Genomic DNA, 56613 nt, shown 5'->3' on the forward strand with positions numbered 1-56613 from the left:
CCGCCGCCTTCGAAACCCTGGCCGCCGGCCGGGTTCACGGTCAGGACCGTGCCCACCGAGGCGTTCAGTTCGGCGACCTTGCCTGTGACGGCCTGGTTGGCCACGAGCATGGCCAGGGCAAGTCCGATGGCTACGGCCAGCACGGCCACCACGGCGGCGGTCCTGACCTTGTTTCGGAAGGCATTGCCTACACTCCGGGCAAGAACGCTCACGGTACTCCTAATTTTTTGGGTGTCTCTGGGGTGCCACTTGCCGGAACCCGATGCCCGGCGCTGGTCCCACAGTGGTACGGGCCGCTGTGCGAACGTCCCGGCGAAGCTATGTCTGCGCTGTGAAGCCAAGTTGCCGGAGGCAGCGCCACCGCCACGGTGAGAGCCGGCGCGGGTCACGGCCAACGCAAGAGCCCCGGCCCTCCCTTGCGGGGGAGCCGGGGCTCTGTTGTCTCGCCTGCGCCGGTGCAGCTGGCGCCTAGACGGGTACTACTGCTTGGTGATCGGTCCGAGTACCGGATCGTTGACGTAGGCAGTGTGGACGTTTTCCTGGGTCACGATGACCGGCTCCAGCAGGTACGCGGGAACAACCTTGACCGTGTTGTTGTAGGACTTGTCGTCGTTGATCTCCGGCTTCTTGCCTGCCTGGATGTCGTTGACCATGACGATCGAGTGCTCAACGAGCGCGCGGGTGTCCTTGTTGATGGTGGAGTACTGCTCGCCCGCCATGATGGACTTGACCGACTCAACCTCGGAGTCCTGGCCTGTGACAACCGGAATCGGCTTGCCGGCGGCCTTGACGGAGGTGATGATCGCGCGGGCCAGGGTGTCGTTCGGGGACAGCACGCCGTCGAGCGGGGCGCTGCCGTAGGTTCCGGCGAGCAGGGTGTCCATGCGCTTCTGGGCGTTCTCGGCCTTCCAGCCCTGGGTAACGGCCTGCTCGAAGGTCGTCTGGCCCGAGAGCACCTTCAGTGTGCCGTCGTCCATCTTCGGCTTCAGGACGCTCATGGCGCCGTCGAAGAAGACCTTCGCGTTGGCGTCATCAGGGGAACCTGCGAAGAGTTCGATGTTGTACGGGCCTTCCGGCTTCTTGGCCTTCATGCCGTCCAGCAGCGCCTTGCCCTGGAGTTCACCGACCTTGAAGTTGTCGTAGGCCACGTAGTAGTCCACGTTCTCGGTGTTCAGGAGCAGACGGTCGTAGGCGATGATCGTGGCGCCGGCGTCCTTGGCCTGCTTGAGCTGGGTGCCCAGCTGCGCGCCGTCGATGGCGCCGACGATGATGACCTTGGCGCCCTTGGTGATCATGGCGCTGATCTGGTTCTGCTGTTCAGAAACGCCGCCGTTGGCGAACTGCACGTCCGGCTTGTAGCCTGCCGCGGTGAGGCCGTCGTTGAACAGCTGCTCCGCCAGGACCCAGTTTTCGGAGGTCTTCTGCGGGAGTGCGACGCCGATCGAGGAGCCCTTCGGGAATGCTTCGCCTCCAGTGGTCGAACCGCCGGTGGTCCCGGTGTCGGAACGGCCGCAGGCTGTCAGCGCCAGTGCCGCAATAGCAGCGATCGCTGCTGCCTTTCCTGCTTTACCAATCATTCGCATTGCTTGGTTCACTTTCTTTTGGTGGTGTGCGGAGAAACGTGGGCTTTGGGAGCCGGGGAGTGGATCAGATCCCTCGCGAGATGACCTCTTTGGTTTGGGTGGTCTCGTCGGCCTTGATCTCGCTGCTGCGGCCGAAGTTCTTCATGAGCATGCCGACGATCGATGTCTTGCCTTGGGTCTTGTTGTAGACGTCGAACGCGACGGCTATCAGCAGGACCAGGCCCTTGATGATCTGGGTGAGATCGGCGCCGACGCCCATGAGCTGCAGGCCGTTGTTCAGCACGGCCATGACCAGGCCGCCGATGATCGAGCCGATCACGGTGCCCACGCCGCCGGTGACCGCGGCGCCGCCGATGAACACGGCCGCGATGGCGTCCAGTTCCCAGCCGACGCCGTCGAACGGTCCCGAGGCGGTGGAGCGGCCGACGAAGATCATGCCGGCGAGGCCGGCCAGGAAGGACATGTTCATCATGACCAGGAAGTTGACCTTCTTGGACTGGACACCGGAGAGCTCGGCAGCGTGCCGGTTGCCGCCGACCGCGTAGATGTGGCGGCCGATGACGGTCTTGGAGGAGATGAAGCCGTACACGAGGATCAGGACCGCGAGGATCAGGCCCGGCACCGGGAAGGACGTGCCCGGCCGGCCGGTGGCGAAGAGGTAGGTGGCGTAGAGGATGGCGCCGGAGACGAGCACCAGCTTCAGGACCATGACCCAGGTTTCGGAGACCTCGGCGCCGAGCTTCTTGGCGTTCCGGCGGGACCGGATCTCGCTGAAGATCACGAACGCGACGGCGAGCAGGCCAATGAGCATGGTGGGGTTGTTGTAGCCGGTATTCGGGCCAAACTCGGGCAGGTAGCCGGAGCCGATGTACTGGAAATCCGCAGGGACCGGGATGGTGTTCGACTTGCCGACAAACTGGTTGGCGCCGCGGAAGATCAGCATGCCGGACAGCGTCACGATGAACGCGGGAATGCCGACGTAGGCCACCCAGTATCCCTGCCAGGCCCCGATCAGGACGCCCAGCCCCAGCCCCATCAGGACGCCGATGTACCAAGGCATTCCCCAGTCGCGGATGAAGAGGGACACACAGACGCCCACGAAGGCCGCGACGGAACCGACGGAGAGATCGATGTGGCCGGCGATGATGACCAGCACCATGCCGATGGCGAGGATCAGGATGTAGGAGTTGCCGTTGAAGAGGTTGATGACGTTGCCCGACGTGAGCGTGCGGCCCTCCGTGAAAATCTCGAAGAACACGATCAGCGCAACCAGGGCGAAGATCATGCCGAATTGGCGGGTGTTGCCGCCAAAGAGCTTCTTGAGCGCGTTCATTGTTTCATTCCTTGTGTCCGGGGTGTTCGGATTGTTCTGGTTGGTCCCACAGGGTCAGGCGGTTTTGCGGGCGGACGTCATGAGTTTCATGAGGCTTTCCTGGCTGGCTTGGTCTTTGTCCAGCACGCCGGTGATGGCGCCTTCGAAGATCGTGTAGATCCGGTCCGAGAGGCCCAGCAGCTCGGGCAGCTCCGAGGAAATGACGATCACTGCCTTGCCCTCGTTGGCCAGCTTCTGGATGATGCCGTAGATCTCGTACTTGGCCCCGACGTCGATCCCGCGGGTCGGCTCGTCCAGGATCAGCACGTCCGGGTCGGTAAACATCCACTTCGCCAGCACGACCTTCTGCTGGTTGCCGCCGGAGAGCTTCGCGACGCCTTCCTCCACGGAGGGCGTCTTGGTCCGCAGCGCCTTCCGATATTCCTCCGCGACGGCGTATTCCTTGTTCGCGTCCACCACGAAGTGCTTGCTGATCTTGCGCAGGTTCGCCGAGACGGTCGTGGCCTTGATGTCGTCCAGCAGGTTCAGGCCCAGGGACTTGCGGTCCTCCGTGACGTAGCCCAGCCCGGCGTCGATCGCCTGGCGGACGCTTTTGAGCTGCAGCTCCTTGCCGTCTTTGTAGACGTGGCCCGAGATGAAGCGGCCGTAGGAGCGGCCGAACACGGACCGGGCCAGCTCGGTGCGCCCGGCCCCCATCAGGCCCGCGAACCCGACGATCTCGCCGCGGCGGACGAAGAAGCTGGAGTTCTTGCAGACCAGGCGGTCCTGGATCGCCGGGTGCCCGACGTTCCAGTTCTTGACCTCGAAGAGGACATCGCCGATCTTCGGCTCGTGATCCGGGAACCGGGATTCCAGCGTCCGGCCCACCATGCCCTTGATGATGCGGTCCTCGTCGACGCCGTCGGCCTTGACATTCAGGGTCTCGATCGACTTGCCGTCGCGGATGATCGTGATCTCATCCGCGATCTGTTCGATCTCGTTGAGCTTGTGCGAAATGATGATCGAGGTGATGCCGCGGCCCTTCAGGCCCAGCATGAGGTCCAGCAGGTGCTGGGAGTCGGACTCGTTCAGCGCGGCCGTGGGCTCGTCCAGGATCAGGAGCTTCACCGACTTGTTCAGGGCCTTGGCGATCTCGACCAGCTGCTGCTTGCCGACGCCGATCTCCTTGATCGGGGTGTCCGGGTCCTCGCGCAACCCCACCCGGGCCAGCAGCTCGGTGGAGCGGGTCCGGGCCTCGGCCCAGTCGATCACGCCGCGCTTGGTGGGCTCGTTGCCGAGGAAGATGTTCTCCATGATCGACAGCTCGGGGATGAGCGCGAGTTCCTGGTGGATGATCACGATTCCGGCGTGCTCGCTGGCCCGGATGTCCTTGAACTCCTGGACCTCGTTCTGGTACACGATGTCGCCGGTGTAGGTGCCGAACGGGTATACCCCCGAGAGCACCTTCATCAGGGTCGATTTCCCGGCGCCGTTCTCACCGCAGATGGCGTGGATCTCGCCGGCCTTCACCCGCAGGCTTACATCGGCCAAAGCTTTAACGCCGGGGAATTCCTTGGTGATGGAGCGCATCTCGAGAATTAGCGGATCACTGTGCGTGTTGAGGGACGTCATCTGCCCTTACGCCTCCAATGCATGACTTCGTTGTCCGCCCCTGCAAACCGCAGGGCCGTCTGATGGAAAAGTAAACTGGATCACGCCCTTGTCGTCAAGTCTTTAACGCAACGGGCGGATAACGAAATGGTTAGTTACGCCGGATTCCGGCGTGCTGGAAGACCAAAGCCGTGGCCCCGAGGGCCTCCGCCCGGTCGCCCAGGGACGACATTGTGAGGGTGGTTGTCTCGCCGATGACCGGCACGGCGTGGCGGATCAGGCCGCGCCGGATCGGGTCCAAAAGGAGTTCGCCAAGCCCCGCCAGTGGGCCGCCGACCACGATCACTTCGGGGTTGATCAGGTTCGCCACGTTGCCCAGGGCGCGCCCGACGGCGAGCCCGGCGTCGTCCACCACACGGAGCGTCGCGGAGTCCCGCTCCAGGGCCTTGCGCACGATGTCCCCGGGCGTGAGCGGCCGGTCCTCACCGCGGCTCAGGAGCTCGATCATGGTGGTGGTGGAGGCTATCGTTTCCAGGCAGCCGCGGTTCCCGCACCGGCAGATCAGCCCGTGCTCGTGGATTGTGGCATGGCCGATTTCGCCCGTGATGCCGACGTTGCCGTAGTAGGGGATGCCGTTGAGGATCAGCCCCGCGCCGATGCCCGAGCCGATCTTGAGGAACATCAGGTTGCTGATGCCGCTGTGCGGTCCCCACGTGACCTCGGAGAGGGCGCCCAGGTTGGCGTCATTGTCCACGAATACAGGCAGTTCCAGCGCTTCTTCGAGGCGTTTGAGGATGTTGATGCCCACCCATTCGGGCAGGATCGCGCCCTGCGCCACGGTGCCGGTGCGGCGGTCGATGGGGCCGGGAATTCCTACGCCGGCACCGACCAGGGCGCTGCGCTCCACGCCGCTGTCCGCGAGCAATCGGTCCAACACGCCGACGGCGGCCTGGATGCCCTCCTCGGCGTGGTGGCCCAGGGGCAGCAGGACCGACTGTTCGGCGATCACGTGGTAGCTGAGCGAGGCCAGTACGACGCGCAGGTGCCGCCGGCCAAAATCGATCCCCACCGCGACGGCCCCGTTGCTGTTGAGCCGGACGTTCAGGGCGCGCCGCCCTGAGCTGGTAATCGGTTCAGTGGAGGCCAGCCCGGCGTCCTGCATGATCTTGACGATGTTCGAAACAGTGGCCGTCGATAGCCCTGTCTGGCGGGCCAGTTCCGCTTGCGTGGAGGGGCCCGCGAGGAGGCATTCGATGATCCGCTGCTGGTTCAGATGCCGGAGGGCGGACTGCGATCCGGGGTTCTTGGTTCGGCTCCTCGTTGAGCGCGTTGGTGAGGGCATGCTATGAAGCGTGACGCATCGGCGGCTTGTAGTCAAGAAGTTAACGCATTGATAACGGCCGTCTGGGTTTCCGGGGACGCGACGGGCCGCCGGCCCTCCCGGTCTTGACCGCCGGGACGTTCCGCCCCGTTCGCCGGCTGGCTGGGTGGAAATGCACCAAATGCGGCTTCCCGGGCCGCGGCTACTCTGGGAGCAGAGAGTCCGCAGTGCTCCTGCGGAGGTACCCGGAGAGTCGTGAGGTGGTAATGGTGCTGCTGGCCCTGATGCAGGCGAACGCCGCCGTGCTGGATGCGAAGGCGAACTGCGCCGCGGTGGAGGCGGCGGCGCGCGAGGCGTCCGCCGCTGGTGCGCAGCTGCTGCTGACCCCGGAGCTTTTCCCCGTGGGCTATGCGCCGCGCCGGCTGCGGTCAGCCTTCGATCCCGGCACGCTGCCTGCGCTCCGGGAGGCCCTGGCCGGAATCGCCCGGCGCCACAACATTGCCCTGGTCTACAGCCTCCCCGCCGTAACGCCGGCGGGGGAGTGGCACATTTCCGCCACCCTGGTTGACGCGTCCGGCGACGAACTGCTCACCTACGACAAGGTGCACCTGTTCGGCCCCGAGGAACGCGCAGCGTTTGCGCCGGCCGCGGCAGCCCCTGGCGTCGTCGACTTCCACGGGCTCAAAACTGCCCTGGTCATTTGCTACGACATCGAGTTTCCCGAGTCCGCACGGGCCGCTGCCGTGCGCGGCGCCGAACTGCTGCTGGTGCCGACCGCACTCGCCGGCGGGTTCGACGCGGTGCCGAACGTACTGGTCCGGGCCAGGGCGCTGGAGAACCAGCTGACGGTGGCGTACGCCAACCACACCGGCTCGGAGGAAGGCTACGACTTCCGCGGCGGCAGCATCGTGGCGGGCGCGGACGGCACGGTCCTGGCCGCGGCCGGCCCCGGGACGGAACTGCTCTTTGCCGAGCTGGGAGGAGCTGTGCGCGCCGACGCGGACAGGACGGATGATGCGGACGGGGCAGACGACGCGGATGACGCCGTCGCCTACCTGCGCGACCGCCGCCCGGACGTCTACCGTTCCTGGGGCATCTGACCCGCGGGAGGTCCGGTATCGGGTGAAGCGGCCGCGACGGCAGCAGCGACCGGGGCGCCGCCCGGGGATACTGCGTCGGGCAACTCGGGTCCGCCCTGGTCCTGATGGGCGATGTACTGGAGGGCGATCCACAGCTCCGCGCGGGCCTGGGCCTGATTGAGATCCAGGCCCAGCAGCTCGCCGATGACGCCGATCTGCCGGCGGACGCTGTTGCGATGCAGCGCCGTGGCCTTCGCCGTGGCGTCCCAGCTGCCGTTCTCACCAAGCCAGGCCCGCAGGATGCCCAGCAGGGTGTCGCGGCGCTCCGGTTCCAGCGCGAGCACCGGTGCGAGCAGGCGGTCCGCCAGCATGGTACCGGCCTCGGAACCCAGCAGGCCCGTCACGGACCAAGTCACGTCGTCCGCCCGGACGCTTCGGCGGCTGGTCAGCACCCGGTTGCGCAACGAGGAGGCGTCCTGGTACGCGCCCGCCAGGCCCGAGAATTCGGTGCCGCTGCCGATTACCAGGCGCCAGCCGAGCCGCTCCACCTCGGCGAGCAAGGCGTCGTCGACCTTGAGCCGGGTGATGGCGGCAAAGCCGTAGTCGGTGTGCTCCACCAGTTTGGTGTCGAACAGCCTGCGCCATTCCAGCAGCTCCCGCACCGGGCCCTCGCCCGTCTGGCGCGGTCCGCCCGCCGCCCGGTCGCTGCCCGCGGCGGCGTCCACCCGGATGCCCTGGACCACCCGCAAATGGCCGGACCGGGTGGAGGAAAGGCTTTGTGCCAGCAGGTCCTTCAACCCGTTGACCTGCCGTGCAGTTCCCGACGCCACGCTCTCCGGATGCAACAGCAGCGCCGTGGCAAGCTGGCTGGGGGCCAGGGAACCGCTGGTGCGCTGGCGGACCAGCAGTTCCAGCAGCCCGACGGCGGTGGAGACCACGTTGTTCTGGGCCGGGGTCAGCGGGGCGTCCGTGCCTAGGACGAGCGCGCCGAGGTTGGCGTCCCGGGTGCTGCGCAGCGGATACCCGAAGACCAGGGATGAGCCTGCCGCGTCGAATGAATCCATCTCCACCCGGGGGCCGCTGCCGGCGAGCAGCCGGGCCAACAGCGGCTGCAAGGCGGCGGAATCAACGCCCGGCACGGTGCCGGCAACGGAGTGCGCGGAGTGCGGGCCGGGGGAGCCGCCCGAGCCCCGGGCACGCACCCGCCCGTCCGCCCCGACCAGCACGGCCCAGACCGGGACGCGCTGCACCAGGGCCGCGAGGAGCTCGTGCTCGGGGCGTGCAGACAAGACCGCCCGCATGAGCTGCCGATTGGTGTCGGCCAGTTGGCGGAAGGTCTTGGCGTTGTCCGACTCAAGGAGCCGGGAGAACTCGAGTCCCAGCGCGGCGAACGGGATGGTCCCCGGGATGGACACCAGGGTCAGGTTGTGCCGCCGACAGGCCCTAACCACGGTATCCGGCACGGCCTCGAAGTAGGGTTCCAGGCCAAAGCCGAGGGCGCCGACGCGGGCCCCGACCAGGCGCAGCACGTAGGCGTCCACCGCCTCCTCGCTGCCACCATCACCCACGAACGGCAGGCCGGCGGTGAGCAGGAATTCGCCGTCGAGCAGGTAAGGGGTCGGATCATCCAGCTCGCTCGGCTCCACCCAGCGCAGGCGCTCGTCCCCGTTGCCGCCGTCGTGCAGGACGCCGAGCTCCGGCAGCTGGCGCAGGAACTGTGGCAGCGTGACGAAACCAAACCGCTCGGAGTCCTCAGCAGCCACGGCCGCGGCCCCCGTCCAGCCGGGCCGGCCGCCGGGCAGGACGCCGGGCCCGCGGTGCATTAAGTCTCATGTCTGAAGAATACAGGTCATTTTGCACAACCATGAGAGGTGGCTCACATGCCTAGGGTGGTCAGGGGAAACCGACCACTACTGAAGATAAGGACGTCAACGATGACTGTGCCAACTCTGATCGGGGAACGCCCGCCGGCCGCCGCCGGCCGTCCCGGGCTCGCCACCCAGCTCCTGCGCCGCAAGCCGATCGGGCAGCTGGTCAGCGAGGCCGAAACCGGGCACGGCGGCACGCAGCTGGTCCGCAGCTTCGGCGTGCTGCAGCTGACCATGATCAGCGTCGGCGCCACGCTTGGCACCGGCATCCTGGTGATCCTGGGCGAATCGGTGCCGCTCGCCGGCCCGGCCATCTGGATCTCCTTTGCCATTGCCGGACTCGCAGCCCTGCTCTCCGCCGTGTCCTATGCGGAGATGGCCGGCCTGGTTCCCGCCGCCGGTTCCAGCTACTCCTACACCTACGCCACCATGGGCGAGGGCATGGCCTGGATCTGCGGCTGGTGCCTGGTCCTGGAATACGCCGTCTCCGTGGCCGCCGTCGCGGTCGGCGCGGGCCAGTACGTCAACGAGGCCCTGGCGGTCTTCGGTCTGGCGCTCCCGGACGCCATGTCGCAGCCGCCGGGAGCCGGCGGGGTGTTGAATGTGCCCGCGATCGTCATTGTGGTCCTGGCCATGATGCTGTTGATCCGCGGTGCCAAGGAGAGCGCCTGGATCAACACGGCGATCGTCCTGGTCAAGGTCGGCATACTGCTGTTCTTCTGCGCCGTGGCCTTCACCGCCTTCAACGGCGGACACTTCGAACCCCTCATGCCGATGGGCGCCGCCGGCGTCTCGGCCGCGGCCTCCAGGGTCTTCTTCTCCTACATCGGCTTCGACGCCGCCTCCACGGCTGGCGAGGAAGCCCGCAACCCCAAGCGCGATCTCCCGCGGGCCATCCTGCTCTCCATGCTGATCGTCACCAGCATCTACGTGCTCGTCGCCGTCGCCGCCATCGGCGCCCGCCCCTGGGGCTGGTTCGACGGCACCGAAGCCGCCCTCGTGAAGATCCTCGAGGAAATCACCGGCCAGCCGTGGGTTGGCGTGGTGTTCGCCGTCGGCGCCGTGCTTGCCATCGCCAGCATCGTGCTGACCGTCCTCTACGGGCAGACCCGGATCCTGCTCTCGATGTCGCGGGACGGCCTGGTCCCCAGGGTCTTCGGCCGGGTCTCGGCCCGGACGGGCACACCGGTTGCCGGAACCCTGATTGTGGGCACCGCCGTCGCACTGACTGCCGGCCTGGTGCCGCTGGGTGCCCTCGCGGACGCCACCAGCATCGGCACCCTGTTCGCGTTCGCCCTGGTCAACGTGGCAGTCATCTACCTGCGGCGGACCCGGCCGGAGCTCACGCGCAGCTTCCGCGTCCCGCTCTTTCCGCTGACGCCGATTCTGGGCGCCCTCATGTGCGCCTACCTCATGGCCAACCTCGGCGCCGGGACCTGGGTGGTCTTCGGTGTCTGGATGCTCGTGGGCCTGGCCGCCTACTTCGGCTATGGCCGGAAGAACTCAAGGGTGGCCGCCCTGAGCCACGAGGAATACCGTGAACTATCAAGCCGCCAACCCGCCACCACCACCACAACCCAGGAACTGAAGGCAGAAATCTCATGACCACCGCCACCGAACTGCCGGCCCCCGAACCGGCTTTCACCCCGGCAGACAGCCTGGCCGGCCACCGTCCGGTCGAGGCGCCCATCACCATGCTGAATCCGGATTTCCCGTTCAGCTACGACCACTACCTCGCCCACCCCGACGGCCTGGGGTCGCTGCCGCCCGAACTCTACGGGACGGAGGTCGCCGTCGTCGGTGCCGGCCTGTCGGGGCTGGTGACCGCCTATGAACTCATGAAGCTGGGCCTGCGGCCGGTGGTCTACGAGGCCGACAGGATCGGTGGCCGGCTGAGGACCGCCAGCTTCCCGTCCGCGCCGGGCATCGTGGCGGACCTCGGCGGCATGCGTTTCCCGGTCTCCGGAAAGGCCTTCCATCACTATGTGGACCTGCTCGGACTCGAGACCCAGGAGTTCCCCAACCCGCTGGCACCGGCCACCTCCAGCACGGTGATCGAGCTCGCGGGCGAGAAGCACTACGCCGAGACCGCGGCGGACCTGCCCCCGTTCTTCCTCGAGGTGGCGGACGCGTGGAAGGCGGCCGTGAACGATGGCGCCCGGTTCGCCGAGATGCAGGAGGCCATCCGGGCCCGGGACACCGCCCGGATCAAGGAACTGTGGAACGCGCTGCTCCCGGAGCTGGACGAGCAGACGTTCTATGGCTTCATCGCCGGCAGCGACTCCTTCAAGGAGGCCGGCTTCGCCCACCGCGAGGCGTTCGGACAGGTTGGCTTCGGCACCGGCGGCTGGGACACCGACTTCCCCAACTCCATCCTCGAAATCCTCCGGGTCGTCTACACCGACGCCGATGACCAGCACCGGCTCATCGCCGGCGGCGCGCAGCGGCTCCCCGAGGCGCTGTGGGAGCACACGCCGTCGGGCATGGCCCACTGGCCTGACGGCACGTCCCTGGCATCCCTGCACGCGGGTGCGCCGCGGGGCGCCGTGGAGCGCATCGCCCGCGACGGCAGCGGAGACTTCCGGATCCGCGAACGCTGGGGACGCGAATCCGCCTACCCGGCGGTGGTGACCACATGCCAGTCCTGGCTGCTGTCGACACGGATCCACACCGACGAAACCCTGTTCCCCGCCGAGCTGTGGACGGCGATCGAACGCTCGCACTACATGCAGTCCTCCAAGACTTTCGTCATGGTGGACCGGCCGTTCTGGAAGGACATCGACCCTGCAACGGGCCGCGAGGTCCTGTCCATGACGCTGACCGACCGGCTGAACCGAGCCACGTACCTGCTGGACAACGGCCCGGACAAGCCCGCCGTAATCCTGCTGTCTTACACGTGGAACGACGACGCGCTGAAGTGGCTCTCGCTCGACGCGGACGAGCGGGCGGAGCTCATGCTGCACTCGCTGGAGCAGATCTACCCCGGCGTCGACATCGCCAGCCACATCGTGGGCCAGCCGATCACCGTCTCGTGGGAGGCCGACCCCAACTTCATGGGCGCCTTCAAAGCCAACCTGCCGGGGCACTACCGCTACCAGCAGCGGCTGTTCACCCACTTCAAGCAGGACGCGCTGCCCGACGAACAGCGCGGGATCTTCCTCGCCGGCGACGACGTTTCGTTCACCGCCGGCTGGGCCGAGGGCGCCGTCACCACCGGCCTGAACGCGGTCTGGGGTGTGGTCAACCACCTCGGCGGCCGGACCCCGACGGGGAACCCCGGACCGGGCGAGCTGCTGTCCGAGCTGGGCCCGATCGCGCTGGACTGAGCACCGCGACCGGGGGGCTGAGCGGCCGGGTCGGTCAGATTGGACCGCTCAGTCCGCTATCTCAGGCGCCGTGCAGTTCGCGGTGCGCGCGTGCCAGTTCCTGGTAGTGGGCGGCGTTGTGCTGGACGCCCGCGAACTCCTCGTCGCTGAGCTCGCGCCGGACTTTGGCCGGAACTCCGGCTACGAGCGAGCGGGGCGGGATGACAGTGCCCTCCAGCACCACGGCACCGGCGGCGATGAGGGAGCCGGCGCCGATCACCGCCCCGTTGAGGATGGTGGCGCTCATGCCGATCAGGCAGTCGTCCTCGACGGTGCAGCCGTGGACCACGGCGCTGTGGCCGACGCTGACCCGAGCGCCGACGGTGCAGGGGAAGCCGGGGTCGGCGTGCAGCACCACGTTGTCCTGCAGATTGCTGCCGGCGCCCACGGTGATGGCGGCGGTGTCGGCGCGGACACAGACGCCGTAGAAGGCGCTCGAGTTCTCGGCCAGGGCGGCGTTGCCGATCACGGACGCCGTGGGGGCGATGAAGGCGGAGTCATGGACGGCCGGAGCGGTGCCGGCGAATGCGTAGAGGGGAGCCATGCCACCAGCCTAGGACATGAGCCTCTTGCGGGCGGGGCGGCGCTGAGTAGGATCGGGGCCATTCCCACGCCCTACTGGAGGTGGCCGAAATGTTCCTGCAGCTGATGAAACGCTTGGGGGAGGCCGAAACTCTTGACCCGGCCGTCCGGACCGCGGAGCCGCTGGCTTCCCGGCTTATCGCCGACGCCCGGCTCCGGAGCTTCTTTCACGGTGATGCCACCGGCATCCCGCCGCACGTCATCCTCACCCGCGTGCCCTTGGGTGCATGGTTCATGGCGATGTTCCTGGACCTCTTCCCGGACGATGGCTCGCGTCTGGCGGCCCGGCGGCTGGTGGGCCTCGGCGTCGTCGCCGCGGCCCCGGCGGGGCTCAGCGGCTGGGCGGAGTGGGCGCGGGCCGACCACACCACGCGCCGCATCGGCGTCGTCCATGCCGGCGCCAATCTCGTCGCGACGCTGATCTTCCTGGCGTCCTGGCATGCCCGGCGCCGGGAGCGGCACCGTCTCGGCGTCGCTCTGGCCCGGGTGGGCGCCATCCTGCTGGTTGTTGGCGGCTTCCTGGGCGGCTACATGCGCAGCGTCCAGCGTCCCTGAGCCCAGACGAGGCCGTTGCGCTATCAGATGTGGTCCTTACGGGGCGCTGAGAACCACCACAAGTGATAGCGCAACGGGTGTTTTTCAGGCGGGGGAGCGGAGGACCGTGAAGCCCTCACCGCGGCTGCCGCCCTCGCGGCGCGGGTCCGGGACGGGCAGCACGACGGCGATTGGCGCGCCGGGTTCCGCCACCCGGCCAAGTTCGCGGACGACGTCGTCCCACTCCTCCGGGGCCAGGCCCGCCAAAGCGTCCACCGCCCACACCGAGGAAAACGCGGCATCGGCGAACGGCAGCGATGCCGGGCCCGCCACGGTGGCCTCGAGCCCGTGAGCCCGGGCGATGTGGATGTTCTCCTCGGACCGGTCTACGCCGGTGAAATGGATGCCGGACTGCACAAAGTGCAGCCCGTCGGTGCCCGGGCCGCAATCCAGCCCCAGCACTGCGTGCCGGCCCTCGTTCTTCAACAGCGCCACGAACGATTCGAGCCGGTCCCTGCGGGTGGGTTCCATAGCTCTAGTGAAGAACCGGTTTCAGTTAAAGACAACCGTCCGGTTGCCGTCGAGCAGGACGCGGTGCTCGGCATGCCACTGCACGGCCTGGGCGAGGGTGCGGCCCTCCACGTCGCGGCCCATCTGGACGAACTGTTCCGCGGTGCGCCGGTGGTCCACCCGGATCACTTCCTGCTCGATGATCGGTCCCTCGTCCAGGGCGGCCGTGACGTAGTGTGCCGTGGCGCCGATGAGCTTCACTCCGCGGGCATGCGCCTGGTGGTAGGGCCTGGCCCCCTTGAAGGAGGGCAGGAACGAGTGGTGGATGTTGATGGCCTTGCCCGTGAGCTCGGTGCAGAGCTCGTCAGAGATGATCTGCATATACCGGGCGAGGACGGTGAGTTCGACGTCGTGCTCCTTCATCAGGAGCCGGAGGGCGTCCTCGGCCTGGACCTTGGTGTCCGCGGTGACGGGGATGTGGTGGAACGGGATGCCGTAGAACTCCGCCAAACCCTCAAGGTCGCGGTGGTTGGACACGATGGCCGGAATCTCGATCGGCAGGGTGCCGGAGCGCTGCAGGAACAACAGGTCATTCAGGCAGTGGGCCGACGTGCTGGCCATCAGCAGGGTGCGGACCTTCCGGCCGGCGGGGTTGAGGCTCCACTGCATCCCGAAGGCCTGCGCCACGGGCTCAAGTGCCGCCTGCAGCTCCGCCTGGGCAGCCGCCGTCGTCGCCTCCACCCGCATGAAGAAGGTGCCCGTGCCCTGGCTGCCGTACTGCTGGGAGTCGGTAATATTGCAGCCCGCCACCAGCAGGGCTCCGGCGACGGCATGCACGATGCCTGGCCGGTCAGGGCACGACAGGGTCAGGATGTAGGAGGCAGTCAGGTTCTCGTCAGTCACGAAGACCAGCCTACCTTCGCTTCAAGGGCAGTTTTGAAAGGGTTTTGGTAGTGTTAACCCGTCGCAACTGGCGTTGGATGGCTAACCATCAGGGAGCGGCACTCACGAAGACCACGGATCGTACGCCTGGGCCGAGGGTCATGTCTTACCGGTCGGCAGCATCACCGCTGCCGTACCGTTGCTGGCGCCCGCACGGGGTGCTAACCGCCGCTGCCGCGGTCCGCTGTCAAGGGGCCCGTAATCATAGGGCGGCGCAACGGGCCAGCCGGTAGCCTGACCAATAGCCGTACCCGTTGCCTACCAGGAGTTCCTCGTGACTACTACCACCGCCACCTCAGCCGCCGTGAGCAACCAGCCGCTGGCCGAACTCGACCCGGAAATCGCCGCCGTACTTGCCCAGGAACTTGGCCGCCAGCGCGGCACCCTGGAAATGATCGCCTCCGAGAACTTCGCCCCGCGCGCCGTGATGGAAGCGCAGGGCTCCGTCCTGACCAACAAGTACGCCGAGGGCTACCCGGGACGCCGCTACTACGGCGGCTGTGAGTACGTCGACGTCGCCGAGCAGCTCGCGATCGACCGCGTCAAGGAACTCTTTGGCGCCGAATACGCCAACGTGCAGCCGCACTCGGGCGCGCAGGCCAACGCCGCAGCGCTCGCCGCCATGATCACCCCGGGCGACAAGATCCTGGGCCTCTCCCTGGCCCACGGCGGGCACCTCACCCACGGCATGAAGCTGAACTTCTCCGGCAAGCTCTACAACGTGGCCGCCTACCAGGTCGAGGAAGACAACTTCCGGATCGACATGGACAAGCTGCGCGAACAGGCCATCGCCGAAAAGCCCCAGGTGATCATCGCCGGCTGGTCCGCCTACCCGCGGCACCTCGATTTCGCTGCCTTCCGCTCGATCGCCGACGAGGTCGGTGCCCTGCTCTGGACCGACATGGCGCACTTCGCCGGCCTCGTCGCCGCCGGACTGCACCCGAGCCCGGTCCCGTACTCCGACGTCGTGACCTCCACGGTGCACAAGACGCTGTCCGGCCCGCGCTCCGGTGTGATCCTGGCCAAGCAGGAATGGGCCAAGAAGCTTAATTCCGCGGTGTTCCCCGGCCAGCAGGGCGGCCCGCTCATGCACGTGATCGCCGCGAAGGCCGTGGCCTTCAAGATCGCCGGCACGGAGGAATTCAAGGAGCGCCAGGAACGCGTGCTCGAAGGCGCCAAGATCATCGCCGAGCGCCTCGGCCAGGCCGACGTCGCCGACGCCGGCGTCTCGGTCCTGACCGGCGGCACCGACGTGCACCTGGTCCTGGTGGACCTGCGCAACTCCCAGCTGGACGGCCAGCAGGCCGAGGACCTCCTGCACTCGGTGGGCATCACCGTCAACCGCAACGCCGTGCCGTTCGATCCCCGCCCGCCGATGGTCACCTCCGGCCTGCGCATCGGCACCCCGGCCCTGGCCACCCGCGGCTTCGGCGCCGAGGAGTTCACCGAGGTCGCCGACATCATCGCCACCGCGCTGAAGTCCGGCGCTGCCACGGAGATCGAGTCCCTGCAGGCCCGCGTGGACAAGCTCGCCGCCGACTTCCCGCTGTACCCGCAGCACGAGCAGTGGTAGTCCATGACTTCTACTAAGACTGCAAGAACAGCGCAGATCCTTGACGGCACGGCTACCGCCGCCGCCATCAAGGCCGAGCTGAGCGGGCGCGTGGCCGCACTCAAGGCCAAGGGCATCACTCCCGGACTGGGCACCATCCTGGTGGGCTCCGACCCCGGCAGTACCTGGTATGTCGGCGGAAAGCACAAGGACTGCGCCGAGGTGGGCATCACGTCCATCCGCCGCGACCTGCCGGAAGAGACGACGCAGGACGAACTCCTGGCCGTGGTCCGCGAGCTCAACGAGAACCCGGAATGCACCGGCTACATCGTCCAGCTGCCGCTGCCCAAGCACATCGACCAGGACGTCATCCTGGAGGCCATGGATCCCGAGAAGGACGCCGACGGCCTGCACCCGATGAACCTGGGCCGGCTCGTGGCCAACGTCAGCGGACCCATGAAATCCCCGCTGCCCTGCACGCCCAAGGGCTGCGTGGAGCTGCTGACCCGGCACGGGATCGACCTGAACGGCAAGCGCGTCCTCGTGGTGGGCCGCGGCGTCACCATCGGCCGCCCGGTGGGTCTGCTGCTGACCCGCAAGGACGTCAATGCCACGGTCATCCTGGCCCACACCGGAACGGTGGACCTGCCGGCGGAACTGCGGCAGGCCGACGTCGTGATCGCCGCCGCCGGGCAACCGCACATGATCAAGGCCGGGGACCTCAAGCCCGGCGCGATCGTGCTCGACGTCGGCGTCAGCCGGGTCGACGACGGCAACGGCAAGGCCGTGGTCACCGGCGACGTGGACCCCGCTGCGGCCGACGTCGCCGCATGGCTCTCGCCGAACCCCGGGGGAGTGGGCCCTATGACCCGCGCCATGCTGCTCGCCAACGTGGTGGAGACCGCGGAACGCCACTTGGCACAGGAAAGCCACTCCGGGCTCGCCTGAGGCTGCGGTGGTTGGGCCGGGCTCCGGCAGGCCCAACCACCGCAGGATTGCGCACGTTTCACCGCCGGCGGGCATAACGGAACGGATACGTCAGGAGTTTTTACGAAAAGACTCTTTCATAGTTTGCGGGGATCCACTACCGTAGTGCGGGTGTCCGAACTTGCCTCTAAAGAATCACGCGTGAGCAGCCCCTCTGGCGCCGCTCCGCAGTACGTCATCACCGCCGAGAACCTCACCAAACGCTACGGTGACGTCACCGCCGTCGACGGCATCTCCTTCCGCGTCCCCGCCGGGGAAGCCTTCGGCCTGCTGGGCCCCAACGGTGCCGGCAAGTCCACCACGATGAAGATGATCGGCGGGGTCTCGCAGCGCACTTCCGGCAGCCTGAGCATCATGGGCCTGGACCCCGAACAGCACGGGCCGGAAGTCCGCGCGCACCTGGGCGTAGTGCCGCAGCAGGACAACCTGGACGAGGAACTGAAAGTCCGGGACAACCTGCTGGTGTACGGCCGCTATTTCGGCCTGCCCATGAGCTACCTCAAACCCAAGGCCGACGAGCTGCTCGAATTCGCCCAGCTCACCGACAAGGCCAAGTCCAAGGTGGACGCCCTGTCCGGCGGCATGAAGCGCCGCCTGACGATCGCCCGCTCCCTGATCAACGAGCCCCGGATCCTGCTGCTGGACGAGCCGACGACCGGCCTGGACCCGCAGGCGCGGCACATCCTCTGGGACCGCCTGTTCCGGCTCAAGGAACAGGGCGTCACCCTGATCCTCACGACGCACTACATGGACGAGGCCGAGCAGCTGTGCGACCGCCTGATCGTGGTGGACAAGGGCAAGATCATGGCCGAAGGATCCCCGGCCAGCCTGATCCGGGAATATTCCACCCGGGAGGTCCTTGAACTGCGCTTCGGCTCGGAGCGCAATGCGAGCGTCGGCGCGGAGCTCGAAGGCATCGGCGAACGCCTCGAGACCCTGCCGGACCGGGTGCTCATCTACGCCCACGACGGCGAGGCCGCCCTGGAGCAGGTCTCCGCCCGGGGCCTGCGTCCCGTCACGTCGCTGGTCCGCCGCTCCTCGCTCGAAGACGTCTTCCTGCGCCTGACCGGCAGGAGCCTAGTTGACTAAGAAAGCAGAGTTGACTAAGAAAGCAGAGTTGACTAGGGCAATACAGGCGGGTACGACGGCGGCGGCGCCGGCCCTGCGCGCGCACTCCCCGGAAGTCTCGGCCGCCCGCGCCCGCCGCTGGGGCGCCTTCTTCTACGCCGAGCAGGTCCTCCGCGTCATGAAGGGCTACGGCTGGACCATCGTCATGTACGGCGTGGGCCAGCCGGTGGCCTACCTGTTCGCGATGGGCGTTGGCCTGGCCACGCTGGTCGAGACCAACGGCGCCGCCGTCTTCGGCGGGGTCAGCTACCTGACGTTCATCGCGCCGGCCCTGCTGATCTCGGCCGCCGTCATGACGGCGGCCAACGAGTTCACGTTCCCGGTGATGGACGGCTTCAAATGGCGGCGCGTCTACTACGGCCCCCACGCCTCGCCGCTGACGCCGGAACAGATCGCCGGCGGCCAGGTCATCGCCGTCACCGTCCGCTTCCTGCTGCAGTCGGCCATCTACTTCGCCGTCGTCGCGCTGTTCGGCGCCTCACCCGGCGCCTGGGGCTGGGTTTCGATCCTCATCGCCACGCTCGCCGGCCTGTCCTTCGGCCTGCCGCTCATGGCCTACGCGGCCACCATCAAGGAAGACCGGGGCCAGTTCGCCATGGTCATGCGGTTCATTGTCATGCCGCTGTTCCTGTTCTCCGGCACGTTCTTCCCGCTGGACACGCTCCCGCTCGGCGTCCGCTGGATCGGCTGGATCTCACCGATCTGGCACGGAACGGAACTTGGCCGCGTGGTCAGCTACGGGTACGAGGAAGAGCCGTGGCTCACCGTCGTCCACCTTGTCTTCCTGCTGGGCCTGGCGGCTGCCGGCTGGGTCCTGACCAAACACCAGTTCGCCAAAAGGATGGCCTCATGAGCGTCCTGACCGGAAGTTTCAACGCAGGGGAGAGCAGCGTCACGGAAGCCGCACGCCGCCGGCACTTCGGGCCCATCTACTCCCGCAACGTCCGCGCCGTCGTCGCCCGCGGGCTCATGGCCACCAAGAGCAGCAACTGGATGGTCATGGTCTCCGGGTTCTTCGAACCTGTGCTGTACCTGATTTCGATGGGCGTGGGTCTGGGCGCCATTGTCGGTTCCGTCCAGGGCCCGGGTGGGCAGGAGATCAGCTACGCCGCGTACATCGCGCCGGCCCTGCTGGCAGTGTCCGCCATGAACGGCGCCGTCTATGACTCCACCTGGAACGTCTTCTTCAAGATGAACTTCGCCAAGCTCTACCAGGGCATGCTCTACACCTCGCTGGGGCCGCTGGATGTCGCCATGGGCGAAATCTTCCTGGCCCTGCTGCGCGGGGCCATGTACGCCACCGGTTTCACCGCAGTGATGGGCGTGATGGGCCTCATCACCACTGCATGGGCCGTCCTGATGATCCCGGCCTCGGTGCTGATCGCCTTCGGCTTCGCGAGCTTCGGCATGGGGATCACGAGCTTCATGAAGACCTTCCAGCAGATGGACTGGATCAACTTCGTGATGCTGCCGATGTTCCTCTTCAGCGCCACGTTCTACCCGCTCAGCGTCTACCCGCAGTCCATCCAGTGGCTCATCCAGGCCATGCCTCTCTGGCACGGCGTGGAACTGCTGCGCCAGATCAGCGTGGGGGTGTTCACCCCGGCCACCGCGGTGCACATCGGCTACTACCTCGTCATGATTGCCCTCGGCGTCCTGCTCACCACGAGCCGCCTGCGCAAGCTGTTCCTCAAATGAGGCCATAAAACCAGGCCATGAAACGCGGGCCACGGCCCGCACGTTCCCCGGATAAGGAGACCCCATGATCGGAAAATGGCAGGCACTCGTGATCGACTGCGAGGACCCGGACAAGCTCGCCGACTTCTACCAGGAGCTCCTGGGCATGATCCGGGTGCAGGAGGAAGAGGAGTTTATTTCGATCGGCGACGCCGCCGACCGTCCCGCCGTCGCCTTCCAGCGTGTGGACCGGCTGGTCCGGCCGCAGTGGCCGGACCCCGAGCATCCCCAGCAGATGCACGTGGACGTGATAGTCGGTGACCTCGACGCCGGCGAGGCGGAAGTCCTCCGGCTCGGGGCCACGCGCCAGACGGGCGGCGGCAAGACCTTCCGGGTCTACACGGATCCCAGCGGCCACCCGTTCTGCCTCGTCCTGACCTAAAAGCTGGTCCTGACCTAAAAGTACCCGTCCTGACCTAGGCAGTCTGGTGCGGCGTTCGCCCGGGGTGGAAGCGCAGCGGCCGGCCGGCCCCGTTTGCGATAATGGGCTCATGCAATCTCTGGGTAGCTCCGCGTCCACGTCCAACGACACCACGGCCAAAGGCCGGTTCTCCATGCTCCGCATCAGCGGGCCGGGGCTGCTGGTCTTCATCATCGCGTTCGTGGTGGCCGTGATCTTCGCGGCCAACCAGAACGACGTCGTGGGATGGATCGTGGCGATCATCGCCGGCTTCTGGCTGGCGCTGGCCTCCTTCGTGGTGTTCAGCATCCAGAAGGCCGCCAAGAAGGCCGGGGCCAGGCTGAACGAGGCCCAGAACGCCTTCAACGCCGCGGCCGGGCGGCCGCCGGCGGCGGGCAGCGCTGACCACGGCGGCACCCGCGTGGTCAGCGAAAGTCGCGCATCGGACGGCGTCCGCGACATGAAGCTCGACCACTCCTTCAAGATCGTCCAGGTCCAGGTCCGCGTCATCGAACAGGAGCGCGCGAAGGGCGACGCCGCGGACCGCGACACGATCAACCGTGCCCTGGAGACCATCGAGATCACCGCCACCAACGCGCGGGACATGATCAAATCCCCGGGCGGCGACGACGCACCCGTTAGCGGAACCATCATCGACTAGAGTGGATCGGGTGAGCTCGGCATTGAAGAAGGACCACCTTCGCATCGCGTCAGTCAACGTCAACGGCCTGCGTGCCGCCTACAAGAAGGGCATGGCGGAGTGGCTTGAACCGCGCGAGGTGGACATTCTGTGCCTCCAGGAGGTCCGCGCGCCCGATGCGATCGTCGAGGAACTGCTCGGCGAGGGCTGGTACATCCTCCACGCCGAAGCCGAGGCCAAGGGCCGGGCCGGCGTTGCCATCGCCTCGCGCGAAGAGCCCCTTGCCACCCGGGTCGGGATCGGCGATGACTTCTTCGCCACCACCGGGCGCTGGGTCGAAGCGGACTACACCGTGCGGGATGCGGCCGGGCAGGCCTCACAGCTGACCGTCGTCAGCGCCTACGTGCACTCGGGCGAGGCCGGCACTCCCAAGCAGGATGACAAGTTCCGCTTCCTCGACGTCATGACCACCCGGCTGCCCGAACTGGCCAAACACAGTGACCACGCCCTGGTGGTGGGCGACCTCAACGTCGGCCACACGGAGCTGGACATCAGGAACTGGAAGGGCAACGTCAAACGTGCCGGCTTCCTGCCGGAGGAAAGGGCCTATTTTGACCGCTTCTTCGGCGAAGAAATCGGCTGGAAGGATGTTCACAGGGGCCTGGCGGGTAACGTCGACGGCCCCTACACATGGTGGTCGCAACGTGGCCAGGCCTTCGACAACGACACCGGCTGGCGCATCGATTACCACATGGCCACGCCCGATCTCGCTGCTGCCGCAGTGTCAGCCGTAGTTGACCGGGCCGCGACCTGGGACACACGCTTCTCCGACCATGCCCCGCTGGTAGTGGACTACCGGCTCTAGTCTTAAGGCTTCCACGAATGACCACCTCTTCAACCGTGACCGACACCGGCCTCGCCCCTGACGCCGCGAAACCCGCCCCGGCGGCCACCGCGGCCCGGCACCGCATCCTTTCCGGCATGCAGCCCTCCGCCGACTCCCTGCACCTGGGCAACTACCTCGGTGCCCTCGTCAACTGGGTCCGGATGCAGGACGAGTACGACGCCGTCTTCTTCATCCCTGACCTGCACGCGATCACCGTTCCGCAGGATCCGGCCGAGCTGGCCCACCGCACGCGGGTCACAGCCGCGCAGTACATTGCCGGCGGCGTGGATGTCGAGAAGTGCACGCTGTTCGTTCAGTCCCAGGTGCCGGAGCACGCCCAGCTTGCCTGGGTGCTGAACTGCATCACTGGTTTCGGCGAGGCGTCCCGGATGACCCAGTTCAAGGACAAGGCCTACAAACAGGGTTCAGACCACGCCAGCGTCGGACTGTTCACCTACCCCATCCTTCAGGCCGCGGACATCCTCCTGTACCAGCCGCACGGTGTCCCCGTGGGAGAGGACCAGCGTCAGCACGTGGAACTGAGCCGTGACCTCGCCCAGCGGTTCAACTCCCGCTTTGGCCACACGTTCACGGTGCCGCAGCCCTTCATCCAGAAGGAATCGGCGAAGATCTACGATCTGCAGCAACCCAGGGCCAAGATGTCCAAATCGGCGGATTCGCCGGCGGGCCTGATCAACCTGCTGGACGATCCAAAGGTCACCGCCAAGCGGATCAAGTCCGCTGTTACGGATGCGGAGACGGAAATCCGGTTCGACCGTGAGGCAAAGCCGGGCGTGTCCAACCTGCTGACCATCTACTCGGCGATCACCGGTCAAAGCGTTGATGCCCTCGTCACCGCGTACGAGGGCAAGATGTACGGACACCTCAAGGCGGACCTCGCCGAGGTGGTCACGGAGCACCTGACTCCGATCCGGAACCGTGCCAAGGAGCTGCTGGACGATCCCGCGGAGCTGGACCGGCTCCTTGCCCTCGGTGCCGACAAGGCCCGGGAGATTGCCTCGATCACTCTCCGCGACGTCTACGCCAAGGTGGGTTTCCTGCCTTACGCCGGCGCCCAGGGAGCCCGCTAGGTCAATGTCCTCCGTCAGCAAAGTCACCGCGAAAGCCGCCACGTCGAACGGACAGCGCAGCGAAGGCATCAGCATCGGTGTGATCCTGAGGTTCCCGGCGGACATCGCTGAGGAGCTCCAGCGCTGGCGGGCATCGTTCGGGGACCCGATGGCCGCCGTCGTCCCCGCCCACATCACGCTGGTCACCACCACCATGACGCAGGACTGGGACGCGACCCAACGCCATGTCCGGGACGTGGCGCGCCGGCAGGAGCCTTTCATGGTGACCATCGCGGGGACCGGGTCTTTCCGGCCGGTGTCCCCGGTGGTCTTCCTGAACGTCGAGGACGGCTTCGGGGACTGCGTGAACCTGCACCGCCAGCTGCAGTCCGGCCCGCTGGAGCGGGAACTGCCGTTCGGCTACCATCCGCACGTCACCGTGGCCCACGACGTTGCCCCGGAAAGCCTCGATGAGGCCGAAACAGTCCTCAAGGATTACAGGGCCACGTTCCCTGTGGCTAGCATGGGACTTTACGAGCACGACGACAACGGCATCTGGCAGCTACGGGAAGAGCTTGACTTTGGGACCAAACCTGACCACGACAGAGGCCCGGACGGCACCGCAGACGCCCGATAAGCCGCCGCTTCCCACCGATCTGGCCGGGCTGAAACTGGAAGTCATCCGCAAGAGGGTCGAATGGGGCAGGGTTCGACGCTCCGGCGGCGGGACGATTGCGTCCCTGACGGCAATGATGATGTGGCTCCTGGCCAAGCTCAACATGCTGCTGCCAATGCGCGCTTACTTGCACTACCTCCGCCAGCGCGGCCCGCTGTTGAGTGCCGGCATCGGGTTCCGGATGTTTTTCTCCATCACAGGCCTGTTGGCCACCGGCCTGTCCCTGGCCGGCCTCGTGCTCAGCGATCATCCGGCCCTGCTGGACCAGGTCATCAAGAGTGTGGCCGCCGCCGCGCCGGGCCTGCTGCAGGTCGACGGCAGCGAGGGGCTGGTTGATCCCCAGGAGCTGCTGAACCCCACCAGCCTGGGCTGGGCCGCCGGGATCGCCGCCGTGGTGACGGTGTTCACGTCCCTGGGCTGGATCAGCGGCATCCGCGACGGTATGCGGAGCATGATGCAGCTCGGCCCCCTGGTGATGAATCCGATCCTGCAGATACTCAAGGACGTCGGCACGCTGCTGCTGATGGGGGTGGCCCTGGTGGTCAGCTCCGCAGCCTCGCTGATCTTCGGCACGGCCGCCGGATGGGTGACCGAGCAGCTGGGCCTCGATCCGATAATGGCCGGGCCGCTGACGACCTCCGTCACTATCCTCGTGCCGCTGCTGCTCGGCTGGGGCACCGCCCTGATCATGTACCGGGTGGCTGCGGGGCTGAAGCCGGCCCGGCGCTCACTGCTCGAAGGGACCACTCTCGCCGCGGTGGGCACCACAATTCTGATGATCTTCAGCACTCAGCTGCTGGCCAGCGCGGGCAAGAACCCCATCCTGGCGCCCTTCGCCATCATCATCGGCCTGCTGATCTGGTTCAACCTGGTCAGCCAGGTTTACGTGATCTGCGCCGCGTGGGTGGCGATCCGGGAGGAAGACCTCAAGACGGAGCCCGCCACCGCGACCACCGGCTGGGGCGCCCGGCGGGTCCAGCCGGGCAAGACGCCGGTGGAGCACCGGGCCCGCCGGAGGTCGCTGTCCGCCGCGTTCAGGCGTCGAGGTACTGGTCGGCCCACGCCGAAATAATCTTTGCCGCACGGGCCGCCTGGCCCTTGCCCGTCAGCAGGTGGTCGCTGCCCTCCAGCGAGACGAAGCTGCGCGGGTGGCGGGCGGTCTGGAAGATGGTGCTGGCGTTTTCGATCCCCACCGTGTTGTCGGTGGGGGAGTGCAGCACCATGAGCGGCTTGTGCAGCTGCCGGATGCAGTCCGTCAGATCCGCATTTTCGAGGTCTTCGACAAAGTGCCGGCGGATCTCCACCCGCTTGCCGCCGAGGTCCACCTCGGCGCTTCCCTCGCTCAGGATCCGGTCCAGCGCCGCGTCAAAGACGTGCGCCACGTGCTTGGGGGAGAAGGGTGCCCCCACCGTGGCCACGGCCTTGAGCTCCGGGATCTGCCGTGCGGCGGACAGGACGGCCGCGCCGCCGAACGAGTGGCCCACGAGCAAGGACACCCGCCGTTCCGAGTCCCGCATGAATTCGGCGGCCTTGACGGTGTCGGCCACCTTGTGGCTGAAGGACCCCTCCGACCACATTCCCGCGGACTCGCCGAGGCCCAGGTTGTCGAACCGGAGCATGCCCACGCCGTTGTCCGCCAGGGCCTTGCACATGCGGGAGGCCGAGGGACTGTCCTTGCCCAGGGTAAAGCCGTGCGAGAACACGCCCCAGCCCTTCACCGGGCCTTCGGGCAAGTCCACAACGCCGGAGAGCAGTTCGCCGGTGGAACCCTGGAAAGAGACTTTTTCTGAGCGGGACACGGTGTCCCCTTTCGTGTGAGCGGGTAGACGACGACGGCGCCCCCACCCGTGAGGTGAGAGGCGCCGTCGTCGTTTTTCTCTTGGTGCTGACTCTGTAGGTTCTGGCGAACCGGTCGTTAGATCTTGCGGGAGAGGATGGCCTGCTTGACCTCGGCGATTGCCTGCGTGACCTGGATGCCGCGGGGGCATGCTTCGGTGCAGTTGAAGGTGGTGCGGCAGCGCCACACGCCTTCCTTGTCGTTGAGGATCTCCAGGCGCATGTCGCCGGCGTCATCGCGGGAATCGAAGATGAAGCGGTGCGCGTTGACGATCGCGGCCGGGCCGAAGTACTGGCCGTCGGTCCAGAACACCGGGCAGGACGAGGTGCACGCGGCGCACAGGATGCACTTGGTGGTGTCGTCGAACCGCTCGCGGTCCTCGGCGGACTGCAGGCGTTCCTTGGTGGGCTCGTGGCCGCGGTTGATCAGGAAGGGCATGACTTCGCGGAAGGACTGGAAGAACGGCTCCATGTCCACGATCAGGTCCTTCTCCACCGGCAGGCCCTTGATCGGCTCGACCGTGATGGGCTTGGACGTGTCCAGGTCCTTCAGCAGGGTCTTGCAGGCGAGGCGGTTGCGGCCGTTGATACGCATGGCATCGGAGCCGCAGACGCCGTGGGCGCAGGAGCGGCGGAAGGAGACGCTGCCGTCCATCTCCCACTTGATCTTGTGCAGGGCGTCCAGGACACGGTCGGTGCCGTACATGGTGACCTTGAAGTCATCCCACGTGGCGTCCTCGGAGACCTCGGGGTTGTAGCGGCGCACGCGCAGCGTGACGTCGAAGGACGGGATCTCCCCGCCACCGCCGACGCCGGCGGGCAGTTCGATCTTGGATGCTGGCTCAGCGAGTTCAGCGCTCATCTTAGTACTTCCTCACCATCGGCTCGTAGCGCGTAAAGACCACCGGTTTGGTGGCAAGCCGGATGCCGGCAATCGCCTCGGCGGAACCATCCGCCGGGGCGTGCTCATCCTTGTACGCCATGGAGTGCTTCATGAATTTTTCGTCGTCGCGCTCGGGGAAGTCCTCGCGGAAGTGGCCGCCGCGGGATTCCTCGCGGTGCAGGGCCGCCACGGTCATGACCTTGGCGAGCTCCAGCAGGAAGCCCAGCTCCACGGCCTCGAGCAGGTCCAGGTTGAAGCGCTTGCCCTTGTCCTGCACGCTGATGCGCTGGTACCGCTCCTCGAAGGAGGCGATGTCCTTCAGGACCTGGTTCAGCGTGTCCGCGGTGCGGAACACCTGCATGTTGGCGTCCATGGTGTCCTGCAGTTCCTTGCGGATCGCAGCGACCTTCTCGGTGCCGTCGGAGGTGCGGACGTGGTCCAGCAGGTTCAGCGTGTAGGCCTCCGGGTCAGCGGGGAGTTCCACGAAGTCGGCGGTCTTGGCGTATTCGGCCGCGGCGATGCCGGCGCGCTTGCCGAACACGTTGATGTCCAGCAGCGAGTTGGTGCCCAGGCGGTTGGAGCCGTGGACGGAGACGCAGGCAACCTCGCCGGCGGCGTAGAGGCCCGGGACCACCGTGTCGTTGTCCTGGAGGACCTCGGCGGTGATGTTGGTGGGGATGCCGCCCATGGCGTAGTGCGCCGTCGGGAACACCGGAACCGGCTCCGTGTACGGCTCCACACCCAGGTAGGTGCGGGCGAACTCGGTGATGTCCGGCAGCTTGGCATCGATGTGCGCGGGCTCAAGGTGCGTCAGGTCCAGGAGGACGTAGTCCTTGTTCGGGCCACAGCCGCGTCCCTCACGGACTTCGTTGGCCATGGAGCGGGCCACGATGTCGCGCGGGGCGAGGTCCTTGATGGTGGGTGCGTAGCGCTCCATGAAGCGTTCACCCTCGGAGTTGCGCAGAATGGCGCCTTCGCCGCGGGCGGCCTCGGAGAGCAGGATGCCCAGGCCGGCCAGGCCTGTCGGGTGGAACTGGAAGAACTCCATGTCCTCCAGCGGGATGCCGCGGCGGAACGCGATGCCCATGCCGTCACCGGTGAGGGTGTGGGCGTTGGACGTGGTCTTGAAGACCTTGCCGGCGCCGCCGGAGGCGAACACCACGGACTTGGCCTGGAAGACGTGCAGCTCGCCGGAGGCGAGGTCGTAGGACACGACGCCGGCAACGCGCTTCTGCTTGTACGGCGTGCCGTCCTCGCGGACAGCGTCCTCTTCGACGGTCAGCAGGTCCAGGACGTAGTACTCGTTGTAGAACTCGACGTTGTGCTTGACGCAGTTCTGGTACAGGGTCTGCAGGATCATGTGGCCGGTGCGGTCGGCGGCGTAGCAGGCGCGGCGGACCGGTGCCTTGCCGTGATCGCGGGTGTGGCCACCGAAACGGCGCTGGTCAATGCGGCCCTCGGGCGTGCGGTTGAACGGCAGGCCCATCTTTTCCAGGTCCAGGACGGCGTCGATCGCTTCCTTCGCCATGACCTCGGCAGCGTCCTGGTCAACCAGGTAGTCGCCGCCCTTGATGGTGTCGAAGGTGTGCCACTCCCAGTTGTCTTCCTCGACGTTGGCCAGGGCCGCACACATGCCGCCCTGCGCCGCGCCGGTGTGGGACCGGGTGGGGTAGAGCTTGGTCAATACTGCTGTTCGGGCGCGCTGACCTGATTCGATCGCCGCGCGCATCCCGGCGCCACCGGCACCGACGATCACGACGTCGTACTTATGGACCTGCATACCAGACGCTCTTTCTCTCAAAATTCGCTATAACCCACCGGCGGGCCGTGCCTGCCCGGTGGATTCTCGTGCAATCTGCGCCTGCGCTTGGCAGGCAAGATCAGTTGCCGTGAGGGACCGCAAGTTCTTACCCGTTGGGACAGCGGTCCGCGGCGGTTCCCCGCCGTTACGGCGTTTGCCGTTATGGCGCCGGGCAGAAGCCGCCGGGAAGCTGGACGCCGTTGGCCACGGGGCACGGATCGAACGTGAAGATGACCAGGGTGCCCAGGATGATGATGACCGTGGTGGCCGCGTAGAGCACAATCTTCAGCCAGAGGCGCGTGGCGTCCTTCTCGGCGTAGTCATTGATGATCGTGCGGACGCCGTTGGTGCCGTGCAGCATGGCGAGCCACAGCATGGCCAGGTCCCAGAACTGCCAGAACGGGTCGGCCCACTTGCCGGCCACAAAGCCGAAGTCGATCGCGTGGATGCCCTCGCCGACCAGCAGGTTGACGGTCAGGTGGCCGAAGATCAGCACCACCAGCACAACGCCGGAGAGGCGCATGAAGAGCCAGGCGAGCATCTCGAAGTTGCCCTTGGAACCGCCGGTCCGGCGGTACTTGGGCTGGATCTTTCCGCTGCGCGGACTCTGAATGGTTGCAGTCATGGCTTAGTGACCTCCAAGGGCGAGGGACAGGTGGCGGATGGAGAAGCCGACCATGACGACGACCCAGAGGCCCAGGACCGTCCAGAGCATCTGACGCTGGTACTTGGCACCCTTCTTCCAGAAGTCGACGGCGATGATGCGCAGGCCGTTGAAGGCGTGGAACACGATCGCCGCGACAAGGCCCGTTTCACCCAGGGCCATGAGGGGGTTCTTGTAGGCACCAATCACGGCGGTGTAGGCCTCGGGGGACACACGCACCAATGAGGTGTCCAGCACGTGGACCAACAAGAAGAAGAAAATCACTACACCTGTAATGCGGTGTCCAACCCAGGACCACATGCCTTCACGGCCGCGGTACAAGGTGCCAGCTGGTTTTGTCGGCACTGAATAAACCTCCCTGCAACACAGCGGCGCTGGCATGGGATCCACGCGGGGGGAACGCCTGCTGCGAGAGCACTCGTAAGCTCAAGCCTAAATCTAGGCTTCGCTCACAGCTTATTCAATTTAGGAACCCCTTGTTGACAGGCCCCGGCGCTGTTTTGCGTTGGTTTTGAGACGAACGCCACATTTGGCCATGGTCACGGGGGCTGGAAGGGCGTGATCCCGGCCCAATCTGGGGCGATTTGGCCGCTGTCGGCTAAAGTAGCGGTGATGACTACAGACAAAGTGACAAGCCAGGATTCACCGTTGGACCGTTTTATTGCGGTTATTCCGGCGGGCGGGGTGGGGACCCGTCTCTGGCCCCTGTCGCGGGCAGCAGCCCCGAAATTCCTTCACGACCTGACCGGTTCGGGCAGCACCTTGCTGCGCGCGACCTATGACCGCCTCCAGCCCGTCGCCGGCAAGCACGTGCTGGTGGTGACCGGCGCCGCCCACAGGGCAGCCGTCTGCCGCCAGCTGCCCGAGGTCCTGGACTCCAACCTTGTCCTGGAAAGCGAACCCAAGGACTCCGGTGCCGCGATCGGCCTCGCCGCGGCCATCCTGCATGAGCGGGACCCGGACATCATCATGGGTTCGTTCGCTGCGGACCAGGTCATCAGCCCCGATGACCTCTTCCAGGACGCCGTCCGTGAGGCCGTCTACACCGCCGCCGCGGGAAAGATCGTCACCATCGGCATCAAGCCGACCCATCCCTCCACCGGATTCGGCTACATCCGCTCCGGCGCGAACCTCAACATCCCGGACGCTCCCAGCGCGCAGTCAGTGGTGGAGTTCGTGGAGAAGCCCAGCGAGGAAGTGGCCCAGCAGTACGTCGACAGCGGGGAATATGTCTGGAACGCGGGCATGTTCGTGGCGCCGGTCTCGCTGATGCTCAAGCACCTCGAGGCCAACCAGCCCGAGCTCTTCGCCGGACTCCAGGAAATCGCCAAGGCCTGGGACACCCCGGAGCGCGACGCCGTCACGGCCCGGGTGTGGCCCACCCTGCCCAAGATCGCCATTGACTACGCCGTCGCCGAACCGGCCGCCGCCGCCGGTGACGTCGCCGTGGTGCCCGGAACGTTCCTCTGGGACGACGTCGGAGACTTCGCCTCCGTAGGCCGGCTCAACAGCGCCAAGGAAGTCGACGAGGTCACGGTACTGGGCGAGGGCGCACGCGTTTTCACCGAGAACGCCAGTGGCGTGGTGGTCTCCGATACCAAGCGCGTCATCGCGTTGATCGGCATCAAGGACGTCGTGATCGTTGACACCCCGGATGCCCTGCTGGTCACCACGAAGGAACACTCGCAGCGGGTCAAGCAGGCCGTGGATGCCATCAAGGCCAAGGGCGACACCGACGTCCTGTAGGCAGATTGGAGCGGGTCAGGGGTTGTGCAAATGTTCAGCAATCCGTAACGCGCCGTACCCGATGCCGCTATTCATTGTCCGCTCGCTAGAGTTATTCCGTGCGCAACTACTCGACTGAAGCTGAGCCCACGACTCTCGTGGGGCCGTGGCTGGAGCCCCTCCTGCCGGAGCTGATCGCTTTCCGCCGCGACCTCCATGCGCACCCGGAACTTTCGTTCAAGGAGTTCCGCACCACCGACAAGCTGGCGAAACGGCTTGAGGAAGCCGGGCTCAAACCCCGCCGCCTCGAGGGCACGGGCCTGACGGTCGACGTCGGACAGGGTCCCATCGCCACCGCCCTGCGCGGGGACATCGACGCCCTGCCGATCATCGAGGAAACGGGCCTCGAGTTCGCCTCGAAGAACCACGGCGTGACCCACGCCTGCGGCCACGACGTCCACACCACCACCATGCTCGGCATCGCGCTGGTCCTGCAGCGCATGCATGAGCAGTCCCCGCTGCGGGGAACGGTCCGGATAATCTTCCAGCCGGCCGAGGAAACCATGCCCGGCGGCGCCACCTCCTGCATCGAGCAGGGCGTCCTGGAAGGCGTGCCGCGGATCCTGGCACTGCACTGCGATCCCCGGATCGAGATCGGCAAGATCGGCACCCGGATCGGGGCCATCACCTCCGCCTCGGACACCATCAAGATTGAACTCTCCGGCCGCGGCGGCCACACCTCCCGCCCCCACCTGACCGAGGAACTGGTCTTCGCCCTGGCACAGATCGCGGTCAATGTTCCCGCCGTGCTCTCGCGCCGTGTCGATGTCCGCAGCGGCGTGTCCGTGGTCTGGGGCCAGATCTCCGCCGGCTCGGCCCCGAACGCCATCCCCGGCAGCGGCTACATGGCCGGCACCATGCGGTGCCTGGACCGCGAGGCCTGGCACGACGCCGGCGAGCTGCTCGATGACATCATCCGGCAAGTCGCCGAGCCCTACGGCGTCGACGTCCACCTGGAACATACCCGCGGTGTGCCGCCGGTGGTCAACTCCGAGCACGAGACGGCGCTGATCGAGGCGGCGGCCCGCGCCGAAATCGGCGAGGGCGCCGTGGTCCTGACACCGCAGTCCATGGGCGGGGAAGACTTCGCCTGGTTCCTGGCCGACACCCCCGGTGCCATGATGCGCCTGGGCACCAAGACTCCGGGCGGGGAAGAGTATGACCTCCACCGCGGCGACTACATCGTCGACGAGCGGGCGCTCGGCCTCGGCATCCAGGTGCTCACCGCGGCGGCCTTGCGCACCATCCGCGACCTCTAACTACAGTCCCGGCACCTGGCCCCGACTCTCCCTGCACCGGCACCGCACCTGCCGCGCTGAGTTTCCCCACCTTTGCCAGCACGACGCCGGGACGCGCCGGCGTTGCGGGCCGACGCGCCGTCGGAGCCCGGCGAAGATGGGGAGATTCAGCGGCCGCGGCAGCTTCTGGGGTCAGCCGGCCATGTTCGGTTGTGCACAACTAAATTGTGTACAACTCAATTGTGCGATATGGTGAATCCATGACCACGCCAGAAGAGGCCCGCCCTGCCAGCCCGGAAGCGCTCCGCCTGAACCGGCAGGTGTGCTTCGCGATGTACTCGGCCTCGCGCGCCGCCACGGCCGCCTACCGGCCCATGCTGGAGGAACTCGGCCTGACCTACCCGCAGTACCTCGCCATGCTGGTGCTCTGGGAGGCGGAGCCGCGCAGCGTCCGCGAGCTGGGGGAGGAGCTCGGACTCGACTCCGGCACGCTGTCGCCGCTGCTCAAGCGGCTCGAAGCGCTCGGCCTCGTCCAGCGCCGCCGGTCCGCCGAGGACGAGCGCCGCGTGGAGATCTTCCTCACCGAAACCGGCGCCGCCCTGAGCGCCAGGGCCAGCGGCATCCCGCAGCGCCTGGCGGACGCCGCCGGGCTCACCGCCGCGGAACTGGACCAGCTCCGCGAAACGCTGGGCCGGCTGGCCAGCGCACTCCACGCCTCCCGCTAAGCCCCTTCCCCTAAACCCTTTCCCTGAAGCCTTCCCCCGGGCCATTGCCCACCACGACTTACCGCCCACAGAACGGAAACCCCATGAAGACCCTTTACACAGCCGAGGCACTGGCCTCAGGCGAAGGCCGCGACGGCACCGCCGTCAGCAAGGACGGTAAGCTCAGCGTCACCCTCGCCAGCCCGGTGGAACTCGGTGGCGACGGCGCCGGAACCAATCCCGAACAGCTCTTTGCCGCCGGCTATGCCGCGTGCTTCCACTCCGCCCTGCGCCTCGTGGGACGCAAGGAACGCGCCGACCTGACGGACTCCGCCGTCGCCGCCAAAATCCACTTCGGCGCCCTCGCAGACGGTGCCGGATACGGCCTGGCCGCAGAGCTCGAGATCGCCCTGCCCGCCGTGGACCGGCAGACCGCCGAGGCCCTGGTGGCCAAAGCCCACCAGATCTGCCCCTACTCCAACGCCACCCGCGGCAACATCACTGTCGACATCACCATCCTGGAGGTAGCCGCATGAGCGCCAAAACCGAAACTCTCACCCTTCCCGCCACCACCCGCGAGATCCAGCTGGCGTCCCGTCCGCACGGCCGCCCCGTGCCGGAGAACTTCCGCCTCGCCCAGTCTCCGCTGCCCGAGCTGCAGGACGGCCAGGTTCTGGTCCGCAACCTCTACATCTCGGTCGACCCGTACATGCGCGGCCGCATGAACGACGTCAAGTCCTACTCCGCGCCGTTCGCGCTGGACAAGGCGCTCGACGGCGGCGCCGTCGGCGAAGTCATCGCATCCCGCGCCGACGGGCGCGCTGTCGGCGATACTGTCGTGCACAGCCTCGGCTGGCGTGAATACGCCGTCGTCGATGCCGCGGCCACCACCCTGGCGCGCACCGATCTGGCCCCGGCATCCGCGTTCCTCGGAGCCCTCGGCATGACCGGCCTGACCGCCTACGCGGGACTGCTGAAGGTCGCAGAATTCAAGCCCGGCGACGCCGTCTTCGTCTCGGGCGCCGCCGGCGCGGTCGGCTCGCTCGTGGGGCAGATCGCCAGGGCCATGGGAGCGTCCCGGGTCATCGGCAGCGCCGGCTCGCCGGAAAAGGTGGCACGGCTGCTCGAACTCGGCTTCGATGCTGCGTTCAACTATCACGATGGCCCGGTTGCGGAACAGCTCGCCGCGGCCGCGGGTGAGCGCGGGATCGACGTCTACTTCGACAACGTCGGCGGCGAGCACCTGGAAGCAGCCTTGTCCACGCTCACCGTCGGCGGCCGGGTGGCCATGTGCGGGGCGATTGCCCAGTACAACGCGACCGAACCCACGCCCGCGCCGCGGAACCTCATGCAGGCGATCGGCAAACAGCTGACACTCAAGGGCTTCCTGGTGGGCGGCTACTGGCAGCACATGGCCGAGTTCGTCGAGATCATGTCCGCCTGGCTCGCCGATGGAACGGTCCGCTACGACGAGACCGTGGTGGACGGCCTGGACAACGCCCCGCAGGCCTTTATGGACCTGCTCGACGGCGCCAACACTGGCAAGATGCTGGTGCGGCTCTAACACGGCGCCGGCGCATCACCAGAAACCGCCTGCCGGACACGTGGACGCCTCCGGCGCCAGTTTCCGCTTCGACGCCTCCGGCGCCAGTTCCTGCGGGGACCGGCGCCGGAGGCGTTTGCGCGCCCTCGCTGGCAGGAGGGCCGGCTACGGACCCCGGCTACCCCTAGGTAACAAGTTCTCAACAATCTGGGTAATTGCCGTGAAGTCTGCTACGTGCACGTGGCGCAGGCCACTAAAGTAGCTTCCATCAGTGCGCCTCGGCGCAGTGCTGCGAATCCATCAGTGACAACAGAGATCAGCGGAACACCGCAGACAGACACTCATTGAACTTCCGTCGTAGCGCCTACTCTTTCTTCCTGGAGGAAAATTGAAGAACTCTCTGCGTGCCACCTTCAAGCGCGGATCAATGGCCGGCGTCGCCACCGCCGGCGCGGCTGCACTCCTGCTGACCGGCTGCGGGGCCGCCCCGGAGGCCAGCACCGCCACCAACACGGCCAGCAACTTCAAGGGCTGCATCGTGTCCGACTCGGGTGGATTCGACGACCAGTCGTTCAACCAGTCTTCCTACGAGGGCCTGAAGAAGGCCGAGAAGGATCTTGGCATCCAGACGGCCGAGGCCGAGTCCAAGACCAACAACGACTTCGAGCCCAACCTGCGCGCCATGGTCTCCGCCGGCTGCAACCTGACCATCACGGTCGGCTTCCTGCTCGGCGACGCCACGAAGGCCCAGGCCACCGCGAACCCGGACAAGCACTTCGCCATCATCGACTTCGGCTACGAAACCCCGGTCGCCAACGTCAAGCCGATCATCTACGACACGGCCCAGGCCGCGTTCCTGGCCGGCTACCTCGCGGCAGGCACCACGAAGACCGGAACGGTAGCCACCTTCGGCGGCATCAAGATCCCCACGGTCACCATCTTCATGGACGGCTACGCCGACGGCGTGAAGTACTACAACGAGAAGAAGGGCAAGGACGTCAAGGTCCTTGGCTGGGACAAGGCCAAGCAGGACGGCTCCTTCACCGGTGACTTCGAAAAGCAGGACAAGGGCAAGCAGTTCACCCAGAACTTCCTGGACCAGGGCGCCGACATCGTCATGCCCGTCGCCGGTCCGGTCGGCAAGGGTGCGGGCGCGGCCCTGCAGGAGGCCAAGGCAGCAGGCAAGGACGTCAAGCTCATCTGGGTTGACTCCGACGGCTTCCTCACGGCACCGGATTACAAGGACATCATGCTCTCCTCCGTCATGAAGCAGATGGGCGAGGCCGTCGAGACGGTGGTCAAGCAGGACAAGGACGGCCAGTTCACCAACAAGCCGTACATTGGCACCCTCGCGAACGACGGCGTCCAGCTGGCTCCGTTCCACGACATGGATGCCCAGGTCCCGGCCGAACTGAAGTCCGAGCTGGACCAGATCAAGAAGGACATCGCCGACGGCAAGCTGAAGGTTGAATCTGCAGCCAGCCCCAAGGCCTAACTTCCTCCGCTAAGCGCCACGGCCCGTCCGGTCACCACCGCACGGGCTGTGGCGCTTTTCGTTGCGGCCCGCTCGCCTCACACCGCAGGCACTAAGCTGGTGCTGCAGCCCCCACTACGCGTCCGGATCAAGCCTTCCGGACATCTCGAGATTGGTCAGAGTTTTGAAACTTGAACTCAAGGGCATTACAAAACGCTTCGGCTCCCTGGTAGCCAACGATCACATCGATGTGGTTGTTGAACCCGGGCAGATTCACTGTCTGCTCGGCGAGAACGGCGCTGGCAAGTCCACGCTGATGAACGTCCTGTACGGACTGTACGAGCCCACAGAGGGCGAAATCCTGATCGACGACAAACCGGTCACCTTCCGCGGCCCCGGCGACGCGATGGCGGCCGGGATCGGCATGGTGCACCAGCACTTCATGCTGGTCCCGGTCTTTACCGTCGCTGAGAATGTCGCGCTGGGAGCGGAGACCACCAAAACCGGCGGATTCCTGGACCTCGAGGACACACGCCGGAAGATCCGGGAGATCTCGGACCGGTACGGCTTCGACGTCGACCCCGACGCGCTGATCGAAGACCTCCCCGTGGGCGTGCAGCAGCGCGTCGAAATCATCAAGGCACTGGTCCGCGACGCCAAGGTGCTCATCCTCGATGAGCCGACGGCCGTGCTGACCCCGCAGGACACCGATGAGCTGCTGGACATCATGCGCCAGCTCAAGAGCCACGGCACCTCCATCGTCTTCATTTCCCACAAGCTGCGCGAGGTGAAAGCCGTTTCGGACACCATCACCGTCATCCGGCGCGGCAAGGTGGTGGGCACGGCCGATCCCGGCGCCTCGACCACCGAGTTGGCGTCCATGATGGTGGGCCGGGCTGTGAGCCTGACCCTGGACAAGGCTCCTGCCAATCCGCAGGAGACCACGTTCGAGGTCAAGGACCTCACCGTCATCGCACCCAGCGGCCAGCATGTTGTGGACGGCATCAGCTTCGGGATCGCCCGCGGCGAGATCCTCGCCGTCGCCGGCGTCCAGGGCAACGGCCAGACCGAATTGACCGAGGCCATCCTCGGCCTGCAGGAGAGGGTCCACGGCTCGATCACCCTCGACGGTGAAGAACTCCTGGGCAGCAGCGTCAAGGACGTCCTCAATGCCGGCGTCGGATTCGTGCCGGAAGACCGTTCACTCGACGGGCTGATTGGCACGTTCTCCATCGCTGAGAACCTGATCCTGGACCGGTACGACCGCGCGCCGTTCGCCAAGGGCATCAGCATGAGCCCGGCCAAGGTCCTGGAGAACGCCAAGACCCGGATCGAAGAATTCGACGTCCGCACGCCGTCCGGCATGCTCGCGGCCGGCACCCTCTCGGGCGGCAACCAGCAGAAGGTCGTCATGGCCCGGGAGCTCTCCCGGCCGCTGCGGCTGTTCATCGCCTCCCAGCCCACCCGCGGCGTGGACGTGGGCTCCATCGAGTTCCTGCACAAGCGGATCGTCGCGGAGCGGGACCACGGCACGCCTGTCATGATCGTCTCCACCGAACTGGACGAGGTGATTGAACTCGCCGACCGGATCGCCGTGCTGTACAAGGGCAGGCTGGTCGGGATCGTCCCGGCCGGCACCGGGCGCGACGTCCTGGGCCTGATGATGGCCGGGGTTTCCCCGGACGAAGCCCAGGCCGACGCCGCAGGCAAGCACGCGGCTCCATCCCTCTCTGAAAACCCGGCCGGGAACGCAGCAGAAAACCCGGCAGAAAACCCGGCCGAAACCCCAGCAACGAACCCGGCGCCCGCCGCCCCGTCCGTGCAGGAGCCCCGCTCCGGCGCCGTAGGAGACCCCCATGAGTGAGAACACCGAGCCTCGGCCCGCCGCCGCACCGGACCCCGACCGGCTTCCGGCCGCCCAGACCACCGCCGTGGAGCCTGAGCCGCTCGAGGACGATGCAGACTTCGTCACCTCGCTGGACACCGCGGGCGGCGCCCACCAGCCATCGGCCGTCCCGGTCTCGGCCCAGAGCGGAACCCTTCCCGGCGCCCCGGAAGAGGAATCGGTGCTACGCAAGATCTTCACCGGCAACGGCATCGTGACCATCCTGGCGGTGCTGCTGGCACTGATCCTGGGCGGTCTGCTGATCGCCATGACGGACAAGGTGGTCGGCACCACGGCCGGCTATTTCTTTGCCCGGCCCAGCGACTTCCTCGCCGCCGTCTGGTCCGCCGCCACCGAGTCCTACGTCGCCCTCTTCCAGGGCGCGGTCTATAACCCCCGCGGGACCGGAGCGGCCGGACAGTTCGCCCCCCTCATGGAGACGCTGACCATCGCCACCCCGCTGATCACGGCGGGCCTCGGCGTCGCCCTGGCCTTCCGCGCGGGCCTGTTCAACATCGGTGCGCAGGGCCAGATCATCATGGCCGGCATCCTCGCCTCGTGGGTCGGCTTCGCGCTGCACCTGCCGACCGGGCTGCACCTGCTGCTGGTGCTCGTGGCCGGCGTCATCGGCGGCGCCGTCTGGGGCGGCATCGTCGGTGTGCTCAAAGCCAGGACGGGCGCACACGAGGTCATCGTGACCATCATGTTCAACTACATCGCCCTCTATTTCCTGCGCTACCTGCTGGACACGGACTTGTTCCAGCGCCCGGGGGCGGACACACCGATATCGCCGATCGTGGACCCCAGCGCCGCGTACCCGCTGATCTTCGGCAGCCAGTACCGGCTGCACCTGGGCTTCCTGCTGGCCATCGCGGCCACCGTGTTTGTCTCATGGCTGCTGAACCGGTCCACGATCGGTTTCGAGTTCCGGGCCGTCGGGGCCAACCCCAAGGCAGCCCTGACCGCCGGCATCAACGTCTCCCGGGCCACCATCCTGGTGATGACCATCGCCGGCGGCCTGGCCGGCCTGGCCGGCGTGGCGCAGGTGGCCGGCACCGAAAAGGTCCTGACCGATGGTGTCGCGGCAACCTACGGCTTTGACGCGATCACTGTGGCGCTGCTGGGACGTTCGTCGCCGTGGGGCACCTTTGCCGCCGGCCTGCTGTTCGGAGCCTTCCGCGCAGGCGCCGTCCAGATGCAGATCCAGACCGGAACTCCGATCGACATCGTCCTCGTGGTCCAGTCGCTCATTGTGCTGTTCATCGCGGCGCCGCCGCTGGTCCGGGCGATCTTCGGACTCAACCCGCGCAAGAAGAAGGCCGCGACCGCCGGCAAAACCAAGCAGGCCGCAACCACCGGAGGTGCCGCATGAGCACAACAGCAACCTCGCCCGTCCAAGGAAAGCCCCAGCCGGAGAAGAACGGCGGGCCGGCGGTGTCCGCCAAGCCCGTGACCTGGAAGTTGCCGGTGACGCTGTCGGTACTGGCCACCCTCGCCTTCATCTTCTTCGGGCTGCTGGGTCCGCAGGGGAATGCCAAGTTCGGCGTTTCCTCCGGCGGTGACTTCTTCCAGCTCCCGGCGATCGAAGTGCCCGCATTCCTCAGCGGCATCGTGCTCTCCATGATCCTGCTGGGCCTCGCGGGCTACGCCTTGGTCCTGAAGGCAAGAAAGAACCAGCGGCCCCCGCGCTGGGTGCCGGCCGTGTTCACCGTGGTGTTCGTCGTCGCCTTCCTGATCTGGGTGGTGGGCGGCGCCCGGACCCCCAGCATTTCGCTGGCCGGCCTCATCGCCGGGTCCGTGACGCTCGCCGTGCCGATCGTCTTCGGCTCCCTCTCAGGTGTGCTGTGCGAACGCGCCGGCGTCGTTAATATCGCCATCGAAGGCCAGCTCCTGGGCGGTGCCTTCACGGCCGCGCTCGTCGCCAGCCTGACGCACAACCCCTACCTGGGCCTGCTTGCGGCGGCCGTGGCGGGCGCCCTGGTCTCCATGGTGCTGGCGCTGTTCAGCATCAAGTACGTGGTCAACCAGATCATCGTCGGCGTCGTGCTCAACGTCCTGGTCTCCGGGCTTACCGGCTTCCTGTTCAGCACCGTGATGCAGTCCGACCCGGAGAAATACAACTCGCCCGGCGAGCTGCCCAACATCGATATCCCGGTCCTGTCCGGCATCCCGGTGATCGGGCCCATCCTGTTCAAGCAGTCCGTGGTGGGCTACCTGATGTACATAGCCGTCATTGTGATCTGGATCGGGCTGTTCAAGACGAAGTGGGGCCTGCGCGTCCGTGCCGTGGGCGAGCACCCTCAGGCCGCTGACACCCTGGGCATCAAGGTCAACGCGACCCGCTTCTGGAACGTCACGATCGGCGGCGCCGTCGCCGGAATCGGCGGATCGTTCTTCACCCTCGTGGCGATCGACAGCTTCACCAAGGAAATCTCCGGCGGCCGCGGCTTCATTGCCCTCGCCGCCATGATCCTGGGCCGCTGGAACCCGATCGGGGCCTTCTTCGCCGCGCTGTTGTTCGGCTTCGCAGACAACCTGCAAAGCATCGTGACGATCATCGGCACGCCCGTGCCGAGCCAGTTCATGGCCATGCTGCCGTACGTCGTGACCGTGTTTGCCGTGGCCGGGCTCGTGGGCCGCTCCCGGCCGCCGGCCGCCGACGGCATACCTTACGTCAAGGGCTGAGAATGGACAGCACCGACGTCGACTGGGCAGCGCTCGAAGCCGCGGCAGTGTCCGCCATGAAGAACGCCTACGCGCCGTATTCGAAGTTTCCGGTGGGGGCCGCGGCCCTCACCGGGGACGGGCGGATCGTCAGCGGCTGCAACGTCGAGAACGCCAGCTACGGGCTGACCCTGTGCGCCGAGTGCGCCCTGGTGGGCAACCTGCAGATGACCGGCGGGGGACGGCTCCGCGCCTTCTACTGCGTGGACGCCGGCGGGAACGTCCTCATGCCGTGCGGGCGCTGCCGCCAGCTGCTCTACGAATTCCGGGCTCCGGATATGGAGCTCATGACCACGCAGGGAATCAAGACCATGGACCAGGTCCTTCCCGATGCCTTTGGCCCCCAACACCTGGAGGAACCCCGGTGACACAAGCGACTCAGAGCACCAGCAACACCGAAGCGTTCGACGCCGTCGACATCATCCGCATCAAGCGGGACAAGGGTGTGCTCAGCCCGGCCCAGATCGACTGGACGATCGACGCGTACACCCGCGGCGCCATCGCCGACGAACAGATGGCCGCCCTGAACATGGCCATCCTGCTCAACGGCATGGACCGGGCCGAGATCTCCCGCTGGACGGCGGCCATGATCGCCTCCGGGGAGCGGATGGACTTCTCCGGCCTGCGCAGGCCCGACGGCGGCGTAAAGGCGACGTCGGACAAGCACTCCACGGGCGGCGTCGGGGACAAGATCACCCTGCCGCTGGCGCCCCTGGTAGCGGTCTTCGGCGTGGCAGTGCCGCAGCTCTCGGGCCGCGGCCTCGGCCACACAGGCGGCACTTTGGACAAGCTCGAGGCCATCCCGGGCTGGCGGGCGGCCCTGAGCAATGAGGAAATGATGGCCCAGCTCCAGGACGTCGGCGCGGTCATTTGCGCGGCCGGCGCGGGACTGGCCCCGGCGGACAAGAAGCTCTACGCGCTCCGCGACGTCACCGGGACCGTGGAGGCCATCCCGCTGATCGCCTCCTCGATCATGAGCAAGAAGATCGCCGAAGGCACCGGCTCGCTGGTGCTCGACGTCAAGGTGGGCAGCGGCGCGTTCATGAAGGACGAGGCCCGCGCCCGCGAACTGGCCGAGACCATGGTGGCGCTGGGCAAGGACGCCGGCGTCAACACGGTGGCCCTGCTCACCAACATGAACACCCCCCTGGGCCTCACCGCGGGCAACGCGATCGAGGTTCAGGAATCCGTCGAGGTCCTCGCCGGGGGAGGCCCGGACGACGTCGTCGAACTCACCGTCCGGCTCGCGGAGGAAATGCTGGCGTGCGCGGGCGTCCGCGACGCCGATCCCCGGGCCGCGCTCCGGGACGGCCGGGCCATGGATGTCTGGAACCGGATGATCGAGGCGCAGGGCGGGGACCCGCGCGCCAAGCTCCCGGTCGCCAAGGAATCCGAGGTCATCTACGCTCCGGCCGACGGCGTCCTGGTGGAGCTCGACGCGATGGCCGTCGGCGTCGCGGCCTGGCGGCTCGGCGCCGGACGCGCCCGCAAGGAGGACCGGGTCCAGGCCGGGGCCGGGGTGCGGATGCACGCCAAGCCCGGCGCCACGGTCAGGGCGGGCGAACCGCTCATGACCCTCCTGACGGACACCCCGGAGAAGTTCGAGCGCGCCAAGGAAGCGCTCGAACACGCCGCCGTGATCGCACCCGAGGGCTCCCGGCCGGCCCAGAAGCTCATCATCGACCGCATCGCCTAACCCCGTTGCCCTATCACTTATGGTCCCCAAACCCCCGGGTTAGCCGCCATAAGTGATAGGGCAACCGCTGACCCGGCCGGTACACTGTGGATCTATCTGGCCCCGCCGCGCGTTAGGAAGCTGTGCAGGCAATCAACGACTTCATCCTCGCCGCTGCAGGGCAACCCTGGGTCCTCGTCCTGGTTTTCGCCTGCTGCGTGATCGACGGCTTCTTTCCGCCGATCCCGAGCGAGTCGGTGGTGGTGGGCCTGGCTGCAGTTGCCGCCACGGCCGATGTTCCCAATCCGGCGCTCCTGATCGCCACGGCCGCCGCCGGTGCATTCCTGGGCGACAACATCGCTTACGTGCTCGGCCGCCGCGTAGGAACCCGGCGCTGGGCATGGATGCGCGGCCCCCGCACGCAGGCCGCCTTCCGCTGGGCCGGACGGGAACTGCGGAAACGGCCTGCCTCACTGATCCTCGTGGCGCGCTTCGTCCCGATCGGACGGGTGGCCGTCAACCTGACCGCCGGCGCCACGCACTACCCGCGGAGCAGATTCGTCAGCCTGACGATCCTCTCGGCGCTGCTGTGGGCCGTCTACTCGGTGGGGATCGGCCTGTTTGTTGGCCCCTGGTTTGAGAAAAACCACGTGCTGGGCGCGGCCATGGCGATCATCTGCGCCATCGTTCTGGGCATCGTCCTGGACCGCGTGATCAGTAAGGTGCGCGGCCGTACCCCGGAGCAATCGACGCGTTCCGTTCCACCCGCCGAGTCCTAGGCGGATTGGCCCCGCCCATGGGACACTTAGGAGCGATTTGCGTCACGTTTGTTGGCCGCCCTTCGTCCAAGGTTCCGTCCAAAGTTCTGTCCAAGGTTCCACCTACTGTCATCGCATGTACGGTACGGCTTAGTTGTCCGTTCCCAGTCATCAAGGAGCACCGCCCGCATGGAGTTCATTAACGAGGCCGTGCTCCATGCCGCTGGCCAGTGGTGGATCTACCCCCTCTTGCTGGTTTTCTTCTTCGTGGACGGCTTCGCGATGGTGGTCCCCAGCGAGACCCTCATCGTTGCCCTTGCGGCGTATTCCGTGCACAGCGGCCAGCCCAATCTGTGGATTCTCGGCCTCACAGCGCTGGTTGGGGCCATCGCCGGCGACAACATGGCATACATGCTCGGCCGCAAAATTGGCCTCGAGCGGTTCCGCTGGATGCGCAAACCGAAGGTCCAAAAAGTCTTCGGCTGGGCACACTACGAACTCGAAAAGCGCGGCGCCGTCCTGATTTTCACCGCCAGGTACATCCCGTGGGGCCGTGTCGCCGTCAACTACGTGGCGGGCACGACGGCGTTCCCGCACCGGAGATTCTTCCTCCTGGACGCCTTCGCGTGCTTGACGTGGGTGGCCTACTCGATCGGCATCGGCGTCCTGGCCAGTTCCTTCCCGTGGCTGCATCACAACCCGCTGCTTAGCGCGGGGATCGCGGTGGTGTTCGCGATCGTCCTCGGTGTCCTCATTGACCATCTCCTGCGCTGGTGGCACAAGCGCCTCGGCCGCCACGACGCCGAGGTCGTGGACGAATGGCTCGACGGCGGGCCCACACACGAACCCGCCTCCGCCGTTCCTGCACCGATGACCGCCTCCGGGGATGCCGAGGCCACCAGAAAGTAGCGTCCCGCGCGCTCCGACCCTATGGTTGGAACGTGACTGAGACTATTCCTGACGCTGCCCCTGACCTCGAATTCGACCTGAAGGGCCTTCCCAAGGTTTCCCTTCACGACCACTTGGATGGCGGACTCCGCCCGGCCACCATCATTGAACTCGCGGAGGCCGCCAGCCACACGCTGCCCTCCACGGACCCCGTCGCCCTGGGGGAGTGGTTCCGCGAATCCGCCGACTCCGGCTCCCTGGTCCGTTACCTCGAGACCTTCGACCACACCATCGCCGTGATGCAGACCAAGGAAGGCCTGTTCCGCGTCGCGAAGGAATTCGTCGAAGACCTGGCCGACGACGGCGTCGTGTACGGCGAAGTGCGCTGGGCCCCCGAACAGCACCTGCAGAAGGGCCTGAACCTGGACGAAGTGGTCGAGGCCGTGCAGGCAGGTCTCGAAGCCGGCGTGGACGCCGTGGCCGAGACCGGCCGTGACATCCAGGTGGGCCAGCTCATCACCGCCATGCGCCACGCCGACCGCGGCCAGGAGATCGCCGAACTGGCTGTCCGCCACCGCAACAACGGCGCCGTCGGCTTCGACATCGCCGGTGCCGAGGACGGCTTCCTGCCGTCCCGTTTCAAGGACGCCTTCACCTACCTGGCCCAGCACAACTTCCCGGCCACCGTCCACGCCGGCGAAGCAGCCGGCCTGGAAAGCATCCAGTCGGCGCTTGTCGACGGCCGGGCCCTGCGCCTGGGCCACGGCGTGCGGATCGCTGAAGACGTCACGATCGAATTCGAAGAGGACGAAGACGCCGGGGGCGACGAAGTCAACGACACCATCGGCATGGTGACCCTGGGCGAGCTGGCCAGCTGGGTCCGCGACCGCGGCATCGCCCTGGAAATCTGCCCGTCCTCGAACCTGCAGACCGGCGCCATCGCCGGCTTCGGCGAGGGCATCGAAAGCCACCCGCTGGACATGCTCTACCAGCTGGGCTTCAACGTCACCATCAACACCGACAACCGGCTCATGAGCGGCGTCACGCTGACCGACGAGTTCGAGCTCCTCGTGGAGACGTTCGATTACGACCTCGACGACCTGCTGGAACTGACGCTGAACGCAGCCGAGGCCGCCTTCCTCCCGCTCGAGGAGAAGGAAGCACTGGTGGAATACATCAACGAGGCCTACGCCGACCTTGGCTAACGAGGACAACGCCGTGGGCGCGCTGGTCGATTGCATTAGCGAGCTGCGCGCCCACTGCCCCTGGATGGGTGCCCTTACCCACGAATCCCTTGTGGAGTACCTCCTGGAGGAGGCCTATGAGGTCGCGGAGACCATCGAGACGGCCGGCGGCGACGCCGAACTGAAGTCCGAGCTGGGCGATGTGCTGCTTCAGGTGGTCCTGCACGCCCGGCTCGCCGAGGAACGCGGCGCCTTTGACCTCGACGACGTCGCCCGCGCACTGATGGCCAAGATGATCCGGCGCAACCCGCACGTCTTCAGGCCCGACGGCTCGCTGCAGGATTCCTTCCCGGCAACGGTGGAGGAGATCGTCCTGAAATGGGATGCCGTCAAGAAGGCCGAGAAACCCGAACACGGCCACGTCTTCGACGGCGTTCCCGCCGCGCTGCCGGCCCTTGCCCGGGCCCAAAAGCTCCTGGACCGGGCCGAACGCGCGAACCTGACGACGGCCGCGGGCGGCGCCGCCGTCGAGATCCCGGCCACCGAGACGGAACTCGGCGACCTGCTGTTCGGGATCGTGGCGGGTGCCCGGGCCGGCGGGCTCGACGCCGAGCGCGCCCTCCGCGGAGCCCTCCGCCGTTTCCAGGACAGCAACGGCTCAAGGCCGTAGGCACAGCAGCGCCGGCACCATAGCGCCGGCATCATGACGTCCGGGGTTTGGATAGGTTTCCGTAACCTCCGCCACTCTCGACTACGCTAGTAGCGACGGCGACGTCGGCTTTTCATACTTGGTGTACAGCCAGAGTCCAAGCAGTCAGATTCCCTGCAGATCGCTTCACCCAAAGGAGCATATCCATGGCGCTTATCGATGCCATCCACGCCCGCGAGATCCTCGATTCCCGTGGCAACCCGACCGTAGAAGTTGAAGTACTGCTCTCGGACGGCCAGATCGGCCGCGCAGCAGTTCCCTCCGGCGCTTCCACCGGCGAGCACGAGGCCGTAGAACTCCGTGACGGCGACAAGGGCCGCTACCTCGGCAAGGGCGTCCAGAAGGCGGTCGACGCGGTCATCGACCAGATCGCCCCGGCCCTGACCGGTTTCGACGCGACCGACCAGCGCAGCATCGACCAGGCCATGATCGACCTCGATGGCACCGCCAACAAGGGCAAGCTCGGCGCCAACGCCATCCTGGGTGTCTCCCTGGCCGTGGCCAACGCTGCCGCCGCCTCCGCAGACCTGCCGCTGTACAAGTACCTCGGCGGGCCCAACGCGCACGTCCTGCCCGTGCCGCTGATGAACATCCTCAACGGCGGCTCGCACGCCGACTCCGACGTGGACATCCAGGAATTCATGATTGTCCCGATCGGCGCCGAGACCTTCTCCGAGGGCCTGCGCTGGGGTGTCGAGGTCTACCACAACCTCAAGTCCGTCCTGCAGGCCAAGGGCCTGTCCACCGGCCTGGGCGATGAGGGCGGCTTCGCGCCGAACCTGCCGTCCAACCGTGCCGCACTGGACCTGATCCAGGAAGCCATCAAGAACGCCGGCTACACCCCGGGCAAGGACATCGCCCTGGCCCTGGACGTCGCCTCCTCCGAGTTCTTCAAGGACGGCGCCTACCAGTTCGAAGGCAAGGCACTTTCCGCCACCGAGATGAGCGCCTACTACGCCGAGCTCGTGGCCGACTACCCGCTGGTTTCCATCGAGGACCCGCTGGACGAGAACGACTGGGAAGGCTGGAAGACCCTCACCGACTCCATCGGCGACAAGGTCCAGCTCGTGGGCGATGACCTCTTCGTCACCAACCCGGCGATCCTGCAGCGCGGCATCGACACCAAGACCGCGAACTCGCTGCTCGTCAAGGTCAACCAGATCGGCTCCCTGACCGAGACGCTGGACGCCGTGTCACTGGCCCAGCGCGCCGGTTACACCACCATCACCTCGCACCGCTCCGGCGAAACCGAGGACACCACCATTGCTGACATCTCCGTTGCCACCAACGCGGGACAGATCAAGACCGGTGCCCCGGCCCGCTCCGAGCGCGTTGCCAAGTACAACCAGCTGCTGCGCATCGAAGAGGAACTCGACGACGCCGCACGGTACGCCGGACGCAGCGCCTTCCCGCGTTTCAAGGGCTAGTTAGCCGCGAAAACCGGTAACCGGTGGCTATGGTTGAAAGACCATGGCCACCGGTTCTGTTTTTGGTCCGCTTTTGAAGGAGTGACATGGCTACCCGACGCCCCAATGTTCCCCGGGCTACGCCTGCGGCCGCCAAACCCGCGGGCACAGGCTTGGGGGCGGCAGACGACGGCGGCGAAGTCATCCAGGCGGACTTTGGCGGCTCCCGCAGCGCCGCTCCGACGCCGGCCGCGCCCTCCGGCGCTTCGCCTGCCTCTCCACGTGCGGCTGCCCCCGCAGCGGGCAAGGCAGCCGCCAACGGTTCCGGCGCCGCAGCTCCCGCCGCCGGCAAACGCCGGCCTGCAGCAGCACCTGGAACAACACCAGCAGCATCCGCCGCGAAACCGGCAACCCGGCCGGCACCCGGGAAGGCTGGCGGCAAGGCCACGGGCCGGACAGCCGCAGGGGGTGCGGACGAATCCCTCGACCCGGTGCCCGCCAAGGCGTTCTCGGGCCGGCTGCTTGCGCTCGGCGTCGTGATGATTGCCATCACCATCCTGCTGGCCCCCACGGTCAAGATCTTCCTCGACAAACGCGCCGAAATCGCGGCGCTGCAGGCCGACATCGCGGCCAAGCAAACCAAGCAGGAGGACCTCAAACGCCAGGTTTCGCGGTGGCAGGATCCCAACTACGTGAAACAGCAGGCCCGCGACCGCATTAACATGGTTATGCCCGGAGAGACGGGCTACTGGGTATTCGGCAGCGATCTTCCTGCCGCACAGTCCAGTGGCACGGCGGGTGCAGCATCAGCACAAGACCCGGCCAACCTGCCGTGGGTGGACTCCCTCTGGGAGTCCATCAGGCGATCGGCAACAGACTAGAAGCGGCGCCCGCCGCCGGGATTGTCCCGCGGACAATCCGGAACAGGGCAGGAAGGTGCCACTCCCGTGGACGAGAACCGAGTGGACCAGAACCGAACGGACGAGAACGACGGCGCCCCGACGTCGGCGCCACGGCACAGGGCAAGCGTCCCGGAGGCCTCCCGCGTGCCGTCGCCGCACGACCTCGAGGTCCTGAGCCGCCAGCTGGGCCGGCCCGTGCGCGACGTCGTCGAAATCCCGGCCCGCTGCGTCTGCGGTAACCCGCTCGTGGCTGCCACCTCGCCGCGGCTCAGCAACGGTACGCCGTTCCCCACCACGTTCTACCTCACGCACCCGGTGATCACCTCGGCGGTATCGCGGCTGGAGGCCGCCGGGCTGATGAACGAAATGAACGACCGGCTCGCCGCGGACACCGGGCTCGCGGACCGGTACCGTGCCGCCCACGAGGCATACCTGGTCTCCCGTGCCGAGATCGGCGCGCGCTCCGGCATCGGTGCCGTTCCGGAAATCGACGGCGTCTCGGCCGGCGGAATGCCGACGCGCGTCAAATGCCTTCACGTCCTCGTGGGGCACTCGCTGGCCGCGGGCCCGGGAGTGAACCCGCTCGGGGACGAGTCGATCGCCGCCATCGCCGAATGGTGGACCGTGGACCGCTGCTACTGCGACGGCGCCTGGGACACCGGCGGCGAGGCCCCGTCCCGGGACCTCAGCCGCCATGGTCCGCAAGGCCTGCCGGAGATCGTGGGCCGGCCCGCGCCGGTCCGCAAGTCCCGCGGCGCCGCCGACGCCGGCGCTGCTGAGAATGCCGGCGCCGCCGGCACGGGGGAGTCCAGATGACCCGGGTCGCGGCCATCGACTGCGGCACCAACTCGATCCGCCTACTCATCGCAGATGCGAACGCAGATGCGAACCCAGATGCTGGCGCAGGCGGCGCAACCGGGCAGCCCACACCGCGGCTGACCGACATCGTGCGGGAAATGCGCGTGGTCCGGCTGGGCCAGGGCGTGGACTCTACGGGTGAACTGGCCCAGGAAGCGCTTGAGCGCACCTTCGCCGCGACCCGGGACTACGCCGCCCTCATCCGCGAGCACGGCGCAGCCAAAGTGCGCTTCGTGGCCACCTCCGCCACCCGCGATGCCAGCAACCGGCAGGTCTTCGTCGACGGCATCCGCGCCATCCTCGGCGTCGAGCCCGAGGTGATCACCGGAGACGAGGAAGCCGCGCTGTCCTTCGCCGGCGCCAGCAGCGTCCTGCCCTCCCGCGGGGAGGACCCCGTGCTGGTGGTCGACCTCGGCGGCGGAAGCACGGAGTTTGTGCTGGGCGACGCCGGCGGCGTCATCGCCGCCCGCTCGGTCGACGTCGGCTGCGTCCGGATGACCGAACGGCACCTGCGCAGCGATCCGCCCACGCCGGAGCAGATCGCAGCGGCCGAGGCCGACGTCGACGCCGCCATCAGCGAGGCGGCACGGACCGTTCCGCTGGAACGCGCCACCGTCGTCGTCGGCGTGGCCGGTTCCGTCACCACCATCACGGCGCACGCGCTGCGCCTGCCGGAGTATTCGCCGGCCGCGATCCACGGCACCGAACTGGACCTGGACGCGGTCCGGAAGGCATGCACCGAGCTGCTCGAAATGACCCGGGAGGAGCGGGCCGCGCTGCCGTACATGCACCCAGGGCGGGTGGATGTGATCGGCGCCGGCGGCCTCGTTTGGCGGCGGATCCTGCAACGCCTGGCCGATGTCACGGGCGGGCGCATCACCACGGCCGTGAGCAGTGAACACGATATTCTTGACGGAATTGCCCTCAGCATCCGATGATCCCGCCCCAGCAGTTGTGCCTCCGCGCGCGCCTTGCCGCTGGTGCATCCGCCGATAGGACCTGAATGACCAGAGCAACAGCCCGGCGCCGCCGGACCGCCTCCGCGTTGATGGCCTTGGCCCTTGCCGGCGGAGCGTCTACGGCGGCGCTGACCTTGGCCGCGCCCGCCTACGCCGACTCCTGGCGGGATAAGGAATACTGGCTCGCCGAGTCCGGCATCACCAAAGCCTGGGACGTATCCAAGGGAGCCGGCGTCAAAGTCGCCGTGATTGACAGCGGCATCGACGGCCAGCATCTGGACCTCGCTGGCGTGCTTGCCGGCGGCACCGACATCTCCGGCGCCGGCAATCCCAACGGCCAGGCGAGCATCGGGGCCAAACCCGAACACGGCACCTTAGTGGCCACCATGCTCGCCGGGCGCGGGCATCAGGCGCCCGACGCGACCGCCAAACCAACTGCCAGCGCCGCACCCGGGGCTGTAGTTGGCCCGGACGGGATCGTCGGCGTCGCCCCGGAAGCCCAGCTGCTGTCCGTTTCCACCTGGCTGGGTTCCGCCAACCCGGGCGGCAAGAGCGACCAGGACCAGATCCCGGAGGCAGTGCGCTGGGCGGTCGACAACGGCGCCCGCGTCATCAACATCTCCCTCGGCAGCACGTCACCGGAATGGCCGCAGAGCTGGGACGCGGCCTTCCTCTACGCCGAACAGAAGGACGTCGTGATCGTCGCCGCCGCGGGCAACCGCGTGGGCGGCAACGTCCAGGTCGGCGCGCCGGCCACGATTCCCGGCGTCCTGACGGTCGCCGGTCTGGACCGCGCCGGCGCGGCCAGTATCGACTCCTCCTCCCAGGGCATCAGCATCGGCGTCGCCGCTCCCGCCGAGGACCTGGCCGGCGGCATGCCCGGCGGCGGCTATGCCGAGTGGGCGGGCACCTCCGGGGCCACACCCATCGTTTCCGGCGTCGCTGCCCTGATCCGCTCCAAATGGCCCGAAATGTCCGCGAGCCAGGTCATCAACAGGATCGTGAGCACGGCCAAGGACGCCGGGGCGCCCGGGAAGGATCCGCTTTACGGCTTCGGGGTGCTGAACGCCGAGGCCGCCCTCAAGGCCGATGTCCCGGAAACCAAGGTCAATCCGCTGGGGTCGATTTCGGACTGGATCCGCGTCCACCGGCGGGGAAACCTCGCCACGACAGCACCGGCGGCGGCGGCCGCGCCCTCCAGCGCTGTCCCCACCCTGCCCGAGGCGACCGTGCCGGTCGCGGAGAAGCCGTCCCAGCTGAACAGCGCCCTGCCGGCCGTCGTCGTCCTGGGCTTCGGCTGCCTGCTCGTGGGAATCGTAGTGGCCGCTGCCGTCCAGTTGCGGGCCGCCATGCGAACGCCGCCGAAGCGCGGGCCCGGTGGTCCGGCCAAGGCCGAACCCGGGGCCGCCAACCCGGTGGACTCCAGCAACCCGTCGTAGTTAGTGAAGGTTTTCACAAACTACTGTATTCTTGACGCATGGCATCCTCCCTTCAGCTCCAGGACCGTCCCCGGGTACTCGTCGTCGGCGGCGGGTACGTCGGCCTGTATGTAGCCCTTAAACTTCAGAAAAAGATCGCGAATGCTGGTGGCATTGTCACCCTCGTGGATCCGCTGCCCTACATGACCTACCAGCCCTTCCTGCCGGAAGTTGCCGGCGGCAACATCGAGGCGCGCCACGCAGTCGTCTCGCACCGCCAGCACCTGAAGCAGACGGAGCTCATCCAGGGCCGCGTCACCTCAATCGACCACGCCAACCGCACGGCAGTGGTCGCACCCTCCGACGGCGGCGACACCTTCGAGGTGCCGTACTTCGACGTCGTCCTGGCCGCCGGCGCCATCACCCGCACGTTCCCCATCAAGGGCCTCGCGGAAAAGGGCATCGGCCTGAAGACCATCGAAGAGGCTGTCGCCCTGCGCAACAAGGTTCTCGAGCGCATCGAGACCGGCTCCCTCATGACGGACCCCGTTGAGCGCGCCCGCGCCCTGACGTTCGTCGTCGTCGGCGGCGGCTTCGCCGGCATCGAGTGCATCACCGAAATGGAAGACCTCGCCCGCGCCGCGGTCAAGAACAACCCGCGCGTCAAGCAGGAGGAAGTCCGCTTCGTCCTGGTCGAGGCCATGGGCCGCATCATGCCCGAGGTCACGGCACCGCAGGCCGTATGGGTGGTCGAACACCTCCGCAGCCGCGGCATCGAGGTCCTGCTGAACACCTCCCTCGACAACGCCGAGGGTTCCCTGAAGCTCATCAACCTCCCGGACAAGAGCCCGGCCCAGGAATTCGAGACTGACACCCTGGTCTGGACTGCCGGCGTGCAGGCCAACCCGATGGTCCGCTCCACCGACTTCCCGCTCGAGCCGCGCGGCCGCGTCCGCGTCCTGGCCGACCTGCGCATCGCAGGCGACGAGGGCATCATCGACAACGCCTGGGCTGCCGGCGATGTCGCTGCCGTCCCCGACCTCACGGGCAGCGGCCTGCCGGACGGCACCTGCGTGCCGAACGCCCAGCACGCCCTGCGCCAGTCCAAGCGCCTGGCCAAGAACCTGTGGGCCTCCCGCTGGGACAAGCCGCTCAAGGACTACAAGCACAAGAACCTCGGCGCCGTCGCCGGCTTCGGCGAATGGAAGGGCGTGGCCAACATCAACCTGGTTGGCCGCATCGGCCTCAAGGGCCCGCTGGCCTGGCTGGCACACCGTGGCTACCACGGCATGGCCATCCCCACCGTGGAGCGCAAGATCCGCGTGATCTCCGGCTGGCTGTGGGCCTTCTTCCTGGGCCGCGACACCACGCAGCTGATGGACCTGGACAACCCGCGCGGCGCCTTCGTGGCCGCAGCGACGCCGGCCCCGAAGCCGGCCGCTGCTCCGGAACCCGCCAAGGCCGAAGCCAAGCCTGAAGCCAAAAACGACACCAAGGAAGCTGTTCCGGCCGACTCCAAGTAGCCTGATCCGAGCTTTCGGCGGCGGCTGTTCCCCTCCGGGGGAGCAGCCGCCGTTTTCGTTGCCGGAAGCCGCGGGGGCGCCGGGAAGGGGCAGGTGCGCAGGGCCCCGCGCCTAGACTGGCTCCATGACAGCTGAAAAGGACCTGCACACCCTCCTGGCCACCATGCACCCCGAACTGCGCGAGGGCGACTACGTCTACGCCCTGTGGCCGCACGGCAGACCCCTGGCCGGGGCAATCGCGGCTGCCGTCCGCGAGGCGGAAGGGCTGACCGTTGTGCTGCCGCGGGACGAAGCAGACAGCCTGGGGCTCTCCTACGACTTCGTCGCAGCGTGGATTACGCTCCAGGTGCACTCGTCGCTTGAGGCGATCGGCCTGACGGCAGCCGTCAGCGCCGCCCTGACCGAGGCGAAGATCAGCTGCAACGTCCTGGCCGGCTTCCACCATGACCACCTGCTGGTCCCCGTGGCCGACGCCGACCGTGCTCTGGAGATTCTGCACGAACTGGTCGCAGACCATGGGGAGCACAAGCCGGCACCGGACCTCGTGTTGCGCAGCGAGGAACCGGCGGACCGCCCGGCCATCCTCGCCCTGACAGCCGCCGCGTTTGCCATTTCACCCGTCACGGGGCATCACGTGGACGGCGAACCCGAAGAGGTGAAGCTGCTGGCCCAGCTGTTCGAGAGCCAGGAATACCTCCCCGAGTTCAGCGTCGTTGCCGAACTCAACGGCGAAATCGTGGGGCACGTGATCAGTACCCGCGGCTGGGTGGGCGAACTGGAGCTGCTCGGGCTCGGGCCGATCGGGGTGGTGCCCCGGCTGCAGCGCCACGGCATCGGCACCGCGCTCATGAACGAAACCGTGGCGCGGGCCAACGCCGCGGGGGAGCGGGGGATCGCGCTGCTGGGCAGCCCCGACTACTACTCCCGCTTCGGCTTTGTACCGTCCACATCGCTCGGGGTGGCACCACCGGAGGCCGGCTGGGGCGCGCACTTCCAGCTGCTGCCGCTCGCCGTCTGGCCCGGCGGCGTCAGCGGCACCTTCCGCTACGCCGGCCCTTTTTCGGGCTGATCCGTCCGGCGACGGGATACCATTGACCGGGCGCCCCAGTAGCCCAATTGGCAGAGGCAGCGGACTTAAAATCCGCGTGTTGTGGGTTCGAGTCCCACCTGGGGCACTTTGCTGCGCGCCGCCCAGAAACCGCCGCGTAACCCTCCAGATTTCCTCTATGCAACGAGTGTTATAAGGATGTGACCGTAGTCACTTATTTTCACGTCGAAATTGCACTAGCTTGAAGTGGAATCAGGAACACCTGATCTTTCGCGTCAAAGGCCGTTCGCACCTTTAGATCGAGGAGCTTGTACATGACTTCACTCCCCCAGGTTGCGCCCCGCATCGCTAAGCTCACAGTGCTTAGCCTCGGCGTCGCCCTTCTGGCTACGGCTTGCGGTGGTTCACCCGCCCCGAGTTCGACGGGATCCAGCTCAGCCGCGGCCGCGGGCATCGCGTGCCCGGCACCCAGCGCCACCGGCGCCGGCACCAGCGCTGCCGGCGAAACGGGCACCGTGCCCGCTTCTGCCACCACCACCCCCACGCCCCTGAAGATCGGCTCGCTCCTGCCGACGACAGGTTCGCTGGCCTTCCTCGGCCCGCCCGAAATTGCCGGTGTTAACCTCGGCATCAAGGAGGTCAACGACGCCGGCGGCGTCCTGGGCAAGCCTGTCGAGGTCATCCACCGTGACTCCGGCGACACCAAGACCGACATCGCCACCCAGTCCACCACGGCACTGCTCGGACAGGGCGTCAGCGCCATCGTCGGCGCCGCCTCCTCGGGTGTCTCAAAGACCGTGATCAACCAGATCACCGGTGCAGGCGTCGTCCAGTTCTCCCCGGCCAACACCTCGCCGGACTTCACCGCGTGGGATGACAAGGGCCTCTACTGGCGCACCGCCCCCTCGGACGTGCTCCAGGGCAAGGTCCTCGGCAACTACATGGCCACCTGTGGCGCCCAGACGGTCGGCATGATCGTCCTGAACGACGCCTACGGAACCGGCCTTGCAAAGAACGTCCAGGCCGCTTTCGAGGCAGCCGGCGGCAAGGTTGTTGCCCAGGAGCTCTTCAATGAGGGCGATTCCCAGTTCAGCAGCCAGGTGGACAAGGTTCTGGCCGCCAAGCCGGACGCCATTGCCCTGATCACCTTCGACCAGGCCAAGAGCATCGTTCCGCTGATGACGGGCAAGGGCGTCAAGCCGACCCAGATCTTCATGGTGGACGGCAACATGTCCGACTACAGCAAGGACTTCCAGCCGGGAACCCTCAAGGGCGCCCAGGGCACCATCCCGGGCACCTTCGCCAAGGAGGACTTCAAGAAGCAGCTCCTGGCGATCGACCCGGCGCTGAAGGACTACAGCTACGCGGGTGAGTCCTACGATGCCGTGAACCTGGTCGCACTGGCTGCCGAGGCCGCCAAGAGCACCAAGGGCACTGACATCGCGGCCCAGCTCAAGGCAGTCTCTGAAGGCGGCGAGAAGTGCAACACCTTCCCCACCTGCGTCACCCTGCTCCGCAACGGTAAGGACATCGACTACGACGGCCAGTCCGGCCCCGTGTCGTTCTCCGACGCCGGCGACCCCACGGAAGCCTACATCGGCATCTACGAGTACCAGGATGACAACACCTACAAGCCGGCCAAGGAAGAATTCGGCAAGCTGTAAGCCGCTTCCCACCGACACGCAAAAGACCCCCGTCCAGTCCGGACGGGGGTCTTTTGCGTACGGGAGCAGCGTAAGTGTCACGCCGGGCCCAGACGCGTTCGACGCCGGGAATCCGGTTCAGCCCGCTAGATGCCGGCCCTAACCCAACGCCGCGGGCGCCGTCGCCGTCCCGCCGGGGGAGCGGCCGGTGAGACAAACGCTGAGGGCGACGGAGGCAGGCGCTTGTGAAAGCGCCGTTGTTGCGTGAGGAACGAGCGCAGGCGCCGAGCAAGTGGCTGCGGAGGCGCCCGGACGGTACCAACCGGGGCCGAGTCCGGAGCGACCTACGCCGGGCACGCAGAAGGGCCGCCACCGGCTGGTGACGGCCCCTGCGGGAATACTGCCCGAAGCGCTATTCCACAGTGTCTGCGAGCGTTCCCAGGTAGAGCTGGATGACCTTGGGATCCTTCATGAGTTCCCGGCCCGTACCCGTGTACGCGTCCTTGCCCTGGTCCAGCACGTAGCCGCGGTCGCAGATCTGCAGGCAGCGGCGCGCGTTTTGCTCCACCATGATGACTGAGACGCCGGCCCGGTTGATCTCGTGGACCCGGAGGAAGGTCTCATCCTGCTTGACAGGGGAGAGGCCCGCAGAGGGCTCATCGAGCAGCAGCACGGCCGGGTCCATCATGAGGGCCCGTCCCATGGCGACCATCTGGCGTTCGCCGCCGGAGAGCGAGCCGGCCCGCTGGGCGCGCCGCTTGCCGAGCTCCGGGAACAGCTCGGTGACGAAGTCGAACCGTTGGGCGAAGTCCTTGGGCCGCTGGAACATGCCCATCTGCAGGTTTTCCTCGATGGTCAGGGCCGCGAACACGTTGTTGTTCTGCGGAACGAAGCCGACACCCTTGCTGACGAGCTTGTTGGCCTTGAGCCCGGTGATGTCCTGCCCGCGGACCACTACCGAGCCGGAGTGGACTTTGACCAGGCCGAACATGGCCTTCAACAGCGTGGATTTGCCGGCGCCGTTGGGGCCGATGATGCCGATCAGCTCACCCTTGCGGGCTTCGATGCTGCAGCCGTTGAGGATATTGACGCCGGGGATGTAGCCGGCCACCAGATCGGTGACCTTCACGACCGAGTCGCCGTCGAAGGCGGGCTGGGCGGCCGGTGCCGCGCTGGTGGCGCTCATTCTGTGTCCTTCTCTGTGCGGTTCGGCTCTTCGGCGCGGTTCGGCTCGCCGGCGCTGCGGCGGCCACGCGTCGTCCCGTTCTTCGCCGCTTCCTCCGCCTCAGTGGCGAGGACGTCGGCGGAGATGATGCCGGCGT

54 protein-coding genes and 1 tRNA gene (2 of these 55 cut by a window edge) are annotated in these 56613 nt (G+C 67.0%); 39 read left to right on the top strand and 16 right to left on the bottom strand.

Features of this window, described 5'->3' with window-relative positions:
* The 5 genes from MRBLAR12_RS16435 to MRBLAR12_RS16455 all read right to left on the bottom strand — a co-directional run.
* Positions 1-212, bottom strand: partial view of an ABC transporter permease gene (locus MRBLAR12_RS16435; protein ID WP_364747190.1) — the beginning only. 1225 nt of this gene lie to the left of the window's left edge; the window shows 212 of its 1437 coding nt (coding positions 1-212); it begins with the start codon at positions 210-212; its stop codon lies off the left edge, out of view.
* 267 nt (positions 213-479) lie between these two features.
* Positions 480-1583, bottom strand: a complete 1104-nt coding sequence (locus tag MRBLAR12_RS16440; RefSeq protein ID WP_229992929.1) for a sugar-binding protein — start codon at positions 1581-1583, stop codon at positions 480-482.
* 64 nt (positions 1584-1647) lie between these two features.
* Positions 1648-2916 (bottom strand): multiple monosaccharide ABC transporter permease, encoded by a 1269-nt coding sequence (gene mmsB, locus MRBLAR12_RS16445; RefSeq protein ID WP_229992928.1) that lies wholly within the window; start codon positions 2914-2916, stop codon positions 1648-1650.
* A gap of 54 nt (positions 2917-2970) precedes the next feature.
* Complete coding sequence (gene mmsA, locus MRBLAR12_RS16450) at positions 2971-4527, bottom strand: multiple monosaccharide ABC transporter ATP-binding protein (RefSeq protein WP_229992927.1); 1557 nt, start codon at positions 4525-4527, stop codon at positions 2971-2973.
* A gap of 130 nt (positions 4528-4657) precedes the next feature.
* Positions 4658-5848, bottom strand: coding sequence for an ROK family transcriptional regulator (locus tag MRBLAR12_RS16455; RefSeq protein ID WP_229992926.1), 1191 nt, complete (start codon positions 5846-5848; stop codon positions 4658-4660).
* A gap of 245 nt (positions 5849-6093) precedes the next feature.
* Here MRBLAR12_RS16455 and MRBLAR12_RS16460 point away from each other — a divergent pair, with 245 nt between their 5' ends.
* On the top strand, positions 6094-6927 hold the full coding sequence (locus tag MRBLAR12_RS16460; protein ID WP_229992940.1) for a nitrilase-related carbon-nitrogen hydrolase: 834 nt from the start codon (positions 6094-6096) through the stop codon (positions 6925-6927).
* Here MRBLAR12_RS16460 and MRBLAR12_RS16465 read toward each other — a convergent pair.
* Positions 6906-8729 (bottom strand): PucR family transcriptional regulator, encoded by a 1824-nt coding sequence (locus tag MRBLAR12_RS16465; RefSeq protein ID WP_364747193.1) that lies wholly within the window; start codon positions 8727-8729, stop codon positions 6906-6908. The two genes, MRBLAR12_RS16460 and MRBLAR12_RS16465, sit on opposite strands and share 22 nt — an antisense overlap.
* 111 nt (positions 8730-8840) lie before the next feature.
* Between MRBLAR12_RS16465 and MRBLAR12_RS16470 the strand changes: the two genes are divergently transcribed.
* Together MRBLAR12_RS16470 and MRBLAR12_RS16475 are read left to right on the top strand one after the other, a co-directional pair.
* Positions 8841-10379, top strand: coding sequence for an amino acid permease (locus MRBLAR12_RS16470; RefSeq protein WP_229992924.1), 1539 nt, complete (start codon positions 8841-8843; stop codon positions 10377-10379).
* A complete protein-coding gene (locus MRBLAR12_RS16475) occupies positions 10376-12100 on the top strand; it encodes a flavin monoamine oxidase family protein (protein ID WP_364747196.1) in 1725 nt (574 codons plus the stop codon). The genes MRBLAR12_RS16470 and MRBLAR12_RS16475 overlap by 4 nt, the downstream gene beginning before the upstream one ends.
* 61 nt (positions 12101-12161) lie before the next feature.
* On the opposite strand, the gene MRBLAR12_RS16480 is transcribed toward MRBLAR12_RS16475, so the two are convergent.
* Complete coding sequence (locus MRBLAR12_RS16480; RefSeq protein ID WP_229992922.1) at positions 12162-12683, bottom strand: gamma carbonic anhydrase family protein; 522 nt, start codon at positions 12681-12683, stop codon at positions 12162-12164.
* A gap of 89 nt (positions 12684-12772) precedes the next feature.
* Here MRBLAR12_RS16480 and MRBLAR12_RS16485 point away from each other — a divergent pair, with 89 nt between their 5' ends.
* A complete protein-coding gene (locus tag MRBLAR12_RS16485; RefSeq protein WP_229992921.1) occupies positions 12773-13276 on the top strand; it encodes a hypothetical protein in 504 nt (167 codons plus the stop codon).
* Positions 13277-13360: 84 nt separating this feature from the next.
* On the opposite strand, the gene MRBLAR12_RS16490 is transcribed toward MRBLAR12_RS16485, so the two are convergent.
* On the bottom strand, positions 13361-13786 hold the full coding sequence (locus tag MRBLAR12_RS16490) for a class I SAM-dependent methyltransferase (RefSeq protein ID WP_229992920.1): 426 nt from the start codon (positions 13784-13786) through the stop codon (positions 13361-13363).
* A gap of 21 nt (positions 13787-13807) precedes the next feature.
* Positions 13808-14668: a formyltetrahydrofolate deformylase gene (gene purU, locus MRBLAR12_RS16495; protein WP_364747198.1), complete on the bottom strand. Its 861-nt coding sequence runs from the start codon at positions 14666-14668 to the stop codon at positions 13808-13810.
* Between the two features lie 313 nt (positions 14669-14981).
* Here purU and glyA point away from each other — a divergent pair, with 313 nt between their 5' ends.
* The 11 genes from glyA to MRBLAR12_RS16550 all read left to right on the top strand — a co-directional run bounded on the left by glyA (position 14982) and on the right by MRBLAR12_RS16550 (position 24855).
* Complete coding sequence (gene glyA / locus MRBLAR12_RS16500; RefSeq protein ID WP_290369333.1) at positions 14982-16280, top strand: serine hydroxymethyltransferase; 1299 nt, start codon at positions 14982-14984, stop codon at positions 16278-16280.
* Between the two features lie 3 nt (positions 16281-16283).
* Complete coding sequence (locus tag MRBLAR12_RS16505) at positions 16284-17207, top strand: bifunctional methylenetetrahydrofolate dehydrogenase/methenyltetrahydrofolate cyclohydrolase (protein ID WP_229992918.1); 924 nt, start codon at positions 16284-16286, stop codon at positions 17205-17207.
* Positions 17208-17387: 180 nt separating this feature from the next.
* Positions 17388-18335, top strand: coding sequence for an ABC transporter ATP-binding protein (locus MRBLAR12_RS16510; RefSeq protein ID WP_229992917.1), 948 nt, complete (start codon positions 17388-17390; stop codon positions 18333-18335).
* A gap of 28 nt (positions 18336-18363) precedes the next feature.
* A complete protein-coding gene (locus MRBLAR12_RS16515) occupies positions 18364-19227 on the top strand; it encodes an ABC transporter permease (RefSeq protein ID WP_229992916.1) in 864 nt (287 codons plus the stop codon).
* A complete protein-coding gene (locus MRBLAR12_RS16520; RefSeq protein WP_229992915.1) occupies positions 19224-20072 on the top strand; it encodes an ABC transporter permease in 849 nt (282 codons plus the stop codon). The genes MRBLAR12_RS16515 and MRBLAR12_RS16520 overlap by 4 nt, the downstream gene beginning before the upstream one ends.
* A 64-nt stretch (positions 20073-20136) precedes the next feature.
* Positions 20137-20493 carry a VOC family protein gene (locus MRBLAR12_RS16525; RefSeq protein WP_229992914.1) on the top strand — a complete coding sequence of 119 codons (357 nt, stop codon included), beginning with the start codon at positions 20137-20139 and terminating at the stop codon, positions 20491-20493.
* Positions 20494-20602: 109 nt separating this feature from the next.
* A complete protein-coding gene (locus tag MRBLAR12_RS16530) occupies positions 20603-21172 on the top strand; it encodes a hypothetical protein (RefSeq protein ID WP_229992913.1) in 570 nt (189 codons plus the stop codon).
* A gap of 10 nt (positions 21173-21182) precedes the next feature.
* On the top strand, positions 21183-22016 hold the full coding sequence (locus MRBLAR12_RS16535; RefSeq protein WP_229992912.1) for an exodeoxyribonuclease III: 834 nt from the start codon (positions 21183-21185) through the stop codon (positions 22014-22016).
* 17 nt (positions 22017-22033) lie between these two features.
* Positions 22034-23128, top strand: coding sequence for a tryptophan--tRNA ligase (gene trpS, locus MRBLAR12_RS16540; RefSeq protein ID WP_229992911.1), 1095 nt, complete (start codon positions 22034-22036; stop codon positions 23126-23128).
* A 4-nt stretch (positions 23129-23132) separates the two neighbouring features.
* Positions 23133-23744, top strand: a complete 612-nt coding sequence (locus tag MRBLAR12_RS16545; protein WP_229992910.1) for a 2'-5' RNA ligase family protein — start codon at positions 23133-23135, stop codon at positions 23742-23744.
* A complete protein-coding gene (locus MRBLAR12_RS16550) occupies positions 23689-24855 on the top strand; it encodes a YihY/virulence factor BrkB family protein (protein WP_229992938.1) in 1167 nt (388 codons plus the stop codon). Before MRBLAR12_RS16545 ends, MRBLAR12_RS16550 begins: the two co-directional genes overlap by 56 nt.
* Here the strand turns inward: MRBLAR12_RS16550 and MRBLAR12_RS16555 are convergent.
* The 5 genes from MRBLAR12_RS16555 to sdhC form a co-directional block, all read right to left on the bottom strand.
* Positions 24818-25582 carry an alpha/beta hydrolase family protein gene (locus tag MRBLAR12_RS16555; protein ID WP_229992909.1) on the bottom strand — a complete coding sequence of 255 codons (765 nt, stop codon included), beginning with the start codon at positions 25580-25582 and terminating at the stop codon, positions 24818-24820. The genes MRBLAR12_RS16550 and MRBLAR12_RS16555 overlap by 38 nt on opposite strands.
* A 116-nt stretch (positions 25583-25698) precedes the next feature.
* Positions 25699-26481, bottom strand: a complete 783-nt coding sequence (locus MRBLAR12_RS16560; protein WP_018774751.1) for a succinate dehydrogenase iron-sulfur subunit — start codon at positions 26479-26481, stop codon at positions 25699-25701.
* A 1-nt stretch (position 26482) separates the two neighbouring features.
* Complete coding sequence (sdhA, locus tag MRBLAR12_RS16565; protein ID WP_229992908.1) at positions 26483-28282, bottom strand: succinate dehydrogenase flavoprotein subunit; 1800 nt, start codon at positions 28280-28282, stop codon at positions 26483-26485.
* Between the two features lie 181 nt (positions 28283-28463).
* Complete coding sequence (locus MRBLAR12_RS16570) at positions 28464-28928, bottom strand: succinate dehydrogenase hydrophobic membrane anchor subunit (RefSeq protein WP_018774749.1); 465 nt, start codon at positions 28926-28928, stop codon at positions 28464-28466.
* 3 nt (positions 28929-28931) lie between these two features.
* Positions 28932-29312 carry a succinate dehydrogenase, cytochrome b556 subunit gene (gene sdhC / locus MRBLAR12_RS16575; RefSeq protein WP_079553238.1) on the bottom strand — a complete coding sequence of 127 codons (381 nt, stop codon included), beginning with the start codon at positions 29310-29312 and terminating at the stop codon, positions 28932-28934.
* A 267-nt stretch (positions 29313-29579) separates the two neighbouring features.
* Between sdhC and MRBLAR12_RS16580 the strand changes: the two genes are divergently transcribed.
* From MRBLAR12_RS16580 to MRBLAR12_RS16695, 24 genes are all read left to right on the top strand, one after another.
* A complete protein-coding gene (locus MRBLAR12_RS16580) occupies positions 29580-30713 on the top strand; it encodes a mannose-1-phosphate guanylyltransferase (protein WP_229992907.1) in 1134 nt (377 codons plus the stop codon).
* 98 nt (positions 30714-30811) lie between these two features.
* Positions 30812-32011 carry an amidohydrolase gene (locus MRBLAR12_RS16585; RefSeq protein ID WP_229992906.1) on the top strand — a complete coding sequence of 400 codons (1200 nt, stop codon included), beginning with the start codon at positions 30812-30814 and terminating at the stop codon, positions 32009-32011.
* Between the two features lie 239 nt (positions 32012-32250).
* The gene (locus MRBLAR12_RS16590; protein ID WP_229992905.1) at positions 32251-32715 is read left to right on the top strand and encodes a MarR family winged helix-turn-helix transcriptional regulator; all 465 of its coding nucleotides are present in this window, start codon (positions 32251-32253) and stop codon (positions 32713-32715) included.
* Positions 32716-32798: 83 nt separating this feature from the next.
* Positions 32799-33230, top strand: coding sequence for an organic hydroperoxide resistance protein (locus MRBLAR12_RS16595; protein WP_229992904.1), 432 nt, complete (start codon positions 32799-32801; stop codon positions 33228-33230).
* On the top strand, positions 33227-34258 hold the full coding sequence (locus tag MRBLAR12_RS16600) for an NADP-dependent oxidoreductase (RefSeq protein WP_229992903.1): 1032 nt from the start codon (positions 33227-33229) through the stop codon (positions 34256-34258). Before MRBLAR12_RS16595 ends, MRBLAR12_RS16600 begins: the two co-directional genes overlap by 4 nt.
* Positions 34259-34625: 367 nt before the next feature.
* On the top strand, positions 34626-35732 hold the full coding sequence (locus MRBLAR12_RS16605; protein WP_414645524.1) for a BMP family lipoprotein: 1107 nt from the start codon (positions 34626-34628) through the stop codon (positions 35730-35732).
* A gap of 163 nt (positions 35733-35895) precedes the next feature.
* On the top strand, positions 35896-37575 hold the full coding sequence (locus tag MRBLAR12_RS16610) for an ABC transporter ATP-binding protein (protein ID WP_229992902.1): 1680 nt from the start codon (positions 35896-35898) through the stop codon (positions 37573-37575).
* Entirely contained in the window at positions 37568-38968 is a 1401-nt protein-coding gene (locus tag MRBLAR12_RS16615) for an ABC transporter permease (protein ID WP_229992901.1), read from the top strand. Before MRBLAR12_RS16610 ends, MRBLAR12_RS16615 begins: the two co-directional genes overlap by 8 nt.
* The gene (locus MRBLAR12_RS16620; protein ID WP_364747205.1) at positions 38965-40281 is read left to right on the top strand and encodes an ABC transporter permease; all 1317 of its coding nucleotides are present in this window, start codon (positions 38965-38967) and stop codon (positions 40279-40281) included. Before MRBLAR12_RS16615 ends, MRBLAR12_RS16620 begins: the two co-directional genes overlap by 4 nt.
* A 2-nt stretch (positions 40282-40283) precedes the next feature.
* Complete coding sequence (locus tag MRBLAR12_RS16625) at positions 40284-40688, top strand: cytidine deaminase (protein ID WP_028277348.1); 405 nt, start codon at positions 40284-40286, stop codon at positions 40686-40688.
* Positions 40685-42016: a thymidine phosphorylase gene (locus MRBLAR12_RS16630; RefSeq protein ID WP_364747207.1), complete on the top strand. Its 1332-nt coding sequence runs from the start codon at positions 40685-40687 to the stop codon at positions 42014-42016. The genes MRBLAR12_RS16625 and MRBLAR12_RS16630 overlap by 4 nt, the downstream gene beginning before the upstream one ends.
* A 122-nt stretch (positions 42017-42138) precedes the next feature.
* The gene (locus tag MRBLAR12_RS16635; protein WP_229992897.1) at positions 42139-42774 is read left to right on the top strand and encodes a DedA family protein; all 636 of its coding nucleotides are present in this window, start codon (positions 42139-42141) and stop codon (positions 42772-42774) included.
* Between the two features lie 168 nt (positions 42775-42942).
* Complete coding sequence (locus tag MRBLAR12_RS16640; RefSeq protein WP_229992896.1) at positions 42943-43662, top strand: DedA family protein; 720 nt, start codon at positions 42943-42945, stop codon at positions 43660-43662.
* Positions 43663-43694: 32 nt separating this feature from the next.
* Positions 43695-44846, top strand: a complete 1152-nt coding sequence (locus tag MRBLAR12_RS16645) for an adenosine deaminase (protein ID WP_364747209.1) — start codon at positions 43695-43697, stop codon at positions 44844-44846.
* 64 nt (positions 44847-44910) lie between these two features.
* Positions 44911-45495: a MazG nucleotide pyrophosphohydrolase domain-containing protein gene (locus tag MRBLAR12_RS16650; RefSeq protein WP_364747509.1), complete on the top strand. Its 585-nt coding sequence runs from the start codon at positions 44911-44913 to the stop codon at positions 45493-45495.
* 185 nt (positions 45496-45680) lie between these two features.
* Positions 45681-46961, top strand: a complete 1281-nt coding sequence (gene eno / locus MRBLAR12_RS16655; protein WP_104172754.1) for a phosphopyruvate hydratase — start codon at positions 45681-45683, stop codon at positions 46959-46961.
* Positions 46962-47047: 86 nt separating this feature from the next.
* On the top strand, positions 47048-47821 hold the full coding sequence (locus tag MRBLAR12_RS16660) for an FtsB family cell division protein (RefSeq protein ID WP_229992894.1): 774 nt from the start codon (positions 47048-47050) through the stop codon (positions 47819-47821).
* A 165-nt stretch (positions 47822-47986) separates the two neighbouring features.
* Complete coding sequence (locus MRBLAR12_RS16665; RefSeq protein WP_229992935.1) at positions 47987-48658, top strand: DUF501 domain-containing protein; 672 nt, start codon at positions 47987-47989, stop codon at positions 48656-48658.
* A complete protein-coding gene (locus tag MRBLAR12_RS16670) occupies positions 48655-49638 on the top strand; it encodes a Ppx/GppA phosphatase family protein (protein WP_229992893.1) in 984 nt (327 codons plus the stop codon). Before MRBLAR12_RS16665 ends, MRBLAR12_RS16670 begins: the two co-directional genes overlap by 4 nt.
* 65 nt (positions 49639-49703) lie before the next feature.
* Positions 49704-51098 (top strand): S8 family serine peptidase, encoded by a 1395-nt coding sequence (locus MRBLAR12_RS16675; RefSeq protein WP_229992892.1) that lies wholly within the window; start codon positions 49704-49706, stop codon positions 51096-51098.
* 38 nt (positions 51099-51136) lie between these two features.
* Positions 51137-52600: an NAD(P)/FAD-dependent oxidoreductase gene (locus MRBLAR12_RS16680; RefSeq protein WP_229992891.1), complete on the top strand. Its 1464-nt coding sequence runs from the start codon at positions 51137-51139 to the stop codon at positions 52598-52600.
* A 124-nt stretch (positions 52601-52724) separates the two neighbouring features.
* Complete coding sequence (locus MRBLAR12_RS16685) at positions 52725-53669, top strand: N-acetyltransferase (RefSeq protein ID WP_229992890.1); 945 nt, start codon at positions 52725-52727, stop codon at positions 53667-53669.
* A gap of 32 nt (positions 53670-53701) precedes the next feature.
* Positions 53702-53775: transfer RNA gene (locus tag MRBLAR12_RS16690), tRNA-Leu, on the top strand.
* A gap of 187 nt (positions 53776-53962) precedes the next feature.
* Positions 53963-55312 (top strand): ABC transporter substrate-binding protein, encoded by a 1350-nt coding sequence (locus MRBLAR12_RS16695; RefSeq protein ID WP_229992889.1) that lies wholly within the window; start codon positions 53963-53965, stop codon positions 55310-55312.
* A gap of 391 nt (positions 55313-55703) precedes the next feature.
* On the opposite strand, the gene MRBLAR12_RS16700 is transcribed toward MRBLAR12_RS16695, so the two are convergent.
* Positions 55704-56477 carry an ABC transporter ATP-binding protein gene (locus MRBLAR12_RS16700; RefSeq protein WP_229992888.1) on the bottom strand — a complete coding sequence of 258 codons (774 nt, stop codon included), beginning with the start codon at positions 56475-56477 and terminating at the stop codon, positions 55704-55706.
* On the bottom strand, positions 56474-56613 hold the end of the coding sequence (locus MRBLAR12_RS16705; protein ID WP_229992887.1) for an ABC transporter ATP-binding protein. Its footprint extends 943 nt past the window's final position; only the last 140 of its 1083 coding nucleotides appear in the window; its start codon lies beyond the right edge, outside the window; it ends in the stop codon at positions 56474-56476. Before MRBLAR12_RS16705 ends, MRBLAR12_RS16700 begins: the two co-directional genes overlap by 4 nt.

This window comes from Arthrobacter sp. LAR12-1-1.1, from assembly GCF_040676555.1.
Lineage (GTDB): Bacteria > Actinomycetota > Actinomycetes > Actinomycetales > Micrococcaceae > Arthrobacter.

What these genes read in the sequence shown, in the direction of transcription:
- MRBLAR12_RS16440 (WP_229992929.1), bottom strand. Translation starts at nt 1,583, where the DNA reads ATGCGAATGATTGGTAAAGCAGGAAAGGCAGCAGCGATCGCTGCTATT.
- mmsB (WP_229992928.1), bottom strand. Translation starts at nt 2,916, where the DNA reads ATGAACGCGCTCAAGAAGCTCTTTGGCGGCAACACCCGCCAATTCGGC.
- mmsA (WP_229992927.1), bottom strand. Translation starts at nt 4,527, where the DNA reads ATGACGTCCCTCAACACGCACAGTGATCCGCTAATTCTCGAGATGCGC.
- MRBLAR12_RS16455 (WP_229992926.1), bottom strand. Translation starts at nt 5,848, where the DNA reads ATGCCCTCACCAACGCGCTCAACGAGGAGCCGAACCAAGAACCCCGGA.
- MRBLAR12_RS16460 (WP_229992940.1), top strand. Translation starts at nt 6,094, where the DNA reads ATGGTGCTGCTGGCCCTGATGCAGGCGAACGCCGCCGTGCTGGATGCG.
- MRBLAR12_RS16465 (WP_364747193.1), bottom strand. Translation starts at nt 8,729, where the DNA reads ATGCACCGCGGGCCCGGCGTCCTGCCCGGCGGCCGGCCCGGCTGGACG.
- MRBLAR12_RS16470 (WP_229992924.1), top strand. Translation starts at nt 8,841, where the DNA reads ATGACTGTGCCAACTCTGATCGGGGAACGCCCGCCGGCCGCCGCCGGC.
- MRBLAR12_RS16475 (WP_364747196.1), top strand. Translation starts at nt 10,376, where the DNA reads ATGACCACCGCCACCGAACTGCCGGCCCCCGAACCGGCTTTCACCCCG.
- MRBLAR12_RS16480 (WP_229992922.1), bottom strand. Translation starts at nt 12,683, where the DNA reads ATGGCTCCCCTCTACGCATTCGCCGGCACCGCTCCGGCCGTCCATGAC.
- MRBLAR12_RS16485 (WP_229992921.1), top strand. Translation starts at nt 12,773, where the DNA reads ATGTTCCTGCAGCTGATGAAACGCTTGGGGGAGGCCGAAACTCTTGAC.
- MRBLAR12_RS16490 (WP_229992920.1), bottom strand. Translation starts at nt 13,786, where the DNA reads ATGGAACCCACCCGCAGGGACCGGCTCGAATCGTTCGTGGCGCTGTTG.
- MRBLAR12_RS16505 (WP_229992918.1), top strand. Translation starts at nt 16,284, where the DNA reads ATGACTTCTACTAAGACTGCAAGAACAGCGCAGATCCTTGACGGCACG.
- MRBLAR12_RS16520 (WP_229992915.1), top strand. Translation starts at nt 19,224, where the DNA reads ATGAGCGTCCTGACCGGAAGTTTCAACGCAGGGGAGAGCAGCGTCACG.
- MRBLAR12_RS16525 (WP_229992914.1), top strand. Translation starts at nt 20,137, where the DNA reads ATGATCGGAAAATGGCAGGCACTCGTGATCGACTGCGAGGACCCGGAC.
- MRBLAR12_RS16530 (WP_229992913.1), top strand. Translation starts at nt 20,603, where the DNA reads ATGCAATCTCTGGGTAGCTCCGCGTCCACGTCCAACGACACCACGGCC.
- trpS (WP_229992911.1), top strand. Translation starts at nt 22,034, where the DNA reads ATGACCACCTCTTCAACCGTGACCGACACCGGCCTCGCCCCTGACGCC.
- MRBLAR12_RS16545 (WP_229992910.1), top strand. Translation starts at nt 23,133, where the DNA reads ATGTCCTCCGTCAGCAAAGTCACCGCGAAAGCCGCCACGTCGAACGGA.
- MRBLAR12_RS16560 (WP_018774751.1), bottom strand. Translation starts at nt 26,481, where the DNA reads ATGAGCGCTGAACTCGCTGAGCCAGCATCCAAGATCGAACTGCCCGCC.
- sdhA (WP_229992908.1), bottom strand. Translation starts at nt 28,282, where the DNA reads ATGCAGGTCCATAAGTACGACGTCGTGATCGTCGGTGCCGGTGGCGCC.
- MRBLAR12_RS16570 (WP_018774749.1), bottom strand. Translation starts at nt 28,928, where the DNA reads ATGACTGCAACCATTCAGAGTCCGCGCAGCGGAAAGATCCAGCCCAAG.
- MRBLAR12_RS16580 (WP_229992907.1), top strand. Translation starts at nt 29,580, where the DNA reads ATGACTACAGACAAAGTGACAAGCCAGGATTCACCGTTGGACCGTTTT.
- MRBLAR12_RS16590 (WP_229992905.1), top strand. Translation starts at nt 32,251, where the DNA reads ATGACCACGCCAGAAGAGGCCCGCCCTGCCAGCCCGGAAGCGCTCCGC.
- MRBLAR12_RS16595 (WP_229992904.1), top strand. Translation starts at nt 32,799, where the DNA reads ATGAAGACCCTTTACACAGCCGAGGCACTGGCCTCAGGCGAAGGCCGC.
- MRBLAR12_RS16600 (WP_229992903.1), top strand. Translation starts at nt 33,227, where the DNA reads ATGAGCGCCAAAACCGAAACTCTCACCCTTCCCGCCACCACCCGCGAG.
- MRBLAR12_RS16615 (WP_229992901.1), top strand. Translation starts at nt 37,568, where the DNA reads ATGAGTGAGAACACCGAGCCTCGGCCCGCCGCCGCACCGGACCCCGAC.
- MRBLAR12_RS16620 (WP_364747205.1), top strand. Translation starts at nt 38,965, where the DNA reads ATGAGCACAACAGCAACCTCGCCCGTCCAAGGAAAGCCCCAGCCGGAG.
- MRBLAR12_RS16625 (WP_028277348.1), top strand. Translation starts at nt 40,284, where the DNA reads ATGGACAGCACCGACGTCGACTGGGCAGCGCTCGAAGCCGCGGCAGTG.
- MRBLAR12_RS16640 (WP_229992896.1), top strand. Translation starts at nt 42,943, where the DNA reads ATGGAGTTCATTAACGAGGCCGTGCTCCATGCCGCTGGCCAGTGGTGG.
- MRBLAR12_RS16650 (WP_364747509.1), top strand. Translation starts at nt 44,911, where the DNA reads ATGGGTGCCCTTACCCACGAATCCCTTGTGGAGTACCTCCTGGAGGAG.
- eno (WP_104172754.1), top strand. Translation starts at nt 45,681, where the DNA reads ATGGCGCTTATCGATGCCATCCACGCCCGCGAGATCCTCGATTCCCGT.
- MRBLAR12_RS16660 (WP_229992894.1), top strand. Translation starts at nt 47,048, where the DNA reads ATGGCTACCCGACGCCCCAATGTTCCCCGGGCTACGCCTGCGGCCGCC.
- MRBLAR12_RS16670 (WP_229992893.1), top strand. Translation starts at nt 48,655, where the DNA reads ATGACCCGGGTCGCGGCCATCGACTGCGGCACCAACTCGATCCGCCTA.
- MRBLAR12_RS16675 (WP_229992892.1), top strand. Translation starts at nt 49,704, where the DNA reads ATGACCAGAGCAACAGCCCGGCGCCGCCGGACCGCCTCCGCGTTGATG.
- MRBLAR12_RS16680 (WP_229992891.1), top strand. Translation starts at nt 51,137, where the DNA reads ATGGCATCCTCCCTTCAGCTCCAGGACCGTCCCCGGGTACTCGTCGTC.
- MRBLAR12_RS16685 (WP_229992890.1), top strand. Translation starts at nt 52,725, where the DNA reads ATGACAGCTGAAAAGGACCTGCACACCCTCCTGGCCACCATGCACCCC.
- MRBLAR12_RS16695 (WP_229992889.1), top strand. Translation starts at nt 53,963, where the DNA reads ATGACTTCACTCCCCCAGGTTGCGCCCCGCATCGCTAAGCTCACAGTG.
- MRBLAR12_RS16700 (WP_229992888.1), bottom strand. Translation starts at nt 56,477, where the DNA reads ATGAGCGCCACCAGCGCGGCACCGGCCGCCCAGCCCGCCTTCGACGGC.